General features: G+C 41.6%; 39 protein-coding genes and 2 pseudogenes (2 of these 41 cut by a window edge). 17 read left to right on the forward strand and 24 right to left on the reverse strand.

What is annotated here, in order from left to right:
- The 9 genes from HCR01_RS17300 to HCR01_RS17340 form a co-directional block, all read right to left on the reverse strand.
- On the reverse strand, window positions 1–3035 hold the 5' portion of the coding sequence (locus HCR01_RS17300) for a non-ribosomal peptide synthetase (protein ID WP_193197373.1). It extends 1834 nt beyond the left edge of the window; 3035 of the gene's 4869 nt are visible here — the first part of the coding sequence; the start codon lies at window positions 3033–3035; its stop codon lies beyond the left edge, outside the window.
- Window positions 3036–3181: 146 nt separating this feature from the next.
- Entirely contained in the window at window positions 3182–3976 is a 795-nt protein-coding gene (locus HCR01_RS17305) for an SDR family oxidoreductase (protein ID WP_193197374.1), read from the reverse strand.
- A 12-nt stretch (window positions 3977–3988) separates the two neighbouring features.
- On the reverse strand, window positions 3989–4690 hold the full coding sequence (locus HCR01_RS17310; RefSeq protein ID WP_193197375.1) for a cupin domain-containing protein: 702 nt from the start codon (window positions 4688–4690) through the stop codon (window positions 3989–3991).
- On the reverse strand, window positions 4683–5291 hold the full coding sequence (locus tag HCR01_RS17315) for a LysR family transcriptional regulator (RefSeq protein WP_193197376.1): 609 nt from the start codon (window positions 5289–5291) through the stop codon (window positions 4683–4685). Before HCR01_RS17315 ends, HCR01_RS17310 begins: the two co-directional genes overlap by 8 nt.
- Window positions 5292–5343: 52 nt before the next feature.
- Window positions 5344–6249 (reverse strand): DMT family transporter, encoded by a 906-nt coding sequence (locus HCR01_RS17320; RefSeq protein WP_193197377.1) that lies wholly within the window; start codon window positions 6247–6249, stop codon window positions 5344–5346.
- A gap of 72 nt (window positions 6250–6321) precedes the next feature.
- Complete coding sequence (locus HCR01_RS40455) at window positions 6322–8574, reverse strand: Rieske 2Fe-2S domain-containing protein (RefSeq protein ID WP_193197378.1); 2253 nt, start codon at window positions 8572–8574, stop codon at window positions 6322–6324.
- Window positions 8575–8716: 142 nt separating this feature from the next.
- Window positions 8717–9295, reverse strand: a complete 579-nt coding sequence (cysC, locus tag HCR01_RS17330; RefSeq protein WP_193197379.1) for an adenylyl-sulfate kinase — start codon at window positions 9293–9295, stop codon at window positions 8717–8719.
- Window positions 9296–9439: 144 nt separating this feature from the next.
- Window positions 9440–10309 (reverse strand): hypothetical protein, encoded by an 870-nt coding sequence (locus HCR01_RS17335; protein WP_193197380.1) that lies wholly within the window; start codon window positions 10307–10309, stop codon window positions 9440–9442.
- Between the two features lie 45 nt (window positions 10310–10354).
- The gene (locus HCR01_RS17340) at window positions 10355–18925 is read right to left on the reverse strand and encodes a non-ribosomal peptide synthetase (RefSeq protein ID WP_193197381.1); all 8571 of its coding nucleotides are present in this window, start codon (window positions 18923–18925) and stop codon (window positions 10355–10357) included.
- Between the two features lie 1110 nt (window positions 18926–20035).
- Between HCR01_RS17340 and HCR01_RS17345 the strand changes: the two genes are divergently transcribed.
- The 7 genes from HCR01_RS17345 (at window position 20036) to HCR01_RS17375 (ending at window position 28921) form a co-directional block, all read left to right on the forward strand.
- Entirely contained in the window at window positions 20036–21271 is a 1236-nt protein-coding gene (locus HCR01_RS17345) for a hypothetical protein (protein ID WP_193197382.1), read from the forward strand.
- 149 nt (window positions 21272–21420) lie between these two features.
- Window positions 21421–23598 carry a serine/threonine-protein kinase gene (locus tag HCR01_RS17350; RefSeq protein WP_193197383.1) on the forward strand — a complete coding sequence of 726 codons (2178 nt, stop codon included), beginning with the start codon at window positions 21421–21423 and terminating at the stop codon, window positions 23596–23598.
- Between the two features lie 22 nt (window positions 23599–23620).
- The gene (locus tag HCR01_RS17355) at window positions 23621–24178 is read left to right on the forward strand and encodes a GNAT family N-acetyltransferase (protein ID WP_193197384.1); all 558 of its coding nucleotides are present in this window, start codon (window positions 23621–23623) and stop codon (window positions 24176–24178) included.
- 4 nt (window positions 24179–24182) lie between these two features.
- Window positions 24183–25121, forward strand: coding sequence for a PP2C family serine/threonine-protein phosphatase (locus tag HCR01_RS17360; RefSeq protein WP_193197385.1), 939 nt, complete (start codon window positions 24183–24185; stop codon window positions 25119–25121).
- A 250-nt stretch (window positions 25122–25371) separates the two neighbouring features.
- Window positions 25372–26649 (forward strand): vWA domain-containing protein, encoded by a 1278-nt coding sequence (locus tag HCR01_RS17365; RefSeq protein WP_193197386.1) that lies wholly within the window; start codon window positions 25372–25374, stop codon window positions 26647–26649.
- A gap of 157 nt (window positions 26650–26806) precedes the next feature.
- Window positions 26807–27532, forward strand: a complete 726-nt coding sequence (locus HCR01_RS17370; protein ID WP_193197387.1) for an FHA domain-containing protein — start codon at window positions 26807–26809, stop codon at window positions 27530–27532.
- Between the two features lie 114 nt (window positions 27533–27646).
- The gene (locus HCR01_RS17375; RefSeq protein ID WP_226889403.1) at window positions 27647–28921 is read left to right on the forward strand and encodes a hypothetical protein; all 1275 of its coding nucleotides are present in this window, start codon (window positions 27647–27649) and stop codon (window positions 28919–28921) included.
- A gap of 251 nt (window positions 28922–29172) precedes the next feature.
- Here HCR01_RS17375 and HCR01_RS17380 read toward each other — a convergent pair whose 3' ends face one another.
- From HCR01_RS17380 to HCR01_RS17395, 4 genes are all read right to left on the reverse strand, one after another.
- The gene (locus HCR01_RS17380) at window positions 29173–32334 is read right to left on the reverse strand and encodes an MFS transporter (protein WP_193197389.1); all 3162 of its coding nucleotides are present in this window, start codon (window positions 32332–32334) and stop codon (window positions 29173–29175) included.
- Window positions 32335–32415: 81 nt separating this feature from the next.
- Window positions 32416–32937: a hypothetical protein gene (locus tag HCR01_RS17385; RefSeq protein WP_193197390.1), complete on the reverse strand. Its 522-nt coding sequence runs from the start codon at window positions 32935–32937 to the stop codon at window positions 32416–32418.
- A 66-nt stretch (window positions 32938–33003) separates the two neighbouring features.
- Complete coding sequence (locus HCR01_RS17390; RefSeq protein WP_193197391.1) at window positions 33004–33441, reverse strand: hypothetical protein; 438 nt, start codon at window positions 33439–33441, stop codon at window positions 33004–33006.
- 208 nt (window positions 33442–33649) lie between these two features.
- On the reverse strand, window positions 33650–34543 hold the full coding sequence (locus HCR01_RS17395; RefSeq protein ID WP_193197392.1) for a DUF2382 domain-containing protein: 894 nt from the start codon (window positions 34541–34543) through the stop codon (window positions 33650–33652).
- A gap of 513 nt (window positions 34544–35056) precedes the next feature.
- Between HCR01_RS17395 and HCR01_RS17400 the strand changes: the two are divergent.
- The 4 genes and pseudogenes from HCR01_RS17400 to HCR01_RS17415 all read left to right on the forward strand — a co-directional run.
- Window positions 35057–35780: pseudogene (locus HCR01_RS17400) on the forward strand (general stress protein); the annotation flags it as partial.
- A gap of 565 nt (window positions 35781–36345) precedes the next feature.
- On the forward strand, window positions 36346–36828 hold the full coding sequence (locus HCR01_RS17405; protein WP_193197394.1) for a hypothetical protein: 483 nt from the start codon (window positions 36346–36348) through the stop codon (window positions 36826–36828).
- Window positions 36829–36831: 3 nt separating this feature from the next.
- Window positions 36832–36987 carry a hypothetical protein gene (locus HCR01_RS17410; RefSeq protein WP_193197395.1) on the forward strand — a complete coding sequence of 52 codons (156 nt, stop codon included), beginning with the start codon at window positions 36832–36834 and terminating at the stop codon, window positions 36985–36987.
- Between the two features lie 213 nt (window positions 36988–37200).
- On the forward strand, window positions 37201–37845 hold the full coding sequence (locus HCR01_RS17415) for a hypothetical protein (protein WP_193197396.1): 645 nt from the start codon (window positions 37201–37203) through the stop codon (window positions 37843–37845).
- Here HCR01_RS17415 and HCR01_RS17420 read toward each other — a convergent pair.
- Together HCR01_RS17420 and HCR01_RS17425 are read right to left on the reverse strand one after the other, a co-directional pair.
- Complete coding sequence (locus HCR01_RS17420) at window positions 37842–38063, reverse strand: hypothetical protein (RefSeq protein WP_193197397.1); 222 nt, start codon at window positions 38061–38063, stop codon at window positions 37842–37844. The genes HCR01_RS17415 and HCR01_RS17420 overlap by 4 nt on opposite strands.
- Window positions 38064–38097: 34 nt before the next feature.
- Entirely contained in the window at window positions 38098–39321 is a 1224-nt protein-coding gene (locus HCR01_RS17425) for a sensor histidine kinase (RefSeq protein WP_193197398.1), read from the reverse strand.
- A gap of 557 nt (window positions 39322–39878) precedes the next feature.
- On the opposite strand from HCR01_RS17425, the gene HCR01_RS17430 reads away from it, so the two are divergent.
- Entirely contained in the window at window positions 39879–41351 is a 1473-nt protein-coding gene (locus HCR01_RS17430; RefSeq protein WP_193197399.1) for a helix-turn-helix domain-containing protein, read from the forward strand.
- Between the two features lie 5 nt (window positions 41352–41356).
- Here the strand turns inward: HCR01_RS17430 and HCR01_RS17435 are convergent, their stop codons facing one another.
- A complete protein-coding gene (locus HCR01_RS17435) occupies window positions 41357–42187 on the reverse strand; it encodes a Uma2 family endonuclease (protein WP_193197400.1) in 831 nt (276 codons plus the stop codon).
- Window positions 42188–42417: 230 nt separating this feature from the next.
- Here HCR01_RS17435 and HCR01_RS17440 point away from each other — a divergent pair, with 230 nt between their 5' ends.
- The 4 genes from HCR01_RS17440 (at window position 42418) to HCR01_RS17450 (ending at window position 45244) form a co-directional block, all read left to right on the forward strand.
- The gene (locus HCR01_RS17440) at window positions 42418–42777 is read left to right on the forward strand and encodes a Rieske (2Fe-2S) protein (protein ID WP_193197401.1); all 360 of its coding nucleotides are present in this window, start codon (window positions 42418–42420) and stop codon (window positions 42775–42777) included.
- Between the two features lie 28 nt (window positions 42778–42805).
- Complete coding sequence (locus tag HCR01_RS40025) at window positions 42806–42937, forward strand: hypothetical protein (protein WP_264299916.1); 132 nt, start codon at window positions 42806–42808, stop codon at window positions 42935–42937.
- 234 nt (window positions 42938–43171) lie between these two features.
- Window positions 43172–43858: a class I SAM-dependent methyltransferase gene (locus HCR01_RS17445; protein ID WP_193197402.1), complete on the forward strand. Its 687-nt coding sequence runs from the start codon at window positions 43172–43174 to the stop codon at window positions 43856–43858.
- Between the two features lie 807 nt (window positions 43859–44665).
- The gene (locus HCR01_RS17450; RefSeq protein WP_193197403.1) at window positions 44666–45244 is read left to right on the forward strand and encodes a hypothetical protein; all 579 of its coding nucleotides are present in this window, start codon (window positions 44666–44668) and stop codon (window positions 45242–45244) included.
- Between the two features lie 4 nt (window positions 45245–45248).
- On the opposite strand, the gene HCR01_RS17455 is transcribed toward HCR01_RS17450, so the two are convergent.
- From HCR01_RS17455 to pbpC, 4 genes and pseudogenes are all read right to left on the reverse strand, one after another.
- A complete protein-coding gene (locus tag HCR01_RS17455; protein ID WP_193197404.1) occupies window positions 45249–45413 on the reverse strand; it encodes a hypothetical protein in 165 nt (54 codons plus the stop codon).
- Between the two features lie 198 nt (window positions 45414–45611).
- Window positions 45612–45920: pseudogene (locus HCR01_RS17460) on the reverse strand (Uma2 family endonuclease); the annotation flags it as partial.
- A 60-nt stretch (window positions 45921–45980) separates the two neighbouring features.
- Window positions 45981–46298, reverse strand: coding sequence for a DUF433 domain-containing protein (locus HCR01_RS17465; protein WP_193197405.1), 318 nt, complete (start codon window positions 46296–46298; stop codon window positions 45981–45983).
- Between the two features lie 57 nt (window positions 46299–46355).
- Window positions 46356–48659: a penicillin-binding protein 1C gene (gene pbpC / locus HCR01_RS17470; RefSeq protein ID WP_193197406.1), complete on the reverse strand. Its 2304-nt coding sequence runs from the start codon at window positions 48657–48659 to the stop codon at window positions 46356–46358.
- A 433-nt stretch (window positions 48660–49092) separates the two neighbouring features.
- On the opposite strand from pbpC, the gene HCR01_RS17475 reads away from it, so the two are divergent.
- Window positions 49093–54807 carry an alpha-2-macroglobulin family protein gene (locus tag HCR01_RS17475; protein WP_193197407.1) on the forward strand — a complete coding sequence of 1905 codons (5715 nt, stop codon included), beginning with the start codon at window positions 49093–49095 and terminating at the stop codon, window positions 54805–54807.
- Between the two features lie 36 nt (window positions 54808–54843).
- Here HCR01_RS17475 and HCR01_RS17480 read toward each other — a convergent pair whose 3' ends face one another.
- The 4 genes from HCR01_RS17480 to HCR01_RS17495 all read right to left on the reverse strand — a co-directional run.
- Complete coding sequence (locus tag HCR01_RS17480; RefSeq protein WP_193197408.1) at window positions 54844–55062, reverse strand: hypothetical protein; 219 nt, start codon at window positions 55060–55062, stop codon at window positions 54844–54846.
- A 121-nt stretch (window positions 55063–55183) separates the two neighbouring features.
- Entirely contained in the window at window positions 55184–55849 is a 666-nt protein-coding gene (locus tag HCR01_RS17485) for a phosphoribosyltransferase (protein WP_193197409.1), read from the reverse strand.
- 619 nt (window positions 55850–56468) lie between these two features.
- Entirely contained in the window at window positions 56469–56609 is a 141-nt protein-coding gene (locus HCR01_RS17490; RefSeq protein WP_193197410.1) for a hypothetical protein, read from the reverse strand.
- A 705-nt stretch (window positions 56610–57314) separates the two neighbouring features.
- Window positions 57315–57671, reverse strand: the 3' portion of a protein-coding gene (locus HCR01_RS17495) for an antibiotic biosynthesis monooxygenase (RefSeq protein ID WP_193197469.1). The gene runs 192 nt beyond the window's last position; 357 of the gene's 549 nt are visible here — the last part of the coding sequence; the start codon falls outside the window, past its right edge; the stop codon is at window positions 57315–57317.

Here is a 57671-nt window from a genome sequence, read left to right on the forward strand (position 1 = left end):
TAAATCCCAACTTGTTCTAACCCCAAAACATCCCTCCAAATACCTGCCAAAATTTCTTCGGTGGGAGTCCGGGGTGCAACAAAAGTTTGAGCTAATTCCGGTCGGCTGGTCGTCGGTTCGCTTAAAGCGCGACGGTTAACTTTACCGTTGGGTGTCAGAGGGAATGACTCCATCTGTACAAAAGCCGATGGAATCATGTAATCTGGCAACTGGTCTTGAAGAAAATTACGCAACTGTTCGACGGTGATTGTCTGTCCTTGAATTGGTACGAAGTAAGCGACTAAATATTTTTCTCTGGCACTTTCCCCAAACACCTTAGCGATTGCCTGGTTAATTTGGGGATGTTTGCTCAAGACTGCTTCAACTTCACCAAGTTCAACCCGAAAACCCCGGACTTTTACTAAATCGTCTATCCGTCCCAAAAATTCAATATTGCCATCTGGTAAATATTTAGCTAAGTCGCCAGTTTTGTATAGCCTTCTGCCTTCTGTCTCCGCAAAGGGATTTGGAACAAATTTTTGCTCTGTCAAATCTGGACGGTTGAGGTAGCCATGAGCTAAACCATCACCACTAACGTAGAGTTCACCAGGAACCCCAATCGGCACAGGCTGGAGATTGCGCTCTAATAGATAAACTTGCACATTAACAGCAGGCTTACCAATTGGTGGATAAATTGGCCACTCTTCTGGTTTGTCGCTAAAAGTATAAGCTGTGACTAAATCTGCTTCTGTGGGGCCGTAGAAATTATAGAGTCTACAATTCTCCAAACGCTGAAACAGCTTAATCATTGGTTGCGTAATCTGGAGTTGTTCGCCACAGGCGATCGCTTCTCTAATGTTCTTAAATAGATGTTCTTCTTCTCCGTATATTTCTGCTAATTGTTGCCATAAGGTGACGGGAAGAAAAACTTTGGCAATTGGTTCAAATGCAAGTAACTGAATTAATTTATCTAAATCTTTGCGATCGCTTTCGGGAATCATATACAGCGTTCCACCCAAACCCCACGCCGCAAACATTTCGTGATAGCTGACATCAAAGCTGAGGGAAGCAAACTGAAGAACACCCACGCCTGTTAACATCTTTGCCTGATGGTGTTCGATTAAATTGGTGAGCGATCGATGGGGGACAAGAGTACCTTTAGGAGTTCCTGTAGACCCAGAAGTATATATTATGTAAGCTAAATTATCAGCTTTTACTTCAACTTGTGGATTAAATTCAGCTTCTTCGCCGATTTCCTCCCAATCATCATCTAACACAATGAGATGATGAGCAAAGTTGCCATTCAGCAACGATTTACAACGTGTTTGAGTTAAGACGACCGCTGCTTGAGAATCGCTGAGCATAAATGCTAAACGCTCTGGGGGATAAGTAGGGTCAAGCGGAACACAAGCGCCCCCAGCTTTGAGGATTCCTAATATGGCAACTGCCGCCTCTAGAGAGCGTTCTAGACAAATCCCCACGGGTACATTTGGTTTGACGCCCAAACGTTGTAGATGGTGCGCTAATTTATTGGCACGTTGATTTAACTCTAAATAGGTCAATTGTTGGTTGTCATACACCACCGCCACAGATTCGGGTGTTTTTTCAACTTGCTGCTCAAATAATTGATGGATGCAATAATTTATGGGATGGACTGCTTGGGTAGCATTCCACTCTACTAAGAGTAAATCTTGTTCTGCTGGTGTGAGTAGCGGTAGTTCGCCTGCACTGCGATGAGGTAACGCAACAATCCCCTGTAACAGCGTGAGCAAATGACCAATCATGCGGTCAATGGTATCTGCGTCAAAGCGATTGCGATCGTAGTTGATTTTGATTACCAGTTCTTCACCGGGAATTGCCACCACCGTTAAGGGATAATTTGTTTCTCCCAGCGCTTGGCGATCGCTTATTCTCAAATTTCCTGGAAGTGCTTGTAGTGTGGCGTTTACAGGATAGTTCTCAAACACGACAATGCTTTCAAACAAAGGTTGATTCCGAGGAATTTCACTCACGCCTTGAATATCTACCAGTGAGATGTATGAATACTGCTCTCGTTCTATATGCTCTTGTTGCAATTGCGCCAGCCAAGGCAACAAATCGGTTGTTTCAGGGATTTTTATCCGTACAGGTAGGGTATTAATAAACAACCCCACCATCGACTCTACACCAGATAAGTTATGAGGACGACCAGACACCGTTGCCCCAAACACCACATCAGACTCACCACTGTAGCGACTCAGTAACAATGCCCAAGCTGCCTGCACCAATGTAGAAACGGTAAGATGATGCTGTTGGGCAAAAGATTTTAAGTTAGCAGTTGCCTCAGCTGATAGATGTTGGTGTCGAATATAACTGGTTTGCTTTTGGTGAGTAGTCTGCCCTACTGCTTGTTCCACAACCAAAGGTGTAGGAGCAGTAAAAGCCTCAAGAGTTCGCCGCCAAAATCCCTCTGCACTAGATTTGTCTTGCTGCTGTAACCAATTAATGTAGTCTCGGTAAGGGCGAGATGGAGCTAAATATAATTGTTGATTGTTGTTTATAGAATCGTAAAAAGCAAAGATTTCTTTGAAGAGAATCGGCCAACTCCAACCATCAAGTAATATATGATGAAAGCTCCAGACAAAATGATAAGTTTCGTCTGCTAACCGAAATAAAACAAACCGCATCAAGGGAGATTTGTCAAGTTCAAAACTTTGCTCTTTATCTGTATTCAAGAAAGAATTAATTTGCGATTGCTGTTCCTCAGTTGAGAGCAAATGCAAGTCTCTGTTAACCCAAGGTAAATTAACTTGTTTACGCACTACTTGCACTGGCTGTTTGCGGTTATTCCAAACAAAAAGAGTCCGTAAAGCCGAGTGTCTCTGCACCACCTGTTGCCAAGCTTGCTCAAACGCGCTCTTGTTTAATTCGCCATGAATAGTGAAGCGAAACTGCTCAAAGTATATTCTTGATTCAGGCTGATAGAGAGTATGAAATAGCATCCCCTGCTGCATTGGCGAAAAGGGATAAATGGCTTCAATTTCTTTAGTTTTATTTTGATTTTGTAGAACTACCATTGCTGTGTTTTTTATAATATATATTTTTAATTAACCGCCAAGACGCAGAGAGCGTAGAGAAAGAAAATACAATTTACAGCAGTTTTATTCCTTTGCGCCTTTGCGTGAGATAAAAAAGATCTGGTAAGAAATGCTTAGATTTATTATTAAAAAGCTGCTGTAGATAATCCGCCATCAACTGGAATAGTTACACCAGTGATATAACTAGCGCATTCTGAACTGAGAAAAGCAACTAAATTGGCAACCTCATCAGAAAGACCCCGACGACCGATAGGAATGGTATTATCTATACCTGCTGCGATCGCATCAATATTTCGGTCTTCCTTTTGGGCAAATACCTTTAGATATTCTCTATGTCTTGGTGTATCAATAATACCAGGATTAACAGAGTTAACTAACACATTCCACTTGGCAACTTGTGTAGCTACAGATTTGGTAAAGTTGATTAATGCTGCATTCGCTACTCCTGATTTAATTAAACGAGGGGAAGGTTCTTTCCCGGATGTGCCAATAATATTTACAATTCTCCCCCATTGCTGATTTTTCATAATAGGTAAAACCAGATTGGTCATGCGGATGTAGCCCATTAATTTTCCTTCAAACACAGTTCCCCAATCTTCATCAGATAGGTTTTCTACTGCGACGCTGGAAAATTTAGCTCCATCAGAATTATTTACCAAAATGTCAATTTTCCCAAATTGATTGAGAGCTAACTGCACTAATTTTTCAGAGTCAATTGCCTTTTGAACATCAGCCAAGGAGGTAATAATTTTAGCTGGAGAATTAACTAAACTTTGATAGGCTTGTTCTAATCGGTCTGCATTTCTCCCACAAATTATTAAATGACAACCTTCTGCTGCCAGTTTTTGAGCGATAGCATAACCAATGCCAGCACTTCCTCCTGTCACTAAAGCTACTTTACCTGTTAGTCCTAAATCCATGTTAATAGTCCTCTAGGTTGCAGTTAGCGATCGCGCAGTTATTTTACTAAAAGAAGCATCTTGATCAGAGAAATAAGAACAAGGTGGAATCAAAATTTTTACCAAAGATACTACTTCATCAGAGGAATTATATCCTCCACAAAACACATCAGATGGTGCATAATAAATATTACCATAAGCTAGCTGTTGCTGTTCTTCTCCCACAGACATGAGCAATTGACCATTGAGGATTATTCCCATTTGTTCGCTAGCAGATTGGTGCATTGGAATTATACCTCCTGGCGGAATTTCAGTAATTGCAATTTCAAACCAAGAAGCAACAATAGACTGGCATAAAAAACCCGTAATATCATCTTTTGTAGGCGATACCTTCAGAAACACTTCGTCAGCTTTTTCTGAAGAATTTATGATGCGTTTTACATCGAATACTAGCGTTGTTTCTGGAAAAACATTTACAGAACCGTGCGGAACATAAGCATTTGCAATATAGGCTTGTTGCAGCGGCTCAATAATTTCTTTAATTCCGTTGACGTTCATTTGTAAACGACCAGAAATTATCATCCCCATCTGACTTTCTAAATGTTCATGTAGTGCAAAGTTAGCTCCAGGAGCAAGATATACTAATTGAACAAGCGTGTCTTGACATTCATAAGCTATTAACTCTACATCGGAATTAATTTTTGTGTTTTTGGGAGTTGGAAAAAATTTAGACATGATTTTCTGCTATTTTTTTATAAAAAATCGACCAACTCATAGGAATTTTTCCATAAATGGAAATAAACTCCAAATCATAAGCGTCAACAGCGTTTGCATTAGTAATAGCTAGAGTAGCTAAACCCTGCTGTACTTGAATTGCTGCATCACTAGTAGAAAGAGACAAATCAACCTGAATTTCTGATTGGTCTTGGGAGTCTGGTAAGAGTCTTGACAACAAAGGTAAGGGCGCAGGATGGGTAACAAGTCTAGCTCCTTTAAAAATTACCTCTGTATTTTTCTTTTTAGCCAATCCATAAACTGGAGTCGGATAGATAAAAATGAAACCTAAATCAAAACTTGGCTCCATATAAAACTCATTAATCAATTGATAAGCATGAGGAACTAGAGCCAAATCTACTTTGTCTTGCAGCAAAGCTTTTTTAACATCTGGAAAGCTATCAAATAACTGAATTTCTCCAGTCAATTGTTCTGACTCTAATTGTTTGACTATATAGCTTGAAGCATAGTCACTACTAGTACCACTAGGCCCCAATGTCCCTATAGTCAAAGTTTTTGCAGGAGGAATAGGAGGTCGAAATTCAATCGAAAACTTCAGCATAGTTTGAACCAAGGTCGTATAGGAGAAAAAAGAAAGTTAAAATTACTAATTTTTAAATATCTTCTGCGCCAAATATTAATTTTCGGTCTATATATTGAGATTTACTCTGACTTAAAATCAATGCAGTTAGTACTAAAACCGTGCCAATCAAACCGCGTACTCCAAACTTCTCGCCGAGTAGCCAAAAGGAAAAAACGGACGTGAGTACCGGATCGAGGGTACACAATAGCGCCGCCTCGGAAGCTGAAATCCATTGCTGGCCTATTGTTTCTAACCAGATAGTGCCAGCAGTTCCTACCAGACTGAGGTAGAGGATAATGCCATAGTTATTGCTCAGAGCCTCAAATTGCCCGACCATCTCCGGTGCTGCCCAGACGGCGCTTAACACTGCTACAATCCACAGTTGGATGGCCGTCAGGGATAGAGTTGAGTGGCGTTGTGCCGTTCCCTGGAGTACCAGCATATAAACCCCGTAAATGAACGTTTCGCCAAATAACAACAAGTCACCTATACCTAGAGAGCCGTTTTCCCAGCACATAATGCCGATACCTATGAGGGAAACTATGGCGGCGAGTACAGTTTTAAGCAGCAAGGGTTGACCGAATAACGCTGCTAACAGGGGTACAATGATCACATTTAGGCTAAAAATGAATCCTCCTCGGTTGGCATTGGCGGTTTCTAGCCCGATTGCCTGGAAGGCAAAGCAAGCGAAAAGTAGAAGTCCTAAAACTGTGCCATCGCGTAATATTTGAGCGTTTAAGGAGCGTAAATATGGGGTAAAGATCGCTGCTGCAATGGTGAAACGGCTGGCGGTAAGTACAGCTGGCGAAAAGCTAGTGACTGCATCTTTAGTAAGTGGGAAGGTCGTCGCCCATATTAAACTGACGAGCGCGATCGCAATTATGCCCTGAATATGGAGGGCGTTTTGCGTGGATTGATTGCGGTCATCTAGTTTCATGTTATAAGTACCTAAGAAGAGGCAAGGGAGCAGGGAGCAAGGGGGAAGATAAGTGAATTCCTATACCTTCAGTCATAATGGTTTCCTCTGACGACTGGTTATTGGTAGCTTGGCGCGGATAGCCTCCTGAAACTTAGCAACATCAAACTCGGCAATACTAAATACTCCGATTTTCTCGAACAGGCGCGATGAAACGCTGTCTTGACAGATATAGTTAACGCGAATGTCCTCATGCAACGATTCCAAAAGCAGTTGGATATTCGCTAGACGCGCCTCTTCAATAGCTTTAGTATTGGTGTCGTGAGGGTTGAGGATATGCCCGTAACTGCGAACGTGAAAACGGCACTCTCTTGGCCCGGCGGGAACTAACGAAAAAGTTTGGACGTGTTCGGGAAATACGCTCAAAGAAAAAGGCATGGGGATTTCTTCTTGCGCCGACATCGAGCAGAAGGCTGAGTAACACAGCGTTTCGGGCAAAGAATAGTTTTCAGACGCAAAATCTTGTAATTCCTGCTCACGTTCCCAAGAATGTCGAGCGATCACTTTAGCGCAATCATAATATTGTCGCTCGATTGGGGTTAAGCTGGGTGAAGCCGGATCACGCATGGGAATAATCATGCCGTTGATGCCTTCACAATCGCTCGACACCCCAAACCGCCGAGTTAAACCTTTGTGCATCATGGGAAAGTGATAATCTTCTAAGAAGTTTTCCCACAGCAGCTTGTAATCAACCTCCACATTAATGTCATACTGACCAACTCCACCAATGGGTTGCATATTTTCCAGTTGGTAGGGTTCTAATAAACCAGGTAGATACCAACTTTCAGCTAATCTTGAGCCTTCCCAAGTAAAACGAATGAAAATAAATCCATAAAAAACATCAATGTCGATGGGTTCTAAACCGTAGTTGGGTAAACCAAATTTTGGATAGCTCCCCCGTTGTGTGACATCCTGAAGTTTACCAGCGAACAATTCACCGCTAGCAGTCCGAATAACGTAGGCTCGTTCACCGACAATATCCAGCCAAGTGAAATTACCCGGTTGCGGAACTTCGTTGATATGACAAACAAATTGCCAAGTTGGTTTAATTAAATGCTCAACTTCCAGAGCAAACAACGTTGCATCGCCATAAATCCAGATTGGTAATGCTTGCCTTCTTTCAGATAATTCGGAATATTCTACCCCATCAGTATCAATTTTGGGATACTCTATAAACTGCCTTTGCTCGTCACTACTGTTATAAACTCGTTGAAGCACTTCATTCAGTTCTGGTGTTGACCCATCACTATCGACGGTCAGGATAGCTTGTTTAAGTTCCCCTATTAACGACTCCAACATTAATTGGCGACTATCGCCTGTTCGTCCTTGATTAATATCTGCAATTAGCTGTATTAGTTCTGCTTCTAAATAACCAATTCTCAACCAGAGGCGGATTTGTTCAGGAAGTGTGGCAGTTTCCCCATCTGCATAGCCTGGACTCACACAATTGAGCAGATTGGTAATTTCTACCCCGATATTTTGCTGGTTTTCAGGTTGTGATTCTTCTTTGAGGTGACTATTTTCTGTAGGACTGACGCAAAAACTCTCCAAAAGCCTCTTTCCTTTGCGTTCTTCGTGTCCTTTGCGGTTCGTTTTTCCGTTACTACTGCGTAAGTCCTGTTCTAAAAGTTTGGCAAAAACCCCTTGATTCTCATCAATTTTGACCTCAAATTCCTGCAAACTGTAGTTTTTCAGGTCAAAGTCAGTACCAAACTCTCCTCTATTTGCCCCTGGTGCATTCTTGCAATGACCATCTACACCAAAAGCCCATCCATGATAAGGACAAAGAGCCGTTTTATCTACACCTACACAACCGTGACCTTCAAAAACTGGTGCTTGGCGATGAGTGCAGACATTCAGAAAAACGCGAATCGTTCCGTCTGCTTGGCGTACAGCTACCAACGGTTCCTGAAAAATTTGAACAGTAACAAAATCTCCAGGCTTGGGAATTTCTGCGGAGCGACAAATAAAATACCAATTTTTCTCTAGTTCCGATATTTCAACAAAGATTGAACGAATAATTTTAGCAATAAAGTAATTATAAACAATTTTGATATTGACTTCTGTATTATGGCGTTTGTTATATTCAAAAACTGCATCTACGAGATATTTATATACTACTTCAACAGCAGAATCACCCTTTGCTGATAATAAAGCGGTAACAAAACGATTCCATGCTACTTCATCATTGTTAGCAAAATTAGTACCCATCGCAGCAAGAGAATATTGCTGTCGTCCAACTTCAACAAAAAGTTTACACAATCCCTTTTCTTTTACTAAAATCATTTTACTTTTTCCTACTTTTCATCATACAGCAGCCCTAAATGATTCTCGAACTCCTTCCCTTCTTCTCTTGGCGACTTGGCGGCTTCTCTGCGAGACGCTGCGCGATGGCGGTTCAATAATTTCCACAACTCAAACAAAATCATTAGATCCGCGAGTAATTGTTTTGAAATTGCGGCAACAACAGAGAATTGATGTACCCCAATTCTTCCAACCTAATTAAAACTTTATTTGCGCTTTGCACAACACTTTCTTGATTCGTTTTGCATTCAACATCAGGCTCAAGAGGTATTTCATACAAATCATCAATTCCAGTAAAATTTTTGATTTCACCAGCTCTAGCTTTTTTATATAAACCTTTGACATCTCGCTGTTCGCAAACTTCTAATGGTGCATTAACATACACCTCAATAAAATCTCCAATCCGTTCTTTAACTTCTTCACGGATTGCTCGATATGGCGAAATTACCGAAACCAGTACAATGACATTATTTCTAGTTAGCAGTTGAGCTACAAAACCAATTCGCCGAATATTTTCGTCTCTATCCTCCTTGCTGAAAGTTAATCCCTTACTTAAGTTTTGGCGAACTATATCGCCGTCTAGTACCTCAATTTTATACCCTTGCGATCGCAGTTCTGTTTCCAAAAATCGGCAGATGGTGGTTTTGCCAGCACCGCTCAAACCAGTTAACCATATTGTTACACCACGCTGTTTTTCCAGCATCCTACCCCTACGCTTTTACTAAAAAGTTTATTTTGAGTTTTAATCTTCCTTTTTTTCCACAGTACATATCAAGTTGCTAATAACCAATAGCTTCAATAAATAAACAAGTAGCAATTGGTTATTAGCCATTAGCAATACTTAATATTAATCTTCAAGTATTGGTTCAGGAATAACTGGTACAGGATGATCAAGACGATAGGCATTCCAAGGTTTGATGAAAGATTCTCGTTTAATTCCTGAAAATCTCCCTATCTGTTTATGAAATAGACTCTCATAAAAATCTAATTCTTTCTTTAAGTAATAAGGGGCTTTTTCTCCATAAACTTTCACAAACATTCTGTAGGTATTATAATGTTTAGCTGCTACATCCTCAGAATAAAACATCAAATCATCTTCAATGTCATTTAAAACTTCTAAAGGCCACATCAATCTCAACTCTTCATTTAATTCCTCTTCTGAGTAATTTAAACCTAACATCTTGAGCAAAGTACAATGTAAAACTCGATAGTCTGAAGAACGTAACTCAGCCGCCTTTTTAATCATTCCATGAGTCACATGAGATGTAGCTAATATCTGGGTTTCTAATTCAAAATACTCTCCCAGTTTTTGCATATAAAATTCAACTTGACAATGCCTGAGATTATACTCCTCTAAAACAGCTAAAATCATTTCTTGCTTAGAATGCCAAGGAGAGGCATGCAGTTTTTCGTAGCCCTCACTTTGAATTTTTTCAACTTCATCATCAGTTTGATAAACCAGAGCTTCAATAAACCCTAAGATGGGATAAAACCGAAAGAAGTCATTCATTGAGAGGTTATAAATTGGAAAATAATAAAGTACAAATTCTCTCAATACTCTGCTAGACCGACGCATACTCTGATAAGAAATGCAGGAGATTTTGGAAGCAAACTTATTAACCAAAACCCCTGTATCACGCGTGGTTGTGAGTGTAGCTTTCGAGATTGTCATAAATAATGAATAAGGTTGGTGTGGAATAATTAAAACAATGGACAAAGTGAGGGCAATTTATCTCTTGATAGAGATGAATTGTGAACAACTTCATTCAATTTCTGCTAGCAGTTCGTCCAACGCTTCTTGGCTTAAACCAACTTCAGGGAAATCTGAAGGAGTATAACCTCCTGCTTCTGGAGATAAGCAGTGGTCGATAATAGCTTCTAAGACTTTCACATAGTTTTTAGCCAAGTTTTCTACAGTAGCTTGGTGATGGAAAGCCTCGCTATATTTCCACTCCAGTTGCAATCTGCCTTCAATCACTAATCCATTCACATTCAACAAATGGCGGCGCTGTCCTTTGGGACTGTGAATAGAACCGCTAGACTCTTGGGCATATTTCCAACCAAGGGGTGCTAGGTGCGTTTGGTCGAATTGACCCAAGTAGTTGAAGCTTACTTGAGCTTGAGGAAGCAGCTCAAATTGCTTGTGTATGGTTGCATGGTGGCTCAGATACCGCAGGATGCCATAACCAATACCTCGGTTGGGGATGCGTCGCAGTTGCTCCTTGACCGACTTAAGAGCCTCCCCAGGGTGGTGAAGACCTCCAAGTTTTAGGCAAACGGGGAATATACTGGTAAACCAGCCTACTGTTCGGGACAAGTCTATATCCTCAAACAAGTCCTCCCGTCCGTGACCTTCTAATTCAATCAGTAGGGAGTCATAGCCTGTCCATCCAGCAAAACTTTGTACTAATGCGGTCAATAGCACATCGTTAATTTGGGTGTTGTAGGCGACCGGGACATCCTGCAATAGGGCACGAGTTCGTTCTAAACTCAGGAATACAGTAACAATGCGACTTGAGCCGACAGTGTTTTCTGACGCCACAGCAGGAGAATCCAACGGTAAAGGAGCAATTGCGAACCGCATTGAGTGCAGCCAGTAATCTAGCTCTGAGTGGAGTTCGCGATCGCCTGCATAATCCTGTAATCGGATTGCCCAATCCTTAAAGGAAGTTGTTTTTGCAGGCAGTTGGATGTTGTTTCCACTATCTAAGTGTTTGTATGCCTCAGATAAATCTTCTAGCAAAATCCGCCAGGAAATTCCATCGACAGCCAAGTGATGGATGACGATGAGCAAACGTCCAGGAGAAGATTTACCCAAGTTAAATAGAACAACCCGCAGCAGCGGCCCATCTGCTAAATTTAGCGATCGCTGTATTTCATCTGCCTTTAACTCAATTGCTTTTGATTGTTCTGCTTGCGGAAGGTTAGATAAATCAGCGTTAACTAACGATACTTCATCGCACACATCACTGTTGTACTGTTGCCATTGCGTTGCTTGCTGCACAAACCGCAGCCGTAAAGCATCGTGATGGTACAGTAACTTTTGTAATGCCTGCTCTAGTAATTCCGGTTGTATATTTGGCGGAACTTCTAGCAGGAAAGATTGGTTAAAGTGATGGGGTTCGGGTAAATTTCGCTCAAAGAACCAATGCTGAATCGGTGTTAGGGGAACAATACCCTTAACTAAGCCTTGTTCTGCCTCTTTAGAGGTAGTTGTCACAGCTACAGCAGCTAACTCAGCGATAGTTTGGTACTGAAATAGCTGTTTTGGAGTTAGTTTTAATTTAGCTTGATTGGCTCTGGCGATAATTTGGATTCCAATAATGGAATCCCCACCCAATTCAAAAAAGTTGTCGTGAATACAAACTTGTTTTAATCGTAAAACATCTTGCCAAATTTTCACCAAGATTTTTTCGGCATGGGTGCGGGGAGAGACAAAGCCAGTCGAGTCAGTTAACTCTAACTCTGGTACTGGTAAAGCACGGCGGTCTACTTTGCCATTGGGTGTAATCGGAAAAGCCTCTAGAACTGTGAAGGATGCAGGAATCATATAGTCAGGAAGCTTTTCCTTAAGGAACGATCGCAACTCGCTACTAGTGAGCTGTTTTCCTTCTGAAATAACATAAGCTGCCAAACTCTTAATACCAGGTTTATCTTCCCTAGCAATGACTATCGCATCTCCTACCTGGGGATGTTGAGTTAAAACAACCTCAATTTCTGCAAGTTCAATGCGGAAGCCACGAATTTTAACTTGGTTGTCAATGCGGCCAATAAACTCAATATTTCCGTCAGGTAAGTACCGTGCTAAGTCTCCTGTTTTGTACAACTTTTTGCTAGAAGTTAATTGTGCTTCAGCAATGGGATTCGGGATAAACTTTTCCTCGGTTAAATCTGGGCGGTTGAGATAACCTCTGGCTAAACCATCACCTCCAATACATAGTTCACCAGGAACGCCAATCGGTACAGGTTGGAGATGACGATCCAGGATATAGATTTGTGTATTAGCAATTGGTTGTCCAATTGGTAAATTTGTTGCGCCTTCTGGTACTTCTTGCACTAAATACCAGGAAGAAAAAGTAGTATTTTCCGTTGGGCCATAAACGTGAAGCAGTCGCTTTGGAGGTTGATGCAGTACTGTTCTCACCCAGTTTGGTTCAACCGCCTCCCCACCAAATAGAACGGTTTGAAGAGTTTTAAAGATTCCTGGTACTTGACTTACCAACTGGTTGAATAAAGCTGTTGTGACAAACAAAAAGTCAATCTGCTGCTCTTGCAGTTGTGTAGCAAGTTGTGGCGGCGATAGCAAAACTTCTTTAGTAATACCTACTAGCCTCGCTCCATTTAGCAAAGCTCCCCAAATTTCAAAGGTAGCAGCATCAAAAGCTGCATTCGAGGCTTGAGCAACTCGATGATTAGCTGTTAACTTCACGTAGTTGGTGTTACACACTAGCCGATTCACAGCTTGATGAGTTACGGTTATACCTTTTGGCTTTCCTGTAGAACCAGAGGTATAAATTACATAAGCTAGGTTATGCCTTGATGCTTCACTGATGGGGTTTTCCTGGCTATATTTGCTAATTACTGGCTCCCAGTCAGTATCTAAACATACAATTTGAGCGTTAGTTTCCGGTATCTGCGCTCTTAACTGTTCTTGAGTCAGCAGTATTGATACCTGAGAATCATTCAGCATATGAGCCAAGCGTTCTTGAGGATAGCTGGAGTCTAGAGGAACGTAAGCACCGCCTGCTTTGAGTATGGCGAGTATACCGACAATCATTTCCAGCGAGCGCTCAACGCAAATCCCTACTAATACTTCTGTCCCGACTCCCAAGCTTTGCAGATAATGCGCTAATTGATTGGCGCGATCGTTCAACTCCCGATATGTCAGAGATTCGTCCTCATACACCACCGCCACAGATTCGGGTGTTTGTTCTACTTGCTCCTCAAACACTTGATGGATAGATTTCGTATGGGGATACGCTGTGTAAGTATCATTCCATTCCACTAGCAATTGATGACGTTCACGCTCAGTCAGCAATGGTAATGTACCTACTGATGCTTGAGGATTCGCCACAATTCCCGCTAATAATGTCTGGAAATGACCAGTCATGCGAGCAATTCTGTCTTCATCAAACAAATCGGTGTTATATTGCCAAAACCCTTGCAGAGAGTTTCCTTGGTCTGTGTTGGTTTCCCACATCTGTAATGTGAGGTCAAACTTGGCGTTAACATTATCTAGATGTAGAGGAGCGATGACGAAATCAGGCGTTTCTAATTGCTCCATTGGGGCATTCTGCAATGCAAACATCACCTGAAATAGGGGACTGTGGCTGAGACTGCGCTCTATTTGCAAAGCTTCGACAATTTGCTCAAAAGGTAAGTCTTGGTTCGCGTAGGCATCCATGCAAGTAGAACGGACTTGCATTAGTAGCTCCGAGAAACTGGGATTACCTTCTAGTCGAGTTCGCATCACCAAAGTATTGACAAAAAAGCCAATTAACCCTTCTATATCTTGATGATTGCGGCTAGCGATCGGTGTTCCTAACAGAATATCTTCCTGACCACTGTAACGGAACAGCAGAGTCGCATAAGCCGCCATCAAAGTCATAAATAAGGTAGTTCCTGACTTTTGGCTGAGTTCTTTCAGCGATGCTGTCAGTTTTGCATCTAGCTGGAAGGAAAAACACCAACCTCGGAAAGTTTGCACGGAAGGACGAGGCCTATCCGTAGGTAGTTCCAACAAAGGTGGTGCGTTTGCTAACTGTTGCTTCCAGTAATTGATTGAGGTTTGTAATGCTTTTCCTTGCAACCATTGGCGTTGCCAAATTGTAAAATCTGCGTATTGAATCGGTAACTCTGAGAGGGGAGAAGCTTCGCCAACCAAAAAGCCTCGATACAAACTTGAAAATTCTTTGATGAATACTCCCATTGACCAGCCATCACCGATAATGTGGTGCATAGTCAATAACAAAGCATAGGACTCTGACTTGAGTTGCACTAGAGTGACTCGCAGCAACAATCCTTTGGTGAGGTTAAAGGGTTGCAATTGATCCTGGGTTGCTAAGAATTGCAATTGTTCTGACTGTTGCTGTCCTGACAATCCTTGCAAGTCCACAACCGAGAGTTTCATAGTTGCGTGGGGAGCAATTACTTGTACAGGTGTTCCCTCCACTGCACTAAAAGTGGTGCGTAAAACTTCGTGACGGCGGATAATCTCGTTGAGGCTGCGTTCTAAAACTTCTATATCCACACGCCCGTTAAGACGAACAGCCTTAAACATATTGTAGAAAGAGCTGTCCGGCTCCAATTGCGCTAAAACCCATAGCCGCTGCTGGGCGAAAGAAAGCGGGATTTGAGATTGTGTTTGATTTCCCCGACGAACTTTAGGAATAGCACCGTTATTTCTTTGATATCCCAAAGACTCTGCTAAGAGCCAAGTCACATCGCCTAAAAAGTCGCTGCTGTAATACTGTTTCCAACTATCTGCGGTGCTAGCATTAATGCCCTGATGTTCGTGAAATTTTACATCCCCCACCATTCTAGATTGGGCATAGATGCCATCGGTCATCCGCTGCTTTTTCTCTTTGTATGGTTGCAGCATATCAGGATGGAATTCTAGCCCTAAAAATTGGCATAAGCCCTCAACACTGCTCTTTGGTTGGCTAACGATGTCTTCAAATTTGACTTGATACTGGCGGTGTTGGGGAACTTGTTGCAAGAATTCGAGAATATTTTGATGGCTAATCAGCCAAACGAGTTCAGCGAGTTCTCGCCTATTAAAAGGATGTTGATAGGGAAATGTTTGCTCTACTCTGGCTTCTTCATAAGAGCGCATCGTTGCATAAGGATGACGCACAAGATGGATGTAGAGAGGGTTTTGGAAGTTTATTTCCGCCCGTTTGAGGGTTTCTAAATCTATGGAGTAGGAGGGGGTCTTATCTACCAAGATTTTATCGCCTAACCATTGCTGTATAAGTTGGTAGAACTGTTTGGTGGTGAGGTTTTTCGCTTCCAATTCTTCCATAAGTGCGATCGCCTCTTCTGGACTGCACTCCCGAATTTGCATGATTGTGCGAATCGTTCCTTCTGTCCAAAAGCTGTAACGTCCAGAAAATGCTGCTTTTCGTTCTCCAAGTGTATTAAACGTCAGCAGTTCCAATTCTGGAGGCGCGAACAACTGCGGGTTTCCTCCCAGGATGACGCGGAGTAAGGTAGAACCGCTACGATGAGGCGAGAGGATAAAGATAGCTGGCGGGTTTTTAATTACGTCGTCATCTATTGGGTAAGCAATGGAGGGAATAAGCGATCGCATTTGCAAAACTTTAGCTTCATCGATGCGCTCTTGTGGTGTATCAATAACTGAAGCTATTTTTTTACCTAGGAGTTTTGCTGCTGCTTGTGGGTAGTTTTTTTCTATGTAAGCGGCTAGTCTAGCAACTGCCTTAGTATCAAATAAAACAACAAAGTGAATAATCTCGTTTAACTGCGCTTGCAGTTTATTAATCAGAATCGCACCTCGAATCGAATCTCCACCTAGTTCAAAGAAGTTATCATCAATACCCACTCTGTCAAGTTTGAGGACTTCTGCAAATAGATGTGCGATCGCCTTCTCTATAGGAGTGCGAGGAGCAACAAATTCTATATCTAATTGAGGACGCTGGCGCTGTTGTCGGGATGTAATTTCTTTGAGGATGAGTTCGGGATTGTATAGATTGTGGGCAATGCGTTCAAAGAAGTCTGCGGGAGGATTTATCTCACGCAGAGGCGCAGAGACGCGGAGAGATGTAGCCTTATTATCTACTGTATCTATATTGTATATAAGTATGAAACTACTCTCAGATGCGGTTCGAGATGGAAACTCGAATGACCAACTACCATCTTTCTTCTGCTGAAATTGTTTACCAACACTAGTCAGAAAATCCCAGGCTGGTTGATTCTTCTTTGTAGGTATATAGAAAAGCTTGACTTGTCCTAATCCTCTTTCTTGAGCAAGAGTTCCTAAATAGGACAGCATTTTATGCTCGACACCACGACCAAGTACCCGACAACTAAGCAAAAAGGTGTCTACAAATAGGGCATTTTCTTGAGTTGCAAACAACAGCAGCCCCACTAAGCCATAATCTCCAAAGCGGTCTTTGACCTTGACCACCCGACACTCTAATTTTCCTGAATTACAAAGTTGTTGAATTTCAGCCTCAGACCGTCGGATTGTTGTGAGGTTAAATTGATTGGTGCGTTGGGTAAGTTGAGCAACCCGCGAAAGTTGCTCGTTTTGCATTGGAGAAATCTCAATTTCTAAGTTCAGTTGTGCGAGGAAGTCAGTAAAGGAAAGAGAATCTTGTTGTAAACGTTGGCGCTGAACATTCTGTTGATAGAGATTAGTTCTTTGTTGGTCTTCTTGCGTGGCTTGGAGTTGGTCGAAAGCCCAAATATGCTCTAAAAATTGCGGGATGCGATCGCATTGCGGAAGTTGGAGGGTCAGGACTTCTGGACAGTTTGCTCTAACTTCAGCACACTCAACTGGGTTGTCATCAATGAAAATGAAGCTATCTAAACTCAGTTGTAGTTCGGTAGCTAAAGACTTGAGATTCTCTGATTTTGATCGCCAGTTAATCCGCCAATTGACGAGATGATGGCGCTTAAGCAACATATCTGGATGTTGGTCAAAGACTGCAAATACATCCTCTTCTTGATTCTTACTACACAAACAAATTAACTTTCCTGCTGCTTGCTGCTTTATGATGAATTCTTGCAGCGATCGCAATGGTGGATCGATTTTCACTCCAGTAACTCCATCCTCCCCACAAATACCGTTCCATAAGGTATGGTCGCAGTCAAGGGCAATTACTTTGTAGGGATAGCTTTTCAATGCAAAGATTTTCCGCACCAGCATCGTCCCAAGAGCACAGAAAAAGGTTGGTGTGTAGGGAATATGTCCTAATTCGTCTCCATAGGGATCGTAGTATTCTTCTACTGGGTAAATACTAGTCAATTCTTGACTTTTTATCAGATGTACACCGCTGAGATTATTGAGATCGGCTGCTAACAATTCTTGCATTCTTTCATGTAAGATGTTAGACGCTGTATCAGTAGTTGGAGATGGAGGACAGATACAGACTAAGTGAGGATTTGGAGATAGGGTTGTTGCAGTTTTCAAAGCACTGCCAAAATCTCTGACGGTTTGCTCTATTTGAGCTACGTTTTGTCCAAATTGCTGTGATACTGGGTTGTGCTTTTGGTTGAGGCGAGTAGCGTAGATATTATAGAGTCCTGAACCGTGCAACATAGACTCTTCATCGACAACAAATTTAAAGCCTTTGTCTTCAAGTAAACGCATGACCTGTTTAATCGTACTGCCTTCTTGGTCATGCACTTCAATGACGATTTGTTTAATCAGTGACCAGTGATTGTCTTTAATTCCTTGGAGAATTGCTAACTCGCTTTTTTCAGCATCTAGTTTCAGTAAATCAATCTTTTCAATCTTGTATTCTTCGATAATTTCTGAAAGAGTCCGCAGCTGAGCCTGATAAGTTTCTTGCTCTAGTCTATCCTTAATAAATTCATCAGCTAAGCTCTCTAATGACTCTTTATCCAGAGAATGATCGCGTTGCAGCATATTAATAATGACTGAACGAATAGCTTTTTCATCTTGTTCAGTATCAGCTGCAAAACTTGAGAAAACCGAGGATCGGGGGTAGAAAGTAAAGGTTTCTTCTTTGGATTCACCACCTAATCCACAATTAAAAAGATGAGTGTTTTGACAGTAGAGCTTGGCGTTAGTCTCTAACTTGTCAAAGGCGTGGGGTGCAGGCTCAAAAGCATAAATAGTGCCTTTTGGGGATTTTTGCTGAGCAAATAAAGTGAATAGACCAATATTCGCTCCGACATCGATTATACAGTCGTCTTCATTGAAGACAATTCCATGTTTTAAATAGACGCGATCGCCAAAAATTTCTTGGTATAGATACTCAGTTTCATACTGGTTAAGGTGAGCAATTTCTAAGTGATTTGGTAAGGTGTAACGTAAGCGATCGCCAATAATTTGTGCTTTTATCTCATCATTAACCGTTAGTTGTAGACGATTCTTATTTACTTCCCAATCCTCAAATCTAACCAGAACTATATTAACTCCATCTTGATTGTTAGCTAGAAGGCTGGCTGGATTGAGCAGTTCTTGAAATACCTGATTGTAAGGAGCAAACTCTATTGAATAAGGAACTCCTATTTCTGTAAGCCAATACGATAGGGAATCCTCAATTGGTTCGCTTGTAAATGTAGCTGCAATAGTAATGTTCTGCTTAGGAATATGTTTAAAAAAATGTTGTGTAGTCATAAAAATTATTTTCAATAATTACTTTTTTTAGCAGCAAAACCTGCCACATAAGAGCATAATCAGGTTTGACATGAGGAATCAGAAGAATCTAAACGTATTGCCAATGAAATAACAACTGAGAATTTGTCTAATAAAACTGGTGCGACTCCTGATAAAACAGCTATCGTAATTCTAAATTATAGTGATAATTCTTTGATTAACTCCGATTTTTCTAATAATCAATTTTGGGCATTATTTTGAGAGCTTTTAGTCTGGCTACAATCAGCAAGTTTTTATTCCGACAAATTTTATAAGTTAATAGATTTAAGTTTATTGAATACCCAATGATTCTCCAGTAAAATATTTGATTTGCTCTGATAGAGAGAATAAAAGCTTACTTTTACTTTTTGTAATCAATGTTTTGTTGATTTAGGAATAGTCATTTTTTATTAGTTAAATCTATTCAAGATAATTTTTAGCACATTAGTAATCTATTAAAGTAAAAGATTAACTATTTGATTAAATAAACTTGCTTCTTTAAACTAACATGCTTAACCTAAGCTTCCAAATAATCTCAGCTTTATCAAGAAAATGCAATAGTAAGTAAGACAATATTAAGTAGACAATTAAGCCAGTTAAGGTACTTAAGTGAATAATTGACTAGACATTTAAGACATTTAAGACACTTAAGCAAATAATTGACTAGACATTTAAGACATTTAAGACACTTAAGCAAATAATTAAAATATTTAAAACAGTTAATAAATAATAATGACCAACTATAACTTTTTTGCAGCTAAGCTAGACTTTACTCCTGATGGGACTTAGAACTGCTAGGAGCCTTTGGCAACAAATATTTTGACAGTTTTTGACTCCTATTTTTCCGATTTTGTGATAAATGTAAGGTTATTTGTGTTATGGTGAAGGATTTTGATTAGTTTCAGATATAGCGATCTTCCTTCTGGACTACTGTAGCAGCAAGGGAGGCAGCGGCAATTAGGTGGCTATCGGGTTTTATAATTTTCGGGGCTAGCATATTTATAACGATTAAAAAAATATACATATAATTGCATAGTTCCCCTGTTGCTTACCAATGTCTGGGAAGACCTCTTTTGTATAGGAGCGATCGCTATGGCAGTTGAAATTGATCAACTTTTAGCCGACTGGAAGAACAAAGTCAAAATTGCTAGTCAAAATCTTCTCGAACTGCAAGAACTGCCAACATATCAACGCCTTTGTGGTAGCCCTGGTTTTCCCGGAGCGCATTTGACGGGAATCACTGCGGCGCGGGTCGCTCCAGCGCTGGAGTCAGTGAACAAGTTGTTTCAATACTTCGATTTGTTGGTGCAAACTGTTGATCAAGCAACCAAGCTGCGCCAAAAATTACCGCGTTTTTTACCAAGAGAGCAGAAAATTGGCTTTTTGATGGTGGGACAAGAAATAGACGAGATTAAACAACTGCTAACAGGAGCCTCAATTGAGTTACCTGCTGTACAAACGCCACTGGCACAAAGAGGACTATTAACTGGGGCCCAGAAGGTAAATGCCATTACCCCCGCACTGCTAGTTGAAGTCATGACAGACGCGTTCTCTGTTGCTAGGGACACACTTCTGGCTGTTGAAGCTGCTTGGACAGATTTGGATTTGATGCTGACAAATGCGGAAACTCAAATTCGCTCACTGCAACAATTAGCTGAATCGCTGGGTCAAAATTCCCTCAATGAACTTGTTCGATCTCGTGAGGCGATCGCTTCCTTGCGCGATCGCATTGAGCAAGATCCTCTGGGAGTGAGTGGGGATATAGAGCAGCAGCTCAAGCCTTTGCTGGCACAGGTGAAAGTAGCTTTAGAGCAAGAGGCTAAACAGCAAGCTCAAATACGAGATAAATTTGCGATCGCTCACGATTTATTAAAGCAATTAGAAGAACTAAATTCAAAATCTATCGCAGCTTTTGCGGAAAGCCAGGAAAAAGTCGTGGATCATTCAATGCTGGCAACTCCATTGACTCAGGTGCAAATCGATGCCCTCAGCCAATGGCTAACAAGATTAGAGACTAAGCTGGCGGAGGGTTTGATGAATCCGGTTATGGTTGGTTTAGAAAATTGGACTATCAAAACTAGAGAGTACATAGCATTGGAAAAACAAACATATACAGCCAATAGCGCTCCTCTAGAAACCCGTCGGGAGCTACGCGGACGCCTCGATGCTCTCAAAGCCAAGGCACTAGCACGAGGATTGATAGAAGATCCTCACTTAGCCCAACTAGCCGAGGAAGCAAAGCAACTGCTCTACACACGACCAACTGCTTTAGATAAAGCCGCTGAATTAGTATCTCGATATGAAAAACGATTGAATGAAAAGCGGTGAGGAGAGGGGCAGTGTTTCGACTACGCTCAACAATCGGGGCAGGGGACAGGGGGCAGAGAAGCAGGAAAATAAAGGGAAAGCTTTTGACTCTTGACAAATGACTAATGACAAATGACAAATGACAAATCCAAAATCGTAGGAATGTCCTAATGGAAGGCTTAACCTGCTCAAGAAATGGATGTACTGGTATTATCGAAGATGATTACTGTAATGTCTGCGGACTTGCAGCGGTGAAAACTCCGTTGGTTAGCCAGAAGCAAAGCACGGCTAACACAAGTAGGAGTTCACCCATTACTACGGGTACTGGTTCCTCGCCACTAACTAAACGTTCCCAAGGTTCGCGGCGTACTAGCAGCACTTCTGCCCGCAGTAGTCGCAAGCAGTTAGGGGCAGGACTCGTTTCTGTGCCGGATCTGCCTTCAACGGAGCCAGAAAAAGCGATTATCCCTGACCCGAAAGTACCAGAGAATAAACGCTTCTGCTCGAATTGCAATAATCAACTGCGACGAGAAAAGGGATTTTGCAGTAAGTGCGGACAGAAGTTTTCGTTTATTCCTACCCTCCATCCTGGTGATTTAGTTGTAGGGCAATATGAAGTTAAGGGAGCGATCGCCTATGGTGGTTTAGGTTGGATCTACTTGGGCTTCGATAAAACTCTGTCTCGTTACGTTGTTCTCAAGGGATTGCTAAATACTGAAGACGCCTCTAGCGCAGCCGTCGCCGTAGCAGAAAGGCAATTTCTTGCAGCGGTAAAACACCCCAATATCGTTGGTATTTACAACTTTGTTAACCACGATAGCGAGGGTTTTATCGTGATGGAATATGTCGGTGGTAAAACTCTCAGGGAAATTCGCAAGAGTCGGGGGCCGTTACCAGTAGCGGAAGCGATCGCTTATATTCACCGTATCCTCAGCGCATTTGCCTATCTGCATTCCTTGGGCTTAGTGTACTGCGACTTCAAGCCAGATAACATCATGGTCGAGGGCGGCGACGTGAAGTTAATTGACTTAGGTGGTGTGCGCCGCATCGATGACCCCGATGGTGATATTTACGGCACTGTGGGCTACAGTGCTCCCGAAGCAGGTGAAGGCCCCACAGTCGTCTCGGATCTATTTACAGTAGGTAGAACCTTAGCCGTGTTGCTGACTGATATTCGGGGTTTTAACAAAGAACATCTTTATAAACTGCCTAGTCCCCAAGAAGAACCTCTGTTTTCCCAGCAAGAGTCACTTTATCGGTTCCTGATTAAAGTAACGGCTGAAAACCCTGATGACCGTTTTCAGTCGGCGGATGAAATGGCAGATCAATTGTTGGGTGTGCTGCGGGAAGTGGTGGCTCTCTCAACTAATATCCCCCGTCCATCTACCAGTAACCTATTTGGTGGAGATATGCTGGCTCTAACAAATAGCGGCGATTTTGAACCAATTAAAATCGACTACCAGCAATTGCCTGTACCGATTTTAGACTCTAGCGATCCTGGTTTCAATGCAGTACTCAACGCCAGTGCGATCGCCGATCCAGTCAAGCGGGCTGTTAGTTTAGAGGTTGTTGCCAAGCAAGTTGCTAATTCTACTGAAGCATGGTTCCGCTTGGCAAATACTCTCATTGAAATGAATGAATACAGCGATTTAGAGCAAGCTTTAGCAACTGTCGAAGTTAAAGACCCTTGGGACTGGCGAATTTTCTGGTATCGGGGTCGAGCGCTGATGGCACAGGGTAAATCCCAAGAGGCACAGGTAGCATTTGACCAAGTTTATTTTGACCTACCGGGGGAAGTGGCTCCGAAGCTAGCGCTGGGGCTGGCGGCGGAACAGGCGCAAAATTACCAATTAGCCATTAAGATGTATGATTTAGTATCCCGTACTGATCCCGGTTATGTATCGGCGGCGTTTGGGTTGGCTCGTTGCCTTTGTGCTATGGGCGATCGCAACGGTGCGGTGGCGGCGTTAGAACGCATACCTCAAACCTCCAACTTGTTTACGCGATCGCGCGTAGAAATTGCTCGTACTTTAATTAATCGCGATCGTTCTGTCCCTGGAACTCAAGAACTCCAGGCGGCTTCAACGGCAATTGAAGCACTCACCTTGGAAGGGATAGATCGCTATCGGCTGACTCAACAAGTTTTGGATACTGCCCTCAACTTGCTGACTTCGCGGCAGTTACAGGCTGCTTCTGACTTGACAATTTTGGGACAGCCATTCCAGGAAGTGCATTTAAGAAAAGGGCTAGAAAAAGCTTTGCGCGATATGGCACACCTAGCAAATGGAAATGAAAAAATCCGCTTAGTTGATGAGGCAAATCGAGTGCGTCCTGGAAGTTTGTTTTAACGTAACTAAGTATCGCAAGAAAATGACAAAAATTAAACTTACAACAAAAAACTTAGAGCTAATTGCTTCCACCTTAGAAATTGCACAAGTGGAAATTAGTGACAAATCCAAGTTTTCCGAGCTACTCAATGCATTTGTACCTAGTACCTGGCCACCTGAATTTAATGACCATGAAACTATGTTGTTTTTTTTACATAAATTACAAGAAGCTCCAGAACATTCGGGATGGTGGTGCTGGTACTTTGTGCTGAATGATGTAGTTACAGATGCACGTACTCTCATTGGTAATGGTGGCTTCAAAGGCAAGCCAACGTCTGATGGCACCGTCGAAATCGGCTATTCAGTTTTACAAGAGTTTCAAAACTTGGGCTACGCGACAGAAGCTATCAAAGCACTTGTTTGTTGGGCATTTGACCATCCTGAAGTTCAGCAAGTTATCGCAGAAACTCTACCAGAACTCAAAGCTTCACAACGAGTTCTGGAAAAAAGCCAATTTACGTATGTTGGACAAGGTTCTGAGGAGGGAATAATTCGTTATGAGCTTTCTCGTAGTCACATGAACTCAGGAGCAGCGAAGTAAGCCTATGGAATGCCCAAACTGTGGTGCTTCTGTCTTGGCGGGTGATAAATTCTGTGAAGAATGTGGGACATCTCTGACAACTAACGGCTGTGAAAAATGCGGTGCTGGAATCGAGGCAATTGATGCTGAGGGATTCTGCACTAATTGTGGATTCCGCAGAGAAATACGCGAAAGTGAGCGAGTGGAAGTAATAATTGACTTGCATTTGGCAGGTATAAGCGATCGCGGACTTAAACACAACCGTAACGAAGACTTCCTTGCCCTAAAACAGCTAAACAATGCTCAGACAAATATCCTTGTAGTTTGCGATGGGGTTTCCAGTTCCGATAAATCTGATGTGGCAGCCCAAATTGCTGCTGAAAGTGCGTGTTTAGCGCTAGCTACTGCCTGGGAAAAAGGAGAAAACCCAGAGTCAGCAATGAAATCAGCCTTTGCCACTGCTCTCGAATCTGTATGTAATATCCCTTATGTAAATAGTATAAATTCAGAATACCCATCAACTACGATTGTTGCCGCTCTTGTCCAAGACCGTACCGCTACCATTGGTTGGCTTGGTGACAGTCGCGCTTATTGGCTGTCTGACAACGATTCCCAACAATTAACTAAAGATGATTCCTGGCTCAGGGAGGTGGTAGCAGCCGGAGAAATGACCGAAGTAGAAGCCAGACAGTCGCCTCATACTCATGCAATTACCCGCTGGCTAGGGGCAGATGCAACTGAAAATAATGTCCCCTCGATTGTACACTTTACTATTCCTGGTTCAGGATACTTGCTGCTATGTACAGATGGATTGTGGAATTATGCACCCGAAGCCTCGTACTTGGCAAAAATGAGACAGCAGACATCAAATACAGATGCGATCGCCATCTCCCATTCACTAGTCGAATTTGCCCGCAACTCTGGCGGACATGACAACATCACCGTTGCAGTCCTGTGTTTATAAACCAAATTTCAGCATTGCTGAATATGAATATGAAACTCAAAAATTTAATATCTCAAACTCTTATTCTCTGTGCCTCTGTCTTGAAAAGTTTCCTACGGCGGGAAACCCGCCTACAGAACTTTTCGCTGCGTCTCTGCGTGATACTAATTCATACTTTCACTCAGCAACGCCCAAATTTCTATATCTTAAATATTCTCTTCTTCTGTGCGCCTCTGCGGTTCGTTAATCCTTCACATTGTTATTGAAAATCATGTCCAACCAATTCAAAGCCGAAGTCTTTCAAAACCAATTCCTCCCCCAAGGTACAAAAGAAGTCAACGCCATCATGACCATCAGCGTCGAAGGAACTGATAGTGCAACTACATCTCCCAGCCGTGACAGACTATTTGGCGTCATCTGTGATACCTCCGGTTCAATGGGAGGTAATAAAATTCACGCAGCCAAAGATGCGATCGCTAAACTCGTAAATTTGCTGCCAGAAGATGCCTACTTCTTTATCGTTACTGGTGCTAGTAAAGCCAGTGTTATTTTTCCTGTGTCCCAGGCTACATGGGAAAAGAAGCAGCAGGCGATCGCATCTATTAAAAATATCAGTGCTAATGGTGGCACACTCATGTCTACCTGGCTGGCTGAGTCCTTGAGGCAATTCAAAAAAATGCCTAATGCAGTCCGTCAAGCATTACTGCTCACAGATGGACAGAACGATGACTCTGATGAACAAAAACTGAAGACGATTTTACAGCAATGTGAAGGGGTTTTTCAATGCGATTGTCGGGGTGTCGGTACTGATTGGCGCGTCGCCCAACTCCAGCAAATTGCCAATAAGCTCTTAGGTACAACCGATATTATCCCCAATGCCTCAATGATTGAAGCTGACTTTCAAGCCATTCTTGAAAAAGCCATGAGCAAAGATGTCAGTGATGTAAACATGCGTCTGTGGACACCCCAAGGAGCAAAGGTATTGTTTTGCAAACAGGTAAGTCCTGATATTGTTGACCTCACTCACCGCGCTAAACCCATGAAGCCTCAAGTAGTTGATTACCCTACTGGTGCTTGGGGTAATAAAGAGTCCCGTGATTACCACTTCTGTATTGAAGTTAATCCGGGGAACGTCGGTGATGAAATGCTGGCTGGTAGAGCCAGTCTAGTTTACACACTCAACGGCACAGAAACCAAAATTGCAGAAGCACGCATTCTGGCAACCTGGACAGATGATGAAGCCAAATCTACGAAAATTGACAGACGGGTTGCTCACTACACCGGACAGGCAGAACTTGCCCAGTCTATACAGGAAGGGTTAGAAGCTCGTGCTAAAGGTGATATTGAGGTTGCCACAGCTAAGTTAGGCAAGGCGGTTAAACTTGCTCATGAATCTGGTAACGAGGCAACTGCTAAATTGCTGAAAACTGTGGTTGATATCCAAGACGCGCCAACGGGTACAGTGAGGCTGAAGCGAGAAGTGGCAAAAGAAGACGCGATGGCGTTGGAGACTCGTTCTACTAAGACTACTCGTATTCCCAAATCTTAGAGTTAGTTATTAATTATTGATAAATATGGTGTTGCAGAGAAAGCGGGACGATTTATTTCACGCAGAGACACGGAGGCGCAGAGAGAATGAGGAGTTTTAGATCTCGGTACATCAATTTCATCCTTTGTTTGTACAATGCCGTAAATACAAATGACAAATGACTTATCAATGTTTAAAAGGACACGAATCAACTGAATCCGATTTCTGTTCAGAGTGTGGTGCCAAAATTCTTGGGATACCTGAACAAGAGTTAGCTAAAAATATCATTTCTTCAACAGTGCTGCAAACTATATCTGTGGAAACCTGTCCAGCTTGCAGCGCTCCCCGCGAACCCAACAGTGGAGATTTTTGTGAAATTTGCGGTTACAACTTCGTTACCGGGGCGCATGGTGAATTAGCTATAGGGAAAGCTGAGGTAGTACGGGAGGCAGGGGGAGAAATTCTTAGTTCCCCTTTGGGTTCGCAGTCGCCTGCGGAGGGAAACCCTCCCGCAGCGCTGTCTCAGCAATCCCCAATAGTTTGGGAGGTGATTGTGACAATTGACCCATCTCTACGCAATTTGGAAAGCCCAGAAGCACCAACTAATCAACCACCTGTTATTTTCCGGTTAGAAAAGGACAGCAATCTGATTGGTCGTCTTAGTGAGATTCGGGGCATTCATCCAGAAGTTCCACTAGATTTTGATGATGCCGTGTCGCGCCGCCACGCTTTGCTCAACCGTCAGGCGGATGGTACGTTGACTCTGCGCGATATCGATTCTGCTAATGGTACAAAGCTGAATGGGGTTGAATTGACGCCAATGGTAGATGCTCCATTACAAGACGGCGATGAATTCACCTTGGGACACTGGACTCGGATTACAGTCAAATCAGTTGCTTTATGAGTATTAACAAGTATGAGTAAGATAATTGCAGTCTCAAAAAATACAATTAGTAGACTCACTACTCCTCAATTACTTAAGGGTAGCTTGTACCTTACTTGGGTAGCGAGTGTACTGATGCTAATGACGGTCATTACCGGAATTCAAGGGCAACGGCAAGCGATTAAAACAGTTGGTGAAGACTCAACACCAAGTATTGTTACTGCCCAGCGTCTCAAGGATGCTTTTGCAGGTATGGATGCGTATATCGTCAAAGAGTTGCTAGTTCCACCTGGACAAAACCAAGATGCTGTCAAGGGTTTCGAGGAGCGATATCAGAGAGTCGCTGAAAGGTTGGTTGCAGCTGCCAAGAATATCTCTTATGGCGATAAAGAGCAGAAACCCATTGAGACTATGCAACTGGGGTATGGTGACTACATAGCTAAAATCCAGCAGGCCCGAGACGCTCACACACGGGGTGATGCCAATGCTGTTCTGGTTGCTTATCGAGCAGCAGCCGAAATTATGGATAATAAGCTCCTACCAGCAGCGGATGCACTGGATGAGGTTAACTTGCGAGCTATAGAGAACACTTACGCTAAAGAAAAGTTTAGTTCTAGTAAATTTTTATTTTTGATCGTTATTTCTGGTGTGGTACTAATCAGCATACTGGTAGGACTTCAGCTATTTCTCGCTCGCAGGATGCGCCGTACCTTTAATCCTTGGTTATTAGTGGCGAGTGCGATCGCCATTGGCTTTTTGAATTATACAGTCGGGGCGTTTCTTTCCGCTTCTCAGCATTTGAGGATTGCCACAGAGGATGCTTTTATGTCGATACATGGGTTGCGACAAGCTCGTGCTTTAACCTACATTGCTAATGCTGCCGAAAGCCGTTATCTGCTTGATCCAACCTTTGCCACCAATCACGAACAAGCTTTCTTGAAAAATATAGCCCAAATTGCCAAACTGCCCAAGGGTCAAACATTCGAGACAGTAGCAACATACTACACAATAGAAGGCAAAAAAGTAGATGGGTTCACAGGTTACTTAGCTGAAGAATTGAACAGTATGACTTTTGCTGGAGAGCGAGAAGCTTTGATCGCCAACCTTCGGATTTTGGGGACTTATCTAACTATCGATCAACAGCTCCGCCAGTTAGAACGGAGTGGTAAACACCAAGAAGCGATCGCACTTTGCATCGGTAACAACCCAGGACAATCGAACTGGGCGTTTGAGGAGTTCAAAAAAGCTAACCAAAAGGCATTCGATATTAATCAAGCAGCCTTCGATAAATCAATAAAACAAGGTTTCCAGGATTTAGATAGCTTCGAGATTACCACACCAGTGGTGCTGAGTGCGATCGCTCTTTTAAGTCTACTTGGACTACTACCACGTCTTAAAGAGTATGCCTAGAGCATCGATTCAGTAATCGCAAAAACCCGATTTCTTTTCGGTAAAACAACCAATTATCGTTGACTGTAGAGACGTTGCATTGCAACGTCTCTACGAAATAATCGGTTTTTCTCTTTGCGCCTACCCTGCGGGAAGCCGCTTCTCTACGTTCGCGCAGCGTAGCCCGGTAAATTCATTCCCAGATTCAGCAATGCCAATAAAAAAAGCCTCTCTGTCGAGACGAGAGGCTTAACCATGAGTTAGTAAAACACTTAACCAAATAGGTCAAAACCTGATACAGCCAAAGCCCCGGCTAAAGCTGAAGCCGCTAAAGAGACAAAAGCTGTGTTAAATAACCACCAAGCAGCACCCGCAACTGCTTTTTTGGTTTCAACTCCTTGTTTTTGTGCTTGCTCTTTGATTGCATTGAGGCGTTTTTGAGTTTCTTGCTGAATACGTTCGGCTCGATGCAGTACGCTATCCCGTGTGGCTTCGATTTTGTCGATAATCTTGTTAGCTTGCGCTTCGGAAATATCTTCACGTGAACTGAGGACAGCAACTAGAGTATCACGGTCGAAAGAAGATAGGCGATCGCGCAAAGCATCAAATCCTGCTTGTGGATCATCAAACAATTTGGCAAAGTCTTGCTGGATGCCTTCATAATTGAGTTCAGGACGCTCCAGTGAGTTGAGGTAGTTGCGAATTGAGCCGAAAACACCATCAAGTGCTGATTGCACCCTTTGCTGAATCTGCTGATATTGTTCAACAATCGAGTTACGCACAGAATCGATTTGATCCACAATCCGGTTAGCTTCTTCTTCTGAGATATCCTCACGCTGGGATAGCAAAGCCACAAGTGTAGAGCGATCAAATTTAGAGACACGCTCACCTAAAGAAGACGCTCCAGCGCGGGGCGAAGACAGCAACAATTGCAAATCGCGCTTAATACTATCCGGGTTAAGTTCTGCTTTATTGGTGTTCCGCAGATAGTTTTCTAGATAAGCTTCAAACTCCTGCGCTTTTTGAGTAGCACGGTTTGCCAAGCGTTGCGGTGCTTTGACAATGTTATTGATGGCTTGTTCTGTTGAGTCAATAGTACGATTGACTTGCTCCTCACTCAAGTCTCCTCGTTGTGTGAGCAGCTTGACTAAAGTTTCCCGATCTACTTGTGAAAGCCGCTCTCTAAGCGCATCAGCGCCCTCTCTGGGGTCAGCCAGTAATTTTTGCAAGTCTTGTTGAATACCTTCTGGGTTGAGTTCTTCCAGGTTGGTATTGCGGAGATACTCACTAATCGTACTCGTGGTTTTTTCGTACTGTTGTTTTGCTGTCTCTGCTGCTTTTTGTGGAGCTTGCAAAACGTTATCTCGTACCATGAGCAACTGGTCAATGGTTTGATTTACCTGTTCTTCACTCAAATCTTGCCGCTGACTCAGTAATTTAACCAAAGTATCGCGGTCAAACTGTGATAATCTACCTCTTAAGGCGGAAAGTCCTGCTTGTGGGTCTTCTAGCAGCGTTCCAAAATCGCGCTTAAGACCTTCAGGATTGAGTTCTTCTTTGTTGGTATTCCGCAGATATTCTTCTACCCTTTGCCGCAATTCATCAGCTTTCGCTCTGGCTTGTTCTTGCAGTTCTTGGGCCCGATTTAAGACATTATCACGAGTCCGCTCAAATTGACCAACAATATTATTAGCTTCCTCTTCATTAATATCTTCGCGGGAAGCCAGTAGCTTAACTAAAGTATCGCGGTCAATTTCCGAAAATCTCTGACTTAAGTCTTCAATTCCCGCTTCTGGATCTTCCAGCACCTTCGTCAAGTCTCGCTCAATACCTTCTGGGTTGAGTTCTTCTTTCCCCGTTGAACGCAGGTAATTTTCTAGACGGGTGCGGAGACTTTGGGATTTTTCTCTTGCATTCGCCTGCTTAACAGTTTCTAAAACTTCCGTGCGAATGCTTTCCATCTGCTCAGAAATATCTTTGACTTTTGCTTCAGTAATATCTCCGCGTTGCTTGAGCAAGTTGGTGAAATACTCTAAGTTTATTTCCTCCAATTGCCGTCTTACGGTTCCTGCATTAGCATTTGGGTCATAGATGACTTCTTTGAATTCATCTTTAATTGTGATGCGGTTAAAATGCCAAGGGAAGGAATTCAGGATGTATTCTTCAACATCTGCCTTAATGGTATTATTCGGAAGTACAGGCAATTTCTGGGCTACAGAACTACCAACTTTACTTACTTGCTGAGTTGCCTGGTCTTTAAGTTGTTGTAGCTGCTGCGTAATTTTATCGACATCTACTTCCTGAACTTTTCCTGACAGTTGTTGTAGCTGATGGCTAACTTTTTCCACATCTATTTCTGCAAAGTCTACCCGTTTCAATACCGCAGGTAAAGCTGCACCTAAGCCAATTTCAATAGCTTGCTTGACTATTCCATTGCTTTGCTTACCATTTCCACTGCCGACTGTAGCCAATTGCTGAATTCTCTCAACTAATTGCTCAGATTGCAGTTCTTCTGGAGAGGCTTGTTGGAGTAAATTAATTACTTGGTCGGTGGGATTTTGCCCTTTCACAACTTGGTTCCAAGCACCTTGCAATTGGTCAGCGATACCATTGATATCTGACTTGGAAAAGTCTGTACGAGAGCTAATTAAATCGACAAATGTTTGGCGATTAACATTTTTTAGTAAGTCACTATCAGCAATCGATTGTAAGTCTCCTTCTTTGAGCAGCTTCTCAAATTGAGAGCGGATTTGTTTGGTATCAAGCTGGGGTAATTGTACACCAGATAAAGAACTTTGTAATGTGTTTTTGATACTATCTGGGTCAAAACCTGATGTGAGTTCTCGACGAACGGCGGCGGTGATTTCTTCAGCGGTAGAAACCATTTGATTTTTAGCAGCATTAGCACCCAAAGCCGTAGTTGCTGTACCCATGATTCCTTGCATACCACTTGTAACGGTACTAGCAACAGAACCAATCAAGGAGCCGACTGCACTTGAACCTAACCATACAATGACTGTGAAAAAGGCAGACCAGATGACTACACCGATAATTGCTCCTAAAAGCGTACTCTCAATTAAGCTGAGCTTAACTGCTAAAAAGCAAGCACTGAATAAGGCAATAGTTGCAGTAACAAGCGCCCAAAGACCGGCAGTTGTTTCAACTTTGCGAATCGTTCCACCCAAGCTTTCAGATTCATCAGAACTTGAGCTACCACCTAAAGCGGAAATTCCTACAGCTACCGAGAAGTTTGTTAATAGTAATTGAAAGGCAAATGCCATCAATATACCAGCAAGTAACGCTACTAAAAACTTAGGCCCAGAAAACACAAGTGATGCTTGTTCTGGAGTTAAAATTTCATTTGTTACTGGAATTTGTGCTAATCCCAACTGCAAAGAAGACAATTTCCAAGCAATTAACGCACTTTGAATCATAATATTTTCCTCGTTAAAACGGTGCTGCTCAGATCCCCAACTTCTTCAAGAAGTCGGGGATCTAAATCCGGCGATGAAGGTTTATTTACGACCACCAAACCATTTAGCTGCGATCGCTCCTAAAGCTGCTCCTACCACTGGATTACTGAGAAACTTCAGAATCGCTGGTTGTTCAGCCATGACTTCTTGGAAAATGTCGGGATGATTGTGATAAGCAAAGGCTGCAAGTTTGCTGACATCATCAGCATTCATCCGGTTAGGGTTATGAGTAGAAAGTCCCAAATTTTGCTCTAAATGGCGATCATCTAAACCTCTTCCCTTTAAGTGCTTGAAAAATGCTCGTGCAACATCGTCGCGTTCGTTAGGCTTAATCTGGGCGATCGCTTTTTGCAATTCTGGCTCCATCTGGCTGGGAGGGATGCGATCGTGGTTTAAAGAACGACCAAATAATTGACGGCGTTCTTCATGAGATGAACGTTGAGCAAAATCATCAAAGTTTTGGTAATCTTTGCTTGGATCAGATGAAACATCATCTAAAGATTCTGTATTACCATGAGCTAACTCGTTCATGATTTCGCGTTTATATTTATCACTGCTGCTCATTTTATTTGTCTCCTGTTTTACTTCTAATCAACTGAATCAGTTCTTTAAATTTGGAAAATTGAGTCATTACTTGTACTCAATTTGATTTGTTTGCACATCATACTGAGTCGTTAAAATCAGTTTTTTATCTGGTGCATACATCAAAACTGTTAAGTCTTGATTAGGAAAATTCTTGTGAAAACCTTGAACTAAGGATTTTGCTAATGGTCGTACTTCATTTGGACGCACTTGAGGCGTAATCACAACACCTAACTTGTTGTTATCACGTACATAAGCATCTTGAACGATTCCCTTTGCTGTACCAATAACCCAATTACCAAAATCTTGACCTTGTACGCTGTTACCGCGTTCTAAAAGGGCATAGTCTCCACTACGACTGATTCCAGATGGTAATTGAGTGGGTTGTTTAGCTTGAACTCCGGCGCTACAGGCGGCTGTTGTTGTTAGTACTAACACCAAAACTAAAGCTGTTACAATCCTGTGGAAATGTTGAATTATTTTCATTTTGACCTCCTCATCTCAGGCTATCTTTTGAAACATCAATTTACTTGAAATATTTTGCTGATAAGTAGGTAGATAACCTACTCCTAATAACTAAAACATCATCCAATACTTTTCTTGTCTCCCTTGTGCTTTGGGAAAAGGGTAAATTTCAGCTTTGCCCCCTTTCCTGTTAACCAAAAGATATTAAACATTACGTGATTTAGTTAAGTTAAATCCGGTCAGTTTTATTGACTATTGGAGTTCCATCGGTGTCAACGTCTAATTCTTCACGTCGAATGGTTTCTTGAGCTTCAACGGTTTCTTTGTCTACAACTTTTTGCACTCTAACTTCTTCACGCACGAAAGCTTCTTTACGAACGTCAGCAACTTCTTCGTAGATTTCCATGTGTGCTACTTCGCCCTCGCGGAAGTTAGCTGTTTCAGGAGACACAACTTTACCTGCGTCTTGAGGAGTAACTCGCTCAATCACGATTCGCTCTTTTTCTACCGGAACAGCAACTCTTGCAGTTTCAGTTTCAACGTGCTTACCAATCGCTACTTCTCCGGTTTTCCGACGCTGTTTGTTAGCAACCAGTCTTTCTTCGTAGAGTTTGAAGGTTTGATCTTCGTGAGCGCTAACATCATATAGATCTGGCTCTTGTGCGTAGGCGTAGTTGTTGCGATCATAGCTAGGAGTAGTACGCCCAGATGTTGAGCCTACCGCAGCCGTAGATGTTGCATCCAGAGGCGCTGAGCTTTCTACAGACTGTGTGCGATACCCTCCACGCACTCGTTCTTCATAGTCGTAGTCAAGCGGTGTATGCTCTTGATATTCAGGTAAATTTTCCGCTTGCTCTCTTGTGATACCAACGACATAAACACGGTCTGCTCTAGAGTCAATCTGTGCTTTACCTATTGGTAGCAATACTTTTTTGCCAAAAACCCAAAAGCCTATGTCAACGATTAAATAACGGAACGCACCTTCGTCGTCCACTACAGCATCACTGATTGTGCCAATCTTTTCATCAGTTCCTCGGACATAGACACCCATTCCTTTGATGTCCTTACCCTGAATAGTATTGTGATAGTCTGGGTCGAATTCACTTATTCTATGGAGTGGCATTATTTTATTCCCTAAAAACTTTTGCTGTTCATTACTAGACTAAGAAATTAGTTCATATAAATCTTCTCTCTGAAGATTGACTTCAATCACCTTGATGATTAACCAAAGGTATTAATTACATGTAATTGAATAAGTAAAAAATTATTTCAAACTTGTATATAGTATCTATGTACTTAGTAAACTAAAAATTTATTTTGCTATTTTTGTGACTAGTTTCTAGCATTTTTATGACTAGCTTCTAGTACTAAATGTAAGGTTTAAAGTCAAGCCAGCCTATACGTTCGCAGGATTTTTTACTAATTAAATATCTGAAATAATGCCTTACATTTAATTAAAAAAACGCTTCATTTTTTAGCTTTGATTGTTTTACTTGTAATACTTTTTTGTCACTCTTGAGAAAGACAGAATTTATTCCAAGAGATTGAGGAGAATTGAATCTCAAAATGCCTAAATGTTATTAACGTATCAATAATTTTGTAAATCAATAATTTTCTTTTGCTGCAAGGAGCAATAATGGTATTAAGTATACATCGGCGTGCTGTAGGTGTATTTACTCATCGTCGGGATGCAGAACATGCGCTGCATGAGTTGAGAGATTCAGGCTTTGCAATGGATAGAGTTTCTGTAGTTGTGCAGGATGCAAACTGCAATGATGATATTGCTGGTGCTGAAGTTAGGGAGCGGATTGGTGATAAGGCTGATGAAGGTGCAACATTAGGAGCGCTTTCCGGTGGTGCTTTGGGCGGCTTGACTGGTTTATTGGTTGGTCTTGGTACTCTAGCGATTCCTGGTATTGGCCCGATTATGCTTGCTGGTGCAACAGCAACCGCCTTGGCTACGACTGTCGCAGGCGTGGGTATTGGTGCTGCTGCTGGGGGCTTGCTTGGCGCATTGATTGGTTTAGGAATTCCCGAAGAACGAGCTAGAGTTTACAATGAACGAGTGGAGCGGGGACACTACTTAGTTATCGTTGATGGCACAGATGCAGAAATTGCGAAAGCAGAGGCAATTTTACAACATCGAGGTATTGAAGAGTTTGGCATTTATGATCATCCCGATCGCCAGCGTGAGACTACCAATGTTACTACAACTACTCCTAAAACTGCCATCCTGAATCGGGGTACTGGTCTAACCAAAAATGCTGTCGGTCACTTCAGTAATTTTAGTGATGCCGAAGTAGCAATTAATGATTTGCGTGCGGCGGGTTTTCCTTTGAGTCAAATTTCTTTAGTTCACAGAGACTTTTCTCAACCAGAACGGTTGACAAGTATTGCTGTGAGCAATCGCTTTGATGCTATGAGGTTGGGACTACCTGATGAGCGGGCGCGTTTCTTCAGCGATCGCATCACTCAAGGAGATTATATAATTATCATCAATGGTACAGATGATCAGCTTCGTCAAGCTGCCTCTATCGTTAGCAAACATGGAATTCAAGAGTGGCAAATTTATGACCCGACGTTAATTAGTTCTACAAGTCATAATTATGCTAATAATGCCTATGAAGGTTACGACCAAGGCGTTCACCAGCAAACAGCTATTTTTGATACTACTTACAATAGTGAAGACCCTGCTGTGATTATAATTGACCACCGGGATGAAACTGTTTAATTATCTACTAGTACTAACGCAGCAGTTAGCTAAAATTGAACCTTTAACTAAGGAAATAAAAGGTGTTGAAAATTGTAGTAGCTAAGTACTCGTGATCAAGTAGAAATTGGTTTTTTACTTGAACATTTTACAAAAGTATAAGTTTTTGTACCAAGTCATAACACTGCACCGTCTAATTCAGGGAAAAAGGAAATATGATGAAGACTCATAAACTAGCTTCGCTTCCCGCAGCAGTATTTCTTTCAACATTACTAACAATCCCGCTGCTTGGTAGCTGCGGCGGAGGTTCCCAAAATACTGCACCACCTCCGATTAACGGTAGTGTTGGTAGAAATTTAAATAATCGTCCCCCCGTAAATCAACCTCAAGCTAGGAAGGGATTGAGTACAGGACAGAAAGTGGCAATCTTGGGAGGAGCCGCTGCACTTTACTACCTTTATAATCAGCGAAAAAATGCTAAAGGAACGGGAGCGCAAGGTCAATACTACCTTTCTAAAAATGGGCGTGTTTACTATCGAGATGCTCAAGGTCGCCCTATCTGGGTAACACCGCCACAAGGAGGTATTCGTGTTCCAGAAGAGGAAGCACGACAATACCGTGACTTTCAAGGATATAATAATAGTCCTACAGGGCGCGATTTAAGAGGTTTAGGTCAAGCTCCTGTTCAGACATATTAACTGTTGCAAACATTAAAAATAGATTGGCATATTCCTGTAGCCTCTCGTAGAGAAGAGAAAAATCTCGATTTTACGTTAATTTGTAAGATGCTTCTCTACGAGGCGCTGCGCGAACACTGGCGCTACGTACCCTGCGGTAACGCTGCGCGAACAGCATAACATTTTTAACTTCTCAGACATCTCATAATAGCTAAAGCATTATGATATAAAATAATTTTTTTAAAGTTTTATACTAACAAATACAAATAGTTTTTAACTTAAATATAATAATATCTTTTGATAGATGCTATTAAAAAAAGAAAGCGATTAATATCTGAAAAGTAATTACTTAACCGTTAATAGTTGAGTGAATTAAAACTTTAGGAGGAACAAATGAATTTATTAGAAAAAATCTTCGGTGGTGGTCAGGCACAAGAAAATGACTACCGCAATTTTGTCAACCGCTACGAGCAGGGTTTACCCCATGAAGGATACTCTGATGAAGAAGTTTTAAACCGTTATCAGCAAGTATCTAGACAGTTACCTCCAGAACTTTATCAGGAATCTGCACAAGAAGCTTTTAATCGGATGTCACCACAAGAGCGGATGCAGTTTGGTCGATCTCTTCAACAGCAGACACGTTCTTCAAACTTGGATTTTCCTGATCTTAACCAAGATGGTATAGACGATCGCTTTCAAGACCCAAATTATCTGGCTCAAACGACAGGTCGGATTCACCAGCAACAACCAGATATACTCAGTCAAATCCTGGGTGGTGTTACGGGGAGCTTTACAGGTGGTCAAGGTGGTAACATTATGAGCAATCCATTAGCAAAGGGAGCGATGGCAGGTATCGCGGCTCTAGCTGTCAAGAAGTTGATGCAAGGAGGCAACCAAAGAAATTCCGGACAGTATGGTAATGTCCGCCCAGCTAGTGAAGACCCCTACGGTGATCCGGCGGATTACGGACAGTATGGTAATGTCCGCCGAGCTAGTGAAGACCCTTACGGTGATCCCGCTGACCAACAGTACCGTTAGAGCATCGATTCAGTAATCGCAAAAACCCGATTTCTTTTCGGTAAAATGACCAATTCTCGTTGACTGTAGAGACGTTGCAATGCAACGTCTCTACGAAAGAATCGGTTTTTCTCGCCCCTATCTTGAATAGTGAATTGGTGTTCTAGTAATTTCAAGTAAGCATCATTACTGAGAACAAGCGTTTCATCTACATCCAAAATTACGCCCTGATATGCCATTGAGAAATCTTTAAATGACTTTACTGCCTCTAGGCTACTGAAATGTTGTTGCCATAACCTCTACCTCGGTTGTTACTTCCAATGGTAGAATTACTGTAAATGTGGAACCAACTCCCAATTGAGAAGTAAGACTGATTTCGCCTTGTAATAGCTTTACCATGCGTGCAACGATCGCTAGTCCTAACCCTGTGCTGTCAGGAGGATGCGGTTTAATGGTAGAACATTCAGCACGAGCAAAGGGTTCAAAAATGCGCTCTTGGTCTTCCGGAGCGATGCCAATTCCTGTATCTGTAACTGCGATCGCCCATTGATTGCTGGTAAATGCATGACACTCAATGGTCACGCAGCCTATTTGTGTGTAGCGAATAGCGTTATTAACTAAATTGGTCAAAATCTGTTGCAGTCTTAATGGATCTGTTAATACTTGCATTGGTGCATCTTCACAGTCCAGCAGTAGCTTGAGTCCTTGCTTATCTGCTAAAGGCTGCATAGTTTCTACAATAGTGTCAATGATAGAGCGTACATTCGTTATTGCAAGGTGTAACTGCATTCTACCTGCTTCATAGCGGGATAACTCTAGTGCATCATTAATGATATGGAGGAGTTGACGACCGCTACGCAGCACACGCTCAATATGCTCGACGCTGGTAACATTATCTTTGAGTTCAGAGGAGCGCTGTTGACGGATGAATAGTTCTGAGTAGCCAATAATTGAGGTAAGCGGTGTTTTAAGTTCATGTGCTAGTATATTTAAGTTTTCTTGGCTGCTACGAACTAACCGCCTCAATTCTTCAACGGTTAAAGTTAATTGGTTTTGCAGTTGCTCAAGTTCCTGTAATCGCTCTTTTACATAGCTTTGAAAGCACTGAGCGATCGCTTCATCCACAACTGTATCAATCAGCGACATTGATCTTAGTACTTCCTCTACCGTTCCCTGCAACAATTCTGTACGCAGATTAGCAAAGATAATGGTGCGGAGTAAGTGATATTCTCTTACAACTTCTGTAGGGTTAAAGCCTTGTTCTGCTCTTAGCAAACCATGTTCTAAGCTAGCTTCGACAATCGTTTTAATATCACTTGCTTGAGTATGAGCTAGTACTGTCACCAAAGCAGTGAGAACATGAGGAACATGATCTCGAATGGCTGTTTTCGATAGATTCTTAGTACTTTTTATTTGTTGATCTTGAGCGACTGCTTCAACCCACTGTTGAGCGATCGCATCAACTTTCTCCGATAGCAAGTGACTAAAATCTTGCATAAACAAATATATATTAATTCGGTTAAGTTAGTTCTTCAATATCGCTTATACAAAAGCCAATTGACAAGCGAGCGCATTACTACTTTAAAATAGAATGCTTATCTCAACTATTATATATAAAAATTTTAAAGTTTACGCACGCAGAGAGTAATGATAAACTTATCTGTTTAGCTATTAATATTTACATAAAATAAAAATATTATTATCTTTAACAAGAGGCTTAATACATAAGTCTTCTTTTTTTATCACCCCTCTTAAGTAGGAAATCAAAATAAAATTTATTTAATTTAATTATCTATGTCCAAAGACAAAAATAGATTAAACAGATATCTTGCTATTTAGAGTTTTTAATCTCCCTCTTACGGTTGGTAAAAGTACAACAACAATCAGTTAAAGTCTAATTTAGATTACTTATTCAAAATAAAGCAGTTAAAATTTAACATATCAACAACTAATCTTTGCCATGTTCCAAATAATTTAGTATAAATACACAAATTAGATATACTGATCAATTTAACCAAACTTAATAGTGTAGAACTTTAATTTAGTTAGTAAAAATGTTACAAAGTAAAATTTTTTACCGATTTCAGCAAATATTAGAAAATATCATTTCTGGTAATTCAAATCATAGTGATTATATTGTTAAAGATGAAAGATTTATAGAAAATAAGACTGCTAAATTTAAAAAGCAAATTCTTTTTAAAGTCAAATTTAAGAAAGAAGAAGATGCTCAAAAGTCAGTATCAAGTTACCAACAGGCTTCGTTAAAACCCCAACAATTCAAAAAAGCTTCGTTATTCCCTGATGGTAAGACTAATATTGCTGCATTATCTCTAATTTTGCATGGAGTTGCTGATGTCTTATCTCAAAAAATGAATCTGTCCTGGAAAACTGGAATAAGTAGAACTTTCAGCTACGAAAAAGAAGTTGAAGGCACAAAAGAAAAAATCTTCTACTATGTAACGGATAACCCCGAAAATCCACAACCAGAAACTCTGGCTGAAGAAACTGCCTTAGTTGTTATAGACCAATTTGACCCAAGAGCATGTGCTATTCACCTGATTTACTGTGCTTTAGTAGCTAACCTAGAGAAACCTTGGGAAGGTAATTTTGTAATTGATGACAAGCAGCTACTTGAATATACAGGGCTTGTCAAACGCAGGGATTTATGCAAACATGAAAAGCTGAATATTTTGTACCAATTGTTGCGGCAATCGGCTCAAATATTAGCTTGTATTGCATGGCCTAAACGGGGGAAAGTCGGAGATTTTACTGTTGCTGATTTAAAGATTTGGGACGTTAGTATAATCAGAGATTTTAAAACAGATCAAGCTGGCAATAGCAAACTTGTAGGCTTAAAAGTAATAGGTCAACCTGGAGCATGGACAAAATACTTTCTCAACAAGTCTAACTATGACTCTAATACTGGAATTATCACAAAGAAAACTGTACAGAAACTATTTAGTATTGGCAAACAAAATGCTGGTGCAGCTAGAATGCTAGTCTGGCTAACCTTTCAAATTCAGCCAGGATATCAGAATTGTGTAATGGGCAAAACTCTGATGGAGATTGCTTATGGCGCAGACAAATTGTCAACAGTGGAGCAAGACAATCAGCTGAGACGGCAAATAGCTGATGACTTTGAAACTGATTTGAAAGTTGTCAAAGAAGCAGGATGGCAAGTAGATTTGGAAACAGAAGCAGCTTGGTTAACAAGTAGCGGTTGCACTAAAAGACCAATAGGTTACTGGAATGAATTACTAAATACTAGATGGCATTTTCATGTACCAGCAGAAGTACAGGAACGCTTGATAAATTCAAGTCAGCCAAGTACAGACAATATTCAGCCTCCAACTGGTAATGTTATCAGAGAAGCTAGAAAAACCAAAGGCTGGTCTAGGGCATTCTTTGCGTCAACAATGGGTAAAAGTATTTCTTGGGTTGATGCAGTAGAGACGGATACACGTAAGGTTTCCCAGAAAGATATACCCAAGTTGCTCAACATATTGGAACTACACCTGATCTCGTAAAACAGCTAATCTAAATCTGGTTCAACGCCGAGCGATCGCAATTGTGCTATTAACCTTTCCGTCCGTTGTCTTTCTTGTTCTGCGCGTTGTCTTTCTTGTTCTGCGCGTTGTCTTTCTTGTTCTGCGCGTTGTCTTTCTTGTTCTGCGCGTCTTCTTTCTTGTTCTGCCAGTTGTCTTTCGTGTTCTGTAGAAGTTAATACCCAGTCGCCTATCCTATCATACCAACGTAACCAAGGCTGCTCAATATCTTGATAGCGTCCCTGCCATACACCCAAACCTAATTCTAGTTCTGGTATCCAAAAGCGTGGTTCTGACAACGCTACCTCAGCATAACGTCCGCCATCTAACTTAAACACCCTGAATTCATATTTATAACGGTCAAATATAGCATAGTAGGGAATCCGCAGAATTTTCTCATACACTTCCCATTTCGGCGGTGGTTGCTCGATATCGCGTAAAGTTTGCCCCAAGTCTTCTTTTTCAGTACCGGGAGACAGCAACTCAACCACAATAAAAGGATTAACTCCCTCTTGCCAAACCACGTAACTTAGACGTAAATCTTGTTGTTCATAAAGACGGGAAACACCCAAGACAGCAAACCAATCTGGTCGCTTATGCCATAACGGATTACGCGAATCGTAATACAGATTCAAATCACTAGCAACAAAAATCTCGTCGCTAGGATAATTTGGCGGACAAAAGCTTTCGTCTAAAAGACGAGGTTGTAATAAATGAAACTGATCAGGCAAACCAGGTTCCTCTGGATCTTCACTGGGAAGATCATACATGGTTGGCAATACTTCTTTTGGAGAACGTGGCGGGTCGGTTTGATACATCGTGAAGCAGTCCTGAAAACGAGACTCTCAGATCTATTATGGAACGTAGGCTTGTTTAAAGGAGAGTGGGGGAGTGGGAGCAGGGGAGCAGAAAATAACTTTTGACCCTTGACTCTTGTACAGACGCCATTAATCGCGTCTCTACTCTTCGTATTGCAATGATCAGAAGCGATCGCAATGGTAACAATTGCGGGAAACTGAAAACAGATCAATTAGGAAAGGAGAACCTAATGAGCTGGACTAAAGTTCTTGCAGTTGCAGCGCTTTCCCCAGGTGCGCGACAAGTGGTGAAAGTTGGCAACCAGAATGTACTGCTTTTGAACCACGAAAATCAGTTTTATGCTGTAAATAGTTCTTGTCCTCACTTAAATTTGCCTTTGAAAAAGGGGAAAATTAATGAAGCAGGAGCGATCGTTTGTCCCTTTCATCGCAGTGCTTATGACTTGCGTACTGGTGAAGTACAAAACTGGTGTCCCTGGCCACCTGGTGTAGGTAAGGTGCTCTCGTTGGTTTCACAAGAAAAAGCATTGCCAGTGTTTCCTGTTCGTGTAGAAGAAGGTAGTATCTGGATTGATTTGCAAGAGGAATAGTAACCTCTGTGTTAAGAGAGCTACGGTAGTGTACACAAGTCGAACTCCTGCTGATATCCCAGTATTACGCCTCTCTAAGAGGCTTGCCATTACCCAGATTTTTGTCACAGCCCAAGTATGGCGTACCGATATCCCGCCTAGAAATTTATTTCTAGGCTAATAGCATAAGTAGAGACGTTACATCTAACTATAGAGACTTTACATGTAACGTCTCTGACTTGTGTACACCACGGTAGGTTAGGAAGTGAGAGAGTGGAAGAAGAGAATAATTAATCATCCTTGACTTTTGACCCTTGAACGCTAGTCGCCTCTCCTAAAGGAGACGCTGCGCGAACAAGTCGGGAAACCCGCCCACGGCGCTGGCTCCCCTTGACCCTTGACCCCATTTCAGCTTATGAGTGAAAAACCACCAGAAACCTTACAGCACAGAGTTAAACAGTTAGCCACTCAAGCAGTACAACAATCAAACCCATCAGCATGGTTTGATGTTTTATATGCCGAATCGAATGGCGATGTGACTCAAATCCCTTGGGCAAAGTTAACTCCGCATCCCCATCTTCAAGATTGGTTGACTCATGCTCCTCAAGGCGAGGGGCGTTCAGCGCTGGTAATTGGTTGTGGTTTGGGGGATGATGCGGAAGCTTTAGCACAGAGGGGATTTCAGGTAACAGCCTTTGATATTTCCCCTACTGCTGTTGCTTGGTGTCAGCAACGATTTCCTGATTCTCCTGTCACCTACGTAGTTGCAGATTTATTGGCAGTTCCAACGCAATGGTATCAAGCTTTTGACTTAGTTGTAGAATCTCGAAATATCCAAGCTTTACCCTTGAGTATACGCTCAACAGTCATTGGATCAGTTGCCTCTATGGTTGCAGTCAGGGGAACCTTATTGATAATTACTCGGTTTCGGGACACTGAAGCAGAACCCGATGGCCCTCCTTGGGCTTTGTCTAACTCCGAACTTGCTCAGTTTGAGGCGTTGGGATTAAACGAAGTTAGCCGTATTTTATTCTTTGAGTCAGATAAAGCTCATATTAAACAACTTCGGCTTGAATATCATCAGCTTGGCTTGCAAAAATGAATGCGCGATATACCGAAATGAGAAAGCAAACTGGGGTTTGAGAAAGTAAAAGCTGATTTTGCTTGCGGAAAACACCAAAATGAGCAAGCATTTAGGCATTTTGAGTAAGCAAACTGGGGTTTGAGTAAGCAATCAGGAATTTTGCTAATTGAGTTATACTTGCTCAAAATAAAATAGCCGATAGTCACGGCAGGTTAGCCAAAGGCGTAATACACCGTGTCCAATTAGTCAAAATGGTACGTTAACGCACTAGTTCTTTCAAGGTGTAATGTATTTTTCTTAGTGTCTTGGTGTCTTAGTGGTTAAAAAATTGACTTTTGAACCACTAAAACACAAAGGTGAACAGCCCAAAATTTGGTAAATTTTTTAGGTTTTTACCTACCTTTAAAGGGCTAGTTAACGTACTCTCGTGTCTTATAAGAAGCCGAGGAGCTTGTTGTTCACAAAGTCTGATGATGTCAGAAGGCTACAAAATGTTACCTAAACTTTCCATGACATCTTGTGTGGTTATTATTGAGGGAAAATAGAGATGTAGGAAACGATAGGCTAAATAAAAATCAGCCCCCGCTTTCACAGTTGCTCAAAGCCTCAAATAACTTTACACAATCTATTAATGGAGGTGTAAAATGATTAACAATTTTCCTTTGGACGATTTTACCACCTATCTGATTACCAAAATCAGCTTGCTAATTTTAGTACTAGTAATACTATTGGCGGTATCTGCGGCTCCAGCCCTTTAGCAATTAGCCGATTCCAACCTCAAACCTCCCAAAAACGCCAGCCTCTCAGAGAGTTGGATGTGAGATTATGCAAATTATAAGCAATCTCTTACCGTTGGCTATGGTCTTTGCAACCTTGCTAGCAGGTTCGCTAATTTCTTACAGTCAAGTTAAAAGTAAACAAATTCCATCTACTGGAAACCAGAGTTTGGTTCTATATCGACCAGTTAATATTGCAAGTTTAGCAAATAGCAATTATCAGTTTTGTAGTCAACCTGACCCCAAAGATTGGCGAGACGGGGCTGGGGTTTGTTTCAATTTTAATAAGACGGGAAATCGCGTTGATGGATATTACGGCTATCCTCATTCAGATCATTTTATCTGTATTCGAGGGGCAGTAGATGGCGATTGTGTTACAGGTAAAGCTTTAGCGATATCATGGGCTGTTAATCAGTGGGAAAACAGACCGGAATTTATATTTAAGTGGGACTCAGAGGGACGCTTGACACTTAGCCAAGGACATTTGATTACTACCCCTAATGATAATAAGGATGATGTTAAGTGGATTTTGTACCGTAATGCTTCACTTAATGTTGAAGGATTTTACCAATATAATCGCCCTCGGATGACATCTCCATCTCAATTGTGTGATTGGAAAGCGAAGTAGCAAATTAACTTGCATGTTCCCAGTCGCTCAATAACTCATGCTCTTGCTTTGTCTTGGTGCGTTTGCGGAGTGGTACTTTAGGAGAGCCAACATCTATACCAGCAAAAGACTGTTTCTTATTGGCTAATTTGTTTTCTTTTGTATTTGAACTGACTTGTGTGCTTGTCATTGGTGATAAATTTAAGATTAAGATTTGAGCATCAATAATTTATAACACCAATTTCCAAAGGGCAAATTTCGGAAGATAGATATTAGTTATTTTTTAGGCGATCGCTATGACCGTGGCAAAGCTTAATATATTGATAATACCTGTAACAATACTATTCACACACAAGTATAAAATAGATTTTAGATAGCAGTATGCAAGTTAGGAAATTCTTGCTTGTTGGAAGATTTGTTGAGGTGTAATTTGTAGCGCTTCAAACAAGGAATCTTCTAAGCTATCAGTACCGCGTTTGGTTTGAGGAAGAATATCGGGATAAAAAATAGTCATAGTTTTTGCTCTAGTATCAATAATCCAAACTCGTTGAACTTGAGCTTTCAGATAATCAGTTGCTTTTTCTGTCATTTCTCCGAAAGTTTGACCGGGGGAGATAATTTCAATGACTAATTCAGGTGAAACAGGACAAGCCTCATCTTGCAACCAATCAGCAGAAAGACGATCATAAGAAACATAGCATACGCAATCCAGCTGCAATCGCTCGGTGGACGTGTTCATCCATGTAGAGTGCGATACTCACTTTAGAAGTCCCTGTGCCCTTAGTCTAGCAGCAAGAGGCGAGGAACCTGCTTGCTTCCTCATCCCTTCTGCATACTCGAAGCGTTGTTCAATATCAGCGTCAATCTCTGCTTTATGATCCCAGTAGTAAGCTAGAGAAGAATGAATCTGGCTCATGGATAGATAAGGATGTTGAAAATGAATCTCTTCAGGACTCCAACCATAAGCCATTTGAGCCTCAATCAGTTCAGTAATTTTCATTGTTGTACCCGCAATGATGGGTATACCACGCTCATCGAGTTGCACGTATTTATGTTCAGTGGTTGTGAGTGTCATAATTCTTGCTTTTTAATTTTCATTATGGGTGATGTCTATCTCCAAGCGGCTGTGCATCTACTGCTTTACTTGAGAATTAACAAGAGAAAAGCCGCGTCGCGTGGGTTTGATACTAGCTAACTCCACTTGAAAACTTACCTTATCGCTGATTTCACTGCTTTTTGCTTCCAAAGTCCAGTTACCAGGGCGCAAATACCAAAATAAAGAATTAGCTGATGTAGCTAACTTTTCACCATTCAGCCACCACTCTACAGGTTGAGATGTTGTCCCTGCTAGCTTAAACTCTAACTTCTGCTTTGCCTCATTACCTGGATATAGTAAGAATAAATCGCCATTATGCGGAGATAAAATCCTCAGTTTGCTAGAAGTAAAACTAGATTGTTGCTGTTTTGCTAACCATTCATCATACTCTGGCGGCAAATTGAAGTTGTTTTGAGTTTCGTAGGCTTGTTTGTCTTCTGGGTAGAAATATTCTTGTACTACTGAGGTGCATTCTGGTATTGGTCGTAACCCGGAAGTTGCACAAATAGGTAGTTTTACTAGGCTTTTTGGAGGTTGAAAATCTGCTGGTTCTTGATGTTCGTGCAGATGTAACATAATTCGATTCCACAGAGGTGCTGCACCTGTAACACCTGAAACTTTTCTCATCGGTTCGCCGTTGAAATTGCCTACCCAGGTAGCAACGGTGTAATCAGTAGTGAAGCCAACCGTCCAAGTATCACGAAAGTTGGAGGAAGTGCCAGTTTTAACAGCAGCAGGGAAGGGTAAGTTTAATACAGAGTCTACACCAAAAGCTGTTGCACGAGCATGGCGATCGCTTAACATATCAATAATTAATTGCCATGTTGTACGGTTGGGCAATGGGGAATCGGTAAGGGGTAAGGGGGAATCAGAGAATGTTGTTACTAATGGGGTGGCTTTTCCAAGTCGTGACATAGTAACGTAAGCCCTAGCTAACTCCCATAAACTGACTTCGCCACTACCAAGAGTCAGCCCCAAACCGTAATGTTCTGCGGTTTGATTGAGGTGTTCAAACCCCAGTTGATGCAGACGTTCTAGGAAAGTCTGCACACCTACTTTTTCTAAAACTCTGACTGCTGGGACATTTAGAGAATTCGCTAAAGCAACTCGTACCCGCACAGGGCCAAGAAAACTTTCGGTGTAATCTGTGGGGCTATATAGCTTTGCGCCGGGAATGGCGTAGTGAGCAGGGACATCTGCCAAAATAGTACTTGGGCGAATCAGATTTTTTTCTAAAGCCAATTCATATACAAAAGGCTTGAGGGTAGAACCTGGTTGACGCAAAGCTTGCACTCCATCATTACGTCCCAGTTTGGCTTCATTGAAGTAATCAGGCGAACCGACATAAGCTAAAACTTCGCCAGTGTGGTTGTTAATTACTAAAGCAGCTGCATCATGGACGTTATTAGCCGCCAGGGAAGAAATTACTTGCTGCACTTGTGCTTCTACAAACTGCTGCAAGGGACGATTTATAGTAGTGTGGATGGGGGAGGAAATTTTTTGAGTTTGCGTCTCAGACAACTGACTAGCCAACCAAAACAAAAAATGTGGTGCAGCAATAATCCCTTGCTGACGAGACTGAAACACAACCTTTTCGGCGGATGTTCGTGCCATTAGGCGAGTGATATATCCATCCTGTACCATACGATTGAGGACATATTTCTGGCGTTGCTTCAACCGTTCCCAATGTTCGTAAGGATTAAAGTAGGTGGGATTATTGGGAATAGCGGCGAGAAGAGTAGATTGGGCGAGGTTTAATTCACTGGCTGGGATAGAGAAATAAATACGGGCTGCTGCTTCCACACCATATATATTCCCTCCCATTGGCAGCCGATTGATGTATGCAGCAAGAATTTCATCTTTATTCATCCCTGCTACTAAGCGCCAAGATAACCAAATCTCACTCATTTTACCTGATAGAGTCCGGGGGACGGGATCTAACATCCGCGCTAACTGCATAGTAATTGTGGAAGCACCGGAAACTATTCTTTTAGCGTGAATGGCTTCTTTAATGGCGCGGATAATTGCTTTCATATCCAACGCCCCGTGCTGATAAAAGCTACCATCTTCGGCGGCTAAAATGGCATTGATAAACTGGGGGGAAACCTGCTTGAGGGGTATTACTGCTGTATGCTCTTGGTCACGAGTGAGCAATGTTCCTAATGGTAGCCCATTGCGATCGCTAAACTGCATTGCCAATTGATTTTGTACAATATCTGTGGCACGAATGGGCGCAAAATAAGGCAGTAGGCGCACCACTAAGCAAATTAGTAGTATAGCCAAGATAATTTTACTTGTTTTGCGATGCAGCAGACGCCAAAATTTATGCTTAATTTTCATCAAGGAATCCCTTGCCCAGGAAAACTTACCTTAATTTTGACGTTGTGATTAAAGATATATCAGCAAATATATTCAATATTTAACAATCTCTCTGCAATAACTTTGTGTCTTAGTACGGGCAGTCCGTTCAAGTCGGGAAACCCGCCCACACGGCTGCCCTCGCCTTTGTGGTTTAAATAAAAATTTGACTAACCACCAAGACACAAAGACACCAAGTTAAATTAACATTTACATAATTTTACTAAATCCAATTGTTAAGAATTGTAGTAATTTTTAGGAACTATTAGAAAGAATTGGTTATCTATGTAGATATTCAAACTTTAGACAGAAATAACTACTTATTTTGCGTCCTTCAGTAAGCTAAGCATTGCCCAAATAATGGGTAAATGCCAATTTTTGCTTGCTATCTATTTTTAATTTAAATTACTTAAATATGATTATCAGAATTTTAATTCAGTTTATAATTATCATTACACTTTTACTAGGGATATCAGGATGTAATTTATTTGGTATTTCCCCAGGTAGAGAAAAACTACCAGCGGTTTCGCCACTCACACCACCAAAGTTACCAGTCTGGATTGAACAAATTAGTCCTATTGGAGATACTAAACCTCTTAATCAAATTCGCATCCGGTTTAAAGAGGCTTTAATACCAGTTGAGAGTCTTGACAGTCCAGAACAACAAAAGCTATTACAAAAGTTTGAGCTTTGGCCGCCTTTACCCGGTCAATTTCGGTTTTTGACGCCGCGCATGGTGGGATTTCAAGCTGATAAAGCATTACCAAAAGCCACACGATTTCAAGTCACACTGAAAGCAGGTTTGGCAGATTTAACAAATCATCGATTAGACAAAGATTTAGCTTGGACTTTCAATACCGAACCTATCAAATTGACTAATTTGCCTGGTGTTAACCCTATTGAAAAGGCTGATGCTGAACCAATTGATTTACAGCAGAAATTGCAATTTAACTCTAATGTGGAGCTAGATTTAGCTTCCGTACAAGAACATTTACGGCTCACTCCAGAAGGTAATAATAATAGTATACGTTTCCAAGTTGAATTAGCTAAAGAAGAGACATTAGAAAATAAAGACCCTTTAGAAAAATTTGACCCCTCGACACGCAATTGGATTTATAATCTTATTCCTCAGCCAAATCTTGAAAAAGCAACCCGTTATCGCTTAGAATTTTCTCCGGGGACACTTCCGGCTTATGGCAATATACCTACAGATAAACAATTTGCCAGTAAGTTAACTACTTATTTTCCTTTGGCATTTCAGGGAATTAAGTTTTATGGACAACCTGATGCTGCGGGAACCTATGGAAGATTTATTAAAGGCAGCCCCCAGCTAGAATTTAATAACGTTTTGATAGCAGATGCCGCTAGAGAAAATATTAAAATTGAGCCGACGCCAAAAGCCATTCCGCGAATTGTAGAAGTAAATGATGAAGATAGAATTGTCGGTATTAATCCTTATGCTTTAGCTCCAGCCACTACTTATACAATTACTATCGGTGCAAATCTCAAAGATAAGTTTGGTCAGACTTTAGGTAAGCCTCTTACAGTGAAGTATGATACTGGAGATTTAGCTGGGGATATCTGGACACCATCAGATTTAAATATTTTTCCCGCAGGTAAAGATTTGCAGTTGAATATTAATACAGTAAATTTGCCAGAATCAAATTACAAAGCTGCTTATAAAGTAATTAAACCATCAGATTTGGTTTATTTCAATTACGGTAATGATTTCTTATCAAAACCTTCGGAATGGCAAAGTTTTAAATTAGCAGTTAAGAAAAATCAGTCAGTTGACGTTACAGTTCCTCTTCGAGAAAAAATAGGTGCTGCTACGGGAATGTTAGCTTATGGAGTGCAAGCACGCACTAATAAATATCAAGAGAATGGTAAAGAACTGTGGCGTGAACCTGTAACTTATGGCTTGGTCGAATTGACAAATTTGGGTATATTTAGTCAATGGTTTCCAGGGTCAGGATTAATTCGCGTTAATCATCTTAGTGATGGCTCACCAGTTAAAGCTGCTGCTATCGATATTTATCAATCAAAATTACAGGCAAAATCTCGCCCTGAACCAGTACCTTGTGCAACAGGTAAAACTGATGAAAATGGAACTTTTAGAATAAATCGTCAAGATTTACAGCAATGTTATCCAGCAAATCAAAGCCCTGTTAAATTACCTCAATTATTAGTAATTGCCCGTGAAAATCAAGATTGGGCATTTACTAGAACTGAAGAATATAGCGGTGCTTATGGCTATAGTATTGATGCAGGTTGGCAAGGTGGTAAACCAGAATCGCGTGGAGTAATCTTCTCAGATAGACAGTTATATCAACCAGGAGAAAAAGCTTGGTTGACTGGTTTTGCTGACTATTTGCACAATGGCATAATCCAACAAGATAAAAAAGCTGTTTACCAATTAACTCTAGTAAATCCCGATGGCAAAAAAACTGATTTGGGTACGCAAACTACAAATGAGTTCGGGACGTTTTCGTTAGAATTGCCAATCAACAAAACTCAGCCTTTAGGCTACTATACAATTCAGGCTAAAGGTAAAAATGGACAAGAAATTACTGGAGAATTTCGCGTAGCTGAGTTTAAACCACCAAATTTTAAAGTCGAACTTAATTTGGATAAAGAATTTGCCTTAATTGACGAGAAAGTAGAGGCTAAAGCTACAAGTAATTATCTATTTGGTGCGCCTGTAGAAGGAGGTAAAGCTAAGTATTTTGTTACTCGCCAGCAAACTGATTTTATCCCCAAAGGATGGGAGGGATTTGCTTTTGGCAGACAATGGTTATGGCCAGAGGAAAGTCCTTCTATCCCTAGTGATGTGTTGGAAACTGATTCTCAGTTGGATGCTAAGGGTAATATTAGTCAAACGGTAACTGTAGCTAAAGATTTGCCTTATCCGATGACTTATCGGGTAGATGTGGAAGTTGCAGATATTTCTAATCTATCTGTGGCAAATTCTCAAACTTTTACAGCTTTACCAAGTAATCGCCTTATTGGGATAAAAAGTAATTTTGTTGCTGATGCTGGTAAAGCTTTTCCCATTGAAGTTATTGTTACTGACCCTACAGGAAAACCAATAACAGGTCAACGGGTGCGCTTGGAATTACAACAGATGAAATATAGCAGTGTCACGCAATTAGTTGAAGGTAGCCGCACACCAAAAAATCAAGTTGAATATAAGACGGTAGGACAAACAGAAGTAATATCTGCCAACAATCCACAATCAGTAACACTGACACCAACTGAATCAGGTTCGTACCGCATTAGAGCTAATTTTAGCAATGCTAAAGATGAATTTAGTGCTACAGATTTACAAATTTGGGCAACTGGACAAAATCCCGTATTTTGGGGTTCAAGAGAGCGAAATATCCTAGAAGTTAAACTTGATAAAACAGAATTTAAACCAGGTGAAACTGCTACTGCACTAATTCAATCTCCCTATCCAGATGCCGAATTGTACTTTGCTATTGTTAAAGACAAACCTCTTTATCAACAGATTACCAAAGTTAAGGGAGGAGCGCCACAAATTCAGTTTGAAGTGACGCCAGAAATGCTGCCAAATGCAGCTGTTGAAGCTGTGTTGGTAAGACAAGGTACACCAATTAGCCAGGTAGAGGCTGGAAGTTTAGATAACTTGGTACGCATTGGCTTTGCACCTTTTAAAGTCAACTTGGAAGATAAGTATTTAAAACTGCAAGTTAAGCCAGTGCAAACATCGTTAGAACCTGGTGCAGAGGAAACGGTACAACTAGAACTTCAGGATAATCTAGGCAAACCCACCCAAGGACAGTTTACAGTCATGGTGGTGAATGAAGCGGTGCTACAACTTTCTGGTTATCGTCCGCCAAATTTAGTAGATACGGTTTATGCAGAACAGCCAATATCTACTCGCTTTAGCGATAATCGACCAGATGTAATTTTACAACCCCAAGATGTAGCGAAACCAAAAGGTTGGGGTTATGGTGGTGGGTCATCAACTGGTGCAGCAAGTACGCGCGTTCGCACAGATTTTCAAGCCTTAGCTTACTACAACGGTTCTGTGATTGCTGATGCTAATGGTAAAGCCCAGATTACCTTTAAATTGCCGGATGACTTAACTACATGGCGAGTGATGGCTGTCGCTACCGATGGAAATCTGCGTTTCGGCAATGGCGATGCGACGTTTATTACAACTAAGCCACTGCTAACTAATGCTATTTTGCCACAGTTTGCCCGTCCAGGCGATCGCCTCCTTGGTGGTTTATCAGTAACTAACAACACTGGAAATACAGGAAATCTTGCCATAAATGGCGAACTTGGCGGTACGGTAAAGTTTGCTGAGAATAACCCTACAGTCACCTCCCTGCAAACTAAAGCTGAATCAGCAACTCATGCTTATCGCTTTCCGATAGTAGCGGGTAATGTGGGAGTTGGTAAAGTTCGCTTTACCACCCAGCTAAATGGTACAGCAGATGCTTTTGAAGTACCTTTAGAAATTAAGCCGCTGGAAATTACAGAACAAGTCGTTGAAACTGGTGTCACTGAAAAACAAGTAAAGATTCCGCTGAATGTCGATAAAAATATCTTCCCGGAAGCCGGAGGTTTAGATATTCAATTAGCGAGTACCTTAATACCAGAGATTAAAGCAGCAGCAAAGCAAGTTTTGGCAGATGATGATTTACCATTCACAGAACCAGCAGCAAGTCAACTGATAATTGCAGCTAATCTACAAACTCTTGGACAAAAATATGGTCAAACATTTGCAGAATTTAATCCTAGCAACCAGGCAAATCTAGCACTAGAAAAACTCCAAAAACTTCAAATATCAGATGGCGGTTTTGCTGCTTTCCCAGGACAAGAAAAGTCCGACCCTTGGGTTTCTTCTTATACAGCAGAGTCTTTGGTTAAAACAAGTCAGGGATTCCCTGGTTTGGTAGATTCTGAAATGCTTTCGCGCCTGAAAGGTTATTTGCAAAAAGTTCTAGCTAACCCCGGACAATTTGAGTTTTGCAAACAGCAACTATGCAAAAGTCAATTGCAACTTAATGCATTAATAGCCCTAGCAGAATTGGGAGACAAACGCAATAGTTTCTTAGCAGATATTTACCAACAGCGTAATAACTTTGATTTAGTTACTCAAATTAAACTAGCGCGGTACTTATCTCAATTCTCAGAATGGCAAGATGAATCACAACAAATGTTGACCAAGTTACAACAAAATATATATGAAACTGGTCGCACAGCAGTTGTAAGTTTACCCCGTAGTTGGGGATGGATGAGTTCATCTACTACAACACAAGCGCAAGCTTTACGCTTGTTTATAGCCAAGCAAAGTAAACCAGAAATTATAGATAAGTTATTCCAAAGTCTTCTGGCATTGCGACGGGATGGCACATGGCAGACTAACTATAATAATGCTCAAGCTTTAACAGCTTTGGTTGAATATAGCCAACTACAACCTACACCACCTAGTTTTATCACTACAGTAGAATTAGCTGGTAAGAAGTTAGGAGAAAATCGCTTTTACGGCTACAAAAATCCTAGCTTACAGATAAATACGCCAATGAATAATTTACCCCGTGGCCGTCATGATTTACTACTAAAAAAAGTAGGTAAAGGCACTTTGCATTATTTAGTTGCCTATAATTATCGCTTGCAGGGAAATCAACCAGGCAGATTTAATGGTTTACGAGTATCACGAGAAGTTCGCAGTGTGAACCAGGAAAAAGTCTTGCAAAAGTTAGGTCTTTATGCTTTTGATAAACCATTAACTTTAGAAAGTGGACAGGTGTTTGATATTGGATTGGAAATTATTGCAGATCATCCTGTGGAACATATAGTAATTAAAGATCCGCTACCAGCAGGATTTGAGGCGGTGGATGCAAGCTTTCAAACTGCTACAGCCGCATTACAAGCAAAAGCAGATAGCTGGGAACTTGGGTTTAAAACTATTCATCGCGATCGCATTATCGCTTACGCTGACCACCTGGAACCAGGTGTTTATAGTCTGCACTACTTAGTACGTTCTGTTACGCCCGGTACATATCTCTGGCCTGGTGCTGAAGTTCATCTGCAATATGCACCAGAAGAATTTGGGCGATCGGCTGAGTCTACACTGATACTTGGGGAAAAGTCGTAACAATAGTCATCGAGTAGCGCTAAGTAATTAGCGCTTTTAGTTTTTTTGACTTGCTTCCCGCTCAGTCAGGGGATGAGCATTTTCGATATGCTCGATTAAGCTTTCAGCCATTTCAACAGCCACAAGAATTAGTTGCTGTTCTGTCTGTCCATAGCCTCCCTCATCACTGACTTGCGGGTAAATGTGAGGGTTGGATAGCATAGCAGCCAGCAGTTGAGATGCGGTTTGTTTTAACTCATTAACTTGCAAATTCACACGCTTACTTCCTCCAGTTCAATGGTGTTTTACAACTATTTTCAGGTAAATGAACGACATTTTTTTATCATGGGTAAATGCGAAGGCGCAAAGAAGGACGTTCCCAAGCGCTAAAGTTTATTTACTTACCTAGAGATAATAATTGATAGTTGTTCCCAGCTTTTGTAAGTAAATCACGAACTTCTTCATCTGTAGTTTGGGGAAAGTTTTCGTACCAGAGACTAACGCTGTAGAAAGGACTTGGTGTCGCAACATATACCATTTCATCTACTTCAGCTTCCAACGCTTCGCAGGTTTCGAGTGCAGCAACCGGCACAGCAACTATAATCTTAGCGGGTTGCTGTTTCCGTACAGCCACAATAGCAGCCCACATAGTTGCACCTGTCGCTAAGCCGTCATCGACTAAAATCACAATGCGTCCTGATAAATCTGCATCAGGTTTATCGCCTCGATATAGGCGTTCCCGTCGTTCTAGTTCGCGTTGTTCTTGCACCGCAATCCTGGCAATTGTTTCATCGGATATCTTGACTTCTTTGACAATATGCTCATTCAGTATCCGCACACCACCAGAAGCGATCGCTCCCATTGCCAACTCTTCATGATCAGGCACACCCAATTTACGTACTACCAAAACATCTAATGGAGCATTTAGCGCTTTGGCAACCTCAAAAGCAACGGGTACGCCGCCTCTCGGCAGCGCTAATACCAATACATCTGAGCGATTAATATAAGCCGTTAACTCTCCAGCTAAAACTTGACCTGCTAACCTCCGGTCTTTGAATAACATGGCGTGATGCTCCTGACATATATCTTAGATAAATTACGTACTTACACGCATTCGCCCTTGGCTTCCCGCCTCTGTTATGGTTACTAGAACACCGATTCAGTATTCAAGATAGGGGTGAAAAAAACTGATTATTTCGTAGAGACGTTGCATTGCAACGTCTCTACAGTCAAGGAAAATTGGTCGTTTTACCGAAAAGAAATCGGGCTTTTGTGATTACTGAATTGATACTCTAGTACGTAGGGCAGAAATAAACCACCCATTTTCAATCAATGGTTTGATGTTCTAATCTGATCTTAGAGAGCTAAAAATTTTGTGTCCTCTGACTAATGGGGCGACATTCTCAATTTACCGTTCTGCCTAACGGATGAATGAAGCAAACTGGATGTTAAGTTTTTTTTTGGCGTACTTCATGAGACTTGTTGTAAAAATCGCAAATTGTCGGGGGGAAGGGTAAAGGGTAAAGGGTAAAGGGGAAGGGTTAAAGGGATAACCAAAAAAGCGGTAATAGCAGTAAGGCATTGAAAGATTCTTGGTGAGTGAACACAACACGTAGGCATAGCCCGTCGTAGCAAGAAGTCGAGCCAGTGCGTTCCTGTCGCCTTGCGTCGAAAGCGCAAAGTTAGAGCGGCGGTTTCAGCGGTAGCGAGTCTTCGCCCAAGGGGCGACGCCAAAGGCGAATGAGCGTCTCTGAACTTTTCAAGACAGACATCGCCAGCTTTTGGCTTAAGGCTACACCAAAATGAATACGTGAATTACTCACAGGACTTACGCACTCAGATCCCCCAACCCCCTTCAAAAGGGGGCTTTAGAAGTTCCCCCTTAAAAAGCTACGGTGTACACACAAGTCTTTTAGAGTTGCCCCACAGGCTTTTGATCCCCCCAACCCCCCTTCAAAAGGGGGGCAAAAACCTCTCAAAGTCCCCCTTTTTAAGGGGGATTTAGGAGGATCTACAACGATTTTGGTTTTGTACAGAGATGTGTGTACACCGTAGCCTTAAAAAGGGGGGCTAGGGGGGATCTAGGTTTCAGGCTTCAGTGCGTAAGTTCTAACTCAAATGAGTAAGTAAAAGCTTATTTTACTTGCGGAAAACACCAAAATGAGTAAGTCAAACGTCATTTTGAGTAAGTAAAAGCTTATTTTACTTGCGGAAAACACCAAAATGAGTAAGTCAAACGTCATTTTGAATAAGTAAAAGCTTATTTTACTTGCGGAAAACACCAAAATGAGTAAGTCAAACGTCATTTTGAATAAGTAAAATGCCTTTTTGAGAAAGCAATATGCCTTTTTACTTATTAAATATGAATTTTTGAGAAAGCAATATGCCTTTTTACTTATTAAATATGAATTTAAGTTAAATATGCCAGCAATGCCGATGCCCTAAGAGCGATCGCCAGCTTTTCTACTCATCTGGCTACAATACAGGGGTACAGCATTTTAGAGAATACTAAGGGAATCAGAAGTTTTTTATTTAGAATATAACCATCTGTTAAACAAACGGCTGACCCTTGGCATAACAATGTAGGTTAAAAGTACAACCATGATGCCAGAAACGATTAGCGAGATAATCAAAGGAGATAAGCCACGGAACAAGGGTGTAAGGAAAGTATTTAGAAGATTAATTAACACGTACACAACTGCCCAGGTAAGCAATGCTGTTTTGTAGCGTGGTGGAGTCTTCAACGGTTGACCGGGAATAGAAAACCAAGCTTCTAAACCGCTAAGTTGCTGAACATAAGGGTCAGATTGAACCAAAGATTTACCTTGATTTAACCAGTATTCGCGATCGCGTGACTCCATCCATCGTTTTAAATTTTCATAGTT

Origin of the sequence: Nostoc sp. MG11 (assembly GCF_014904695.1) — a bacterium.
Classification (GTDB): domain Bacteria; phylum Cyanobacteriota; class Cyanobacteriia; order Cyanobacteriales; family Nostocaceae; genus Komarekiella.

What these genes read in the sequence shown, in the direction of transcription:
- HCR01_RS17305 (WP_193197374.1), bottom strand. Translation starts at nt 3,976, where the DNA reads ATGGATTTAGGACTAACAGGTAAAGTAGCTTTAGTGACAGGAGGAAGT.
- HCR01_RS17310 (WP_193197375.1), bottom strand. Translation starts at nt 4,690, where the DNA reads ATGTCTAAATTTTTTCCAACTCCCAAAAACACAAAAATTAATTCCGAT.
- HCR01_RS17315 (WP_193197376.1), bottom strand. Translation starts at nt 5,291, where the DNA reads ATGCTGAAGTTTTCGATTGAATTTCGACCTCCTATTCCTCCTGCAAAA.
- HCR01_RS17320 (WP_193197377.1), bottom strand. Translation starts at nt 6,249, where the DNA reads ATGAAACTAGATGACCGCAATCAATCCACGCAAAACGCCCTCCATATT.
- HCR01_RS40455 (WP_193197378.1), bottom strand. Translation starts at nt 8,574, where the DNA reads ATGATTTTAGTAAAAGAAAAGGGATTGTGTAAACTTTTTGTTGAAGTT.
- cysC (WP_193197379.1), bottom strand. Translation starts at nt 9,295, where the DNA reads ATGCTGGAAAAACAGCGTGGTGTAACAATATGGTTAACTGGTTTGAGC.
- HCR01_RS17340 (WP_193197381.1), bottom strand. Translation starts at nt 18,925, where the DNA reads ATGACTACACAACATTTTTTTAAACATATTCCTAAGCAGAACATTACT.
- HCR01_RS17345 (WP_193197382.1), top strand. Translation starts at nt 20,036, where the DNA reads ATGGCAGTTGAAATTGATCAACTTTTAGCCGACTGGAAGAACAAAGTC.
- HCR01_RS17350 (WP_193197383.1), top strand. Translation starts at nt 21,421, where the DNA reads ATGGAAGGCTTAACCTGCTCAAGAAATGGATGTACTGGTATTATCGAA.
- HCR01_RS17355 (WP_193197384.1), top strand. Translation starts at nt 23,621, where the DNA reads ATGACAAAAATTAAACTTACAACAAAAAACTTAGAGCTAATTGCTTCC.
- HCR01_RS17360 (WP_193197385.1), top strand. Translation starts at nt 24,183, where the DNA reads ATGGAATGCCCAAACTGTGGTGCTTCTGTCTTGGCGGGTGATAAATTC.
- HCR01_RS17365 (WP_193197386.1), top strand. Translation starts at nt 25,372, where the DNA reads ATGTCCAACCAATTCAAAGCCGAAGTCTTTCAAAACCAATTCCTCCCC.
- HCR01_RS17370 (WP_193197387.1), top strand. Translation starts at nt 26,807, where the DNA reads ATGACTTATCAATGTTTAAAAGGACACGAATCAACTGAATCCGATTTC.
- HCR01_RS17375 (WP_226889403.1), top strand. Translation starts at nt 27,647, where the DNA reads ATGCTAATGACGGTCATTACCGGAATTCAAGGGCAACGGCAAGCGATT.
- HCR01_RS17380 (WP_193197389.1), bottom strand. Translation starts at nt 32,334, where the DNA reads ATGATTCAAAGTGCGTTAATTGCTTGGAAATTGTCTTCTTTGCAGTTG.
- HCR01_RS17385 (WP_193197390.1), bottom strand. Translation starts at nt 32,937, where the DNA reads ATGAGCAGCAGTGATAAATATAAACGCGAAATCATGAACGAGTTAGCT.
- HCR01_RS17390 (WP_193197391.1), bottom strand. Translation starts at nt 33,441, where the DNA reads ATGAAAATAATTCAACATTTCCACAGGATTGTAACAGCTTTAGTTTTG.
- HCR01_RS17395 (WP_193197392.1), bottom strand. Translation starts at nt 34,543, where the DNA reads ATGCCACTCCATAGAATAAGTGAATTCGACCCAGACTATCACAATACT.
- HCR01_RS17405 (WP_193197394.1), top strand. Translation starts at nt 36,346, where the DNA reads ATGATGAAGACTCATAAACTAGCTTCGCTTCCCGCAGCAGTATTTCTT.
- HCR01_RS17415 (WP_193197396.1), top strand. Translation starts at nt 37,201, where the DNA reads ATGAATTTATTAGAAAAAATCTTCGGTGGTGGTCAGGCACAAGAAAAT.
- HCR01_RS17420 (WP_193197397.1), bottom strand. Translation starts at nt 38,063, where the DNA reads ATGGCATATCAGGGCGTAATTTTGGATGTAGATGAAACGCTTGTTCTC.
- HCR01_RS17425 (WP_193197398.1), bottom strand. Translation starts at nt 39,321, where the DNA reads ATGCAAGATTTTAGTCACTTGCTATCGGAGAAAGTTGATGCGATCGCT.
- HCR01_RS17430 (WP_193197399.1), top strand. Translation starts at nt 39,879, where the DNA reads ATGTTACAAAGTAAAATTTTTTACCGATTTCAGCAAATATTAGAAAAT.
- HCR01_RS17435 (WP_193197400.1), bottom strand. Translation starts at nt 42,187, where the DNA reads ATGTATCAAACCGACCCGCCACGTTCTCCAAAAGAAGTATTGCCAACC.
- HCR01_RS17440 (WP_193197401.1), top strand. Translation starts at nt 42,418, where the DNA reads ATGAGCTGGACTAAAGTTCTTGCAGTTGCAGCGCTTTCCCCAGGTGCG.
- HCR01_RS17445 (WP_193197402.1), top strand. Translation starts at nt 43,172, where the DNA reads ATGAGTGAAAAACCACCAGAAACCTTACAGCACAGAGTTAAACAGTTA.
- HCR01_RS17450 (WP_193197403.1), top strand. Translation starts at nt 44,666, where the DNA reads ATGCAAATTATAAGCAATCTCTTACCGTTGGCTATGGTCTTTGCAACC.
- HCR01_RS17455 (WP_193197404.1), bottom strand. Translation starts at nt 45,413, where the DNA reads ATGACAAGCACACAAGTCAGTTCAAATACAAAAGAAAACAAATTAGCC.
- HCR01_RS17465 (WP_193197405.1), bottom strand. Translation starts at nt 46,298, where the DNA reads ATGACACTCACAACCACTGAACATAAATACGTGCAACTCGATGAGCGT.
- pbpC (WP_193197406.1), bottom strand. Translation starts at nt 48,659, where the DNA reads ATGAAAATTAAGCATAAATTTTGGCGTCTGCTGCATCGCAAAACAAGT.
- HCR01_RS17475 (WP_193197407.1), top strand. Translation starts at nt 49,093, where the DNA reads ATGATTATCAGAATTTTAATTCAGTTTATAATTATCATTACACTTTTA.
- HCR01_RS17485 (WP_193197409.1), bottom strand. Translation starts at nt 55,849, where the DNA reads ATGTTATTCAAAGACCGGAGGTTAGCAGGTCAAGTTTTAGCTGGAGAG.